Origin of the sequence: Robertmurraya mesotrionivorans, assembly GCF_050971805.1 — a bacterium.
GTDB lineage: Bacteria > Bacillota > Bacilli > Bacillales > Cytobacillaceae > Robertmurraya_A.
Genome location: NZ_JBPCCH010000001.1, coordinates 705,147 through 762,817 on the forward strand (window position 1 = coordinate 705,147; position 57,671 = coordinate 762,817).

Genomic DNA, 57,671 nt, shown 5'->3' on the forward strand with positions numbered 1-57,671 from the left:
TGTTTACAAAATAAGGATTATTTGAAGAAACCGATTGATTATGAAGACATAGACGCAATTTTCACCATATCAAGTACAGGTTTAGCAACTCCTAGTATAGAAGCAAGGATTATGAATATCCTTCCTTTTTCGATACATACGAAACGAATTCCTATCTGGGGTCTTGGCTGTGCGGGTGGAGCTTCTGGATTATCAAGAGCATACGAATACTGCCTCGCTTTTCCTACTGCCAAAGTACTTGTACTTACAATTGAATTATGCAGTTTAACATTCCAGAAAAACGATCTATCCAAAAGTAACTTAATTGGCTCTTCTCTTTTTGCTGATGGAGTGGCATGTGCTCTTGTAGTAGGAGATGAAGTACAGAAGGAAAGCATCAGTCACTTAACCTCCTATCCAACTATATTAGCTACAAGGTCAACTACCATGAAGGACTCGCTTGATGTGATGGGTTGGGAAGTAAAAGAGAATGGACTTTATGTTGTTTTTTCTAAGGATATTCCTTCCATTATTGAAAAATGGTTAAAGCCCAATGTAAATCATTTTCTTACTGAGAATGGCTGTCAACTTGAAGAGCTTCAGCACTTTATTGCGCATCCAGGAGGAAAGAAGGTTCTAGACGCCTATGTAAAATCATTACAGTTACCAGCAGAAATGTTAGAAATATCTGCAAATGTGTTAAAGAATTACGGGAATATGTCATCAGCAACCATATTATATGTTTTGAATCGGACCATGAAAGTGGCAAAAAAGCATGATATGGGGCTTGCAACGGCATTAGGACCTGGTTTTAGCTCAGAATTACTTCTCTTACAATGGAGGGAAACATAATGTTTTCTTTATTTCTAGCATTTGTGATTTTTCAACGAGTTTGTGAATTAGCGATCGCTAAAAGAAATGAGAAATGGATGAAAGAGCAGGGTGGGGTAGAATTCGGGAAAACGCATTACATTTTTATTGTTTTTGTCCATGCATTATTTTTTATATCACTTTGTCTCGAGGTGTTAGTACAAGAGAACGAAATCTCCCCATATTGGCCAGCGCTTGTCAGCTTGTTTTTGGTCACACAAATAGGAAGAATTTGGGCACTTTCGTCTCTGGGAAAGTATTGGAATACGAAAATAATCGTTGTACCACATGCTACAGTTATTAAAAAAGGGCCTTATAAGTTTCTAAAGCACCCAAACTATTTAATCGTCACCATAGAATTTCTCGTGATCCCACTTCTATTTCAAGCATACGGAACACTTATTGCTTTTTCACTCCTTAATGCTCTTATCTTAATGATACGAATTCCAGCTGAGGAAAGGGCTCTTTGTGAACATACAAAATACAATGAGGTATTTCATAAAACAAGCAGATTCCTCCCGTTGCCGTTTATGAAAAAAATGTGAATGATCAGAAAGTTTATTGATAGTGATTATCATTCGTGGTATAGTGTTCATATGAAAATAATTCTCACTCTCAATAAAGAGGACGGTGTTTGCAAATGGTAACGATTTTTATTGGCGGAACAGTTGTCGTTTATGGATTGTTAATGAAGCATGTGTTAAAGAATGTAAGCAAACCGCAAGCTATTCAATTAAATAAATAAAAAAATCAGGTGAATGTAAACCTGATTTTTTTTATTTGGGAAATGCGTGAAAAATCAGTTAAAATAAAGAGGAAAAAGTTCAAACAAGGGGTAGAACCATGTCAAATACAATCTTTCAACATGATACACAGATCACACTATCACGTATTGCCAATCTACATACATATTTTCTTTCAAGGGGAAACGAAGAAACAGCACTAAAAGCAAAACAATTAGCTATAAAACTTCAAGAGAGAGAATATGCTATTGCATTTTGTGGTCATTTTTCAGCGGGAAAATCAACCATGATCAATACCTTAATTGGTGAAAATATTCTTCCTTCCAGCCCTATTCCAACGAGTGCGAATTTAGTAAAAGTGAAATCAGGGGAGGACTATGCGAAGGTCTATTTCAACGAAGGAAGGCCTCTATACTACAAGGCTCCATACGACTATAGTATGGTCAAAACGTACTGCAAAAATGGAGACGAAATAACGTCTATTGAGATTAGCAAGAGTAGCACGAAGCTAACATCTGGTACAGCGATATTAGACACACCAGGGATTGACTCAACAGATGATGCTCATCGAATCGCTACAGAGTCAGCTTTACATCTAGCGGATCTTGTGTTTTATTGCATGGATTATAATCATGTCCAATCTGAGGTTAACTTCATGTTTACAAAGGAACTAACCGAAGAAGGTAAGGAAGTTTTCTTAGTTGTAAATCAAATCGATAAGCATCGTGAGGAAGAACTGAGTTTTCTCAAGTTTCAACAAAGTGTAAAAGAATCCTTTGCCTCATGGGGAGTGAAACCGGGTCGTATATTTTATACGACGCTAAAGGAACGAAACCATCCCCACAATGAGTTAAAAGATCTACAATCGTTTATTACTGAAAAAGTCCTTATGAAGGATCAGTTGTTAGAACTCTCAGTTTCAAATTCTCTCAAAAAGCTTATTCAAGAACAAATTGTATTCGAATTCAATCAGAATAAAGATACAATTGAAAAGCTTGAACAAAAACTTAGCGCTCTACCAGAAGGTGAATGGAATAACTTACAAGGGAAGATAGTAGAGTTACAACAGCAATTAGACATACAAGTGGAAGCACTAACTGAACAAAAGAGGAAGTTAGAGCTTGTTATTATTGATATTTTAAAAAATGCCTATTTAATGCCCTTTCAAACGAGAGAACTTGCGGAAAAATTTCTTGAGTCGAGACAGCGAGAGTTTAAAGTTGGATTATTGTTTTCTAAAAATAAGACGGAACAAGAACGCCAAGCGAGATTACATGCATTTTTATCTGATATGCAAGAGAAAGTAAAATCGCAACTTGAATGGCACTTGAAAGATGCGATTACTCGCTTTTTAAAGGAAGAAGACATCAATAGTGCAGATTTACTAACGAAGATACAGGAATATACTGTGCCGTTTACATCAGAGCTTCTGTTAAATGCGGAAAAGAAGGATGCACGACTATCTGGAGAATACGTTTTGAACTATACAAACGATGTAGCGGAAAGCGTGAAAAACCTTGCTAGGAGAGAACTCGAGCCATTTATGGAAGATTTCCTAAAAATTCAAGGTGTTAAGATGAGCAGTAAGGCTTCGAAATGGGAGGAAGAGTTAAAAGTCATAAAAGAGTTTGATCATACATGGTCAGAGTTAAAAACCATAACGGATAGCCAACAAAAGTCCAAAGATACAATGGAACTAATGGTAACTAAAAATATCAATTGCGATGAGATAAGGGATCATGAGGTAGAAAAACTTCTTATTGTGAATGAAGAATTTGAGATTATGACTTCTACAGAAAAAGATACAGATATACCTGTAGATTCAACTAAAAAGGTAGAGAAGACCATAGAAACACCTACAGATGAGGTACAGTCAACACATACTGGACTTCAAGTGAGGGAGGTAGTGAAAAAGCTTAAAACAGCAGCGAACTTGTTACAGGATGTACCGGGATTTAAAACGAATTCAGAGGAACTGACATTAACATCTGAAAGATTGGCTCATAGAGGATTTACCATCGCTCTTTTCGGTGCTTTTAGTGCAGGCAAATCCTCATTTGCAAATGCATTAATAGGGCAGAAGCTTCTACCGGTTTCTCCTAATCCAACTACGGCAGCGATAAATAAAATCATGCCTGTTACAGATGAAAATAAGCATGGTTTAGTGAAAGTTAAATTTAAAAGTGCAGAGAATTTACTTGAGGAAGTAAAAAGGTCCTTACACTTGTTTGAGCTTTCAGCGGAATCGTTAGACCATGCAGTTCAAGTGATCCAATCAATAGATCCTACTGATACGTTGTTAGATGTTCAAGGAAAGGTTCATTATTCTTTTTTAACGGCATTTTTACGGGGATACGAGTTTGCAAAAAGTCACTTCGGAGATACCCTTCAAACACAGTTAGAAGAATTTGCTGATTACGTTGCAAAGGAAGAAAAATCGTGTTTTGTAGAAAGTATTGAGTTGTACTATGATTGTGAACTAACTCGTCATGGAATCACGCTAGTCGATACACCAGGGGCGGATTCTATTAATGCACGACATACAGGTGTTGCTTTTGACTATATCAAAAACTCAGATGCGATCCTCTTTGTGACCTATTATAATCATGCCTTTTCAAAAGCCGATCGCGAGTTTTTAATACAGCTTGGTCGAGTTAAGGATACCTTTTCGATGGATAAGATGTTCTTTCTTGTAAATGCAATTGACTTGGCGCGTGATGAAGAAGAGGTCCAAGAAGTACTTGGTTACGTAACAGAGCAATTAATTCAATATGGAATTCGTATGCCTCATATTTATCCAGTTTCAAGCATGTTAGGTTTAAAAGAAAAATTAGAAGCGATACAAGAAGGCTCTCGATTGGCACAATTCGAAGAAAGGTTCTATTCGTTTATTGAACACGACTTAACCGAGATTGCCCTAAACTCTGCTCTGTCAGATCTAAATCGAGTGAATCATGTACTAAAAGCTTTTATCCATAATGCGAAGCTGAACCGAGAAAAAAAGGAATCTTACTTGTTAACTCTAAAAGATCAAGAGACAACTATTGGAAATCTGCTTCGTAGAGATGATCAAGAAAAAAATCTTCAAAAAAGATTAAATTTAGAAACAGATGAGTTAGCCTTTTATATTAAGCAAAGAGTATTTTATCGATTTAATGATTTCTTTAAAGAGGCGTTTAATCCATCTCTATTAAAGGATGATGGAAGAAGTATGAAACAGGCGTTACAAAGAGGACTTGAAGAATTTTTAACAAGTATTGGATATGATTTTGCTCAAGAATTACGAGCGACTTCACTAAGAATTGAGTCATTCATTGGAAAGCTAGTGGTTGAAGTTGAACAGCTTCTAGAAGGCTCGATTGCAGATATCAATAAAGATATATCCTTTCATTCGTTTGAGAAACGTGCCTGGAAGAGCATAGAGTTTAATAATGCTTTCGAGAATTTGGAGGCTCCCTTGTTTAAAAAGGCATTGAGCTATTTTAAAAATCCAAAATCGTTTTTTGAACGGAATGAGAAACGACTTATGATGGAGGAACTAGAAGCCATTTTGTCTCCACTAGCGAACAGTTATGTAGAGGAAGGAAGTAAACGATTAAAGGAGCATTATCAAGAAGTGATGAATTCTGAGATCCGTCAATTGAAAGAACAAATTAGTAGAGAGTGCCTTGACTATTATGAAGGGTTACGGGCTGCACTTAGCGATGAAACCTCTATTAGTATGCTGGAGGAAACAGAAATTAAGCTAGAAGAACTATTAAGTAAATAACTACTGTATAAATCCCTTTGAAAAGGGATTTATTTTTTATTTTCTTATCGTTATAATTAGAATTGTAAAAAAATTCTAATTACTCGGGGGTACATATGATTTCTAGTGGATATACTGTTACAAAAAAGAAAAAAACAGACTATACTCAAATGTTAGTTCCGATAGCCATTATTTTAATTCTTGGATCTATCTTTATTGCCTTGTTTTTTCTTGCTCCAATCCAATTTTTACTTTATAAGCCAAGTGGGGAGTGGTTTTTTGAGCCTCCTAAAAATGCTTATTATGCCTTTATTGGTGGAATTCTTCTTGTAGCTGCGATGTTAATAGGAACAGCTATTGCTATATATAAAGATAAGATGACTAAAGGAATGAAGGGTTTTATAACGGTAGGGTATATACTAAGTGTGCTGATCTTTGTATTGAGTATCAATCAATATCATTATGCAAACCAATCAGGCATAGTTCTAAATCGCTTTTTGAGCTTTGAAGATGAAAAATATACATGGGAGGACATTACTTCCGCAGAAGAACAAGCAATCGTCAAAAACGGAATGATGAGTAGCGGGACACTTACCCTTACTTTTTCAAACGATAAAAGTTATACTTTTTTGTTAAATGAAAATGTAAGGAAAGCAAAAATTGCTATGTACTATGAGTTAGAGAAACAAGGAATTAAGGTTAAGAGAACATAATAAAGAAAACAATACCATCTTTGATAATTAATTTTCATGATATAATGGGGATTATGCTCTAAAAGGAGGACCATGAATGACAAACCAATCTACAGATCGTTCCCTTTTACTTGTTGATGGAATGGCACTATTATTTCGTGCTTTTTTTGCAACAAGTGTATCGGGTCAATTTATGATAAATTCTAAAGGAATACCAACAAATGGTGTTCATGGTTTTGTGAAACATTTTTTAACGGCGATATCAACCTTTAAGCCAAGCCATGTAGCCGTTTGTTGGGATATGGGAAGCAAAACATTCCGAAATGAAATGTTTACAAATTATAAAGCAAATCGCTCAGATGCACCCGTTGAATTGATCCCGCAGTTTGATTTAGTCAAGGAAGTAGTTAGTGCATTTGACATTCCTAATATCGGGTTAGAAGGGTATGAGGCAGACGATTGTATCGGAACAATTGCCAAGTCTTCGATGAACGATTTTGAGGTTAGCATATTAACAGGAGATCGTGATATTCTTCAACTGTTAGATGAGCGAATTAAGGTCATATTGCTTCAAAAAGGGTTTGGGAATTATGCCGTTCATACCCCTGACTCCTTCTATACAGAGAAGGGAATTCTCCCGAGGCAAATGATTGATGTAAAAGCGTTAATGGGAGATCCTAGTGATAATTATCCAGGTGTAAAAGGAATTGGTGAAAAAACAGCCCTTAAGTTAGTTCAACAATTTGAGCATGTTGAAGGGATTGTTTCGAATTTACAATTGCTTACTAAAGCGCAAAAAACAAAAATAGAGCAGGATTTGGACATGCTTTATTTAAGCAGAAAGCTTGCTGAAATCAAATGTGATGTTCCGATTTCCTTCTCACACGAGGAATCAGTATTCCAATTCAACCAGGAGAAAGTTCTAACAAAGTTTAAAGAGGTTGAGTTTAGAGGGCTGGATCGTTTATTGCCAGACCAGCAAATATTAGCTTAATCGAAGCTGCCCGTTAATTTGGGCAGCTTTTTTCTAATTAAATCTTAGTATTGCTTTTCTTAGCTCTATTTTCTAATTTACTTTTCGGATTCGGTGTAAATTCAGCATCCTGTCCATATCCTTGAGGATTCACACCAGGAGCTTTTGTACCACGGTTTGTATGTGAGTTTTTTCCTCCCATTTTCATTCCTCCTAATATAAGGTTGTTACTGCCTTAACGATTATATTATTACCTAATTGCATAATCTCACTCTCCTTTCTTCACAATAAAAAGGAGGTGAGAGAATGTGAATAAAGGTGTCTATATAGCGCTTTCAAGTATAGCTTTAGCACAGGGATTAAAAATTCCCATTCATTATTGGAAGAAGAAGGAGTTTAGACCGGATTTGTTTTTTCAAACGGGTGGGATGCCTAGCTCCCATTCCGCTGGTGTCGCTTCCTTAACAACATATATTGCCTTAAATCGTGGATTACCGACCATTGATTTTGCTCTGTCTCTTGTTTATGGATTAATTGTTATGTATGATGCACAGGGAATAAGACGGCAAACGGGTGAGCTTACTTTAAAAGTGAATGACTTGGATGATTTACTTGATAAAGTGAATCATGAAAAACCCGTGCATTTTGAAGAAAAGGCCCCAGATAAATTGAAGGAAATGCTTGGTCATAAGCCAGAAGAAGTAGTGGGTGGAGCGCTTCTTGGGGTACTAACCGGGACTTTAGGCTATTTAATGGATAGAAAAAGATAGAAAAATGTCGATTGATGAGATAAAATCAAGAAGATGTGAAGCAATCATAGGGAGTGTAGAGAACCTTGAGTACGGAAGAGTACGTAAGTCATTTATTAGACAAAGGATTCCTTCTAAAGGATGATGCGATTGGCTTTATTTATTTTGGAAAAAATTATACCGGTGCTTCTGATGAACTAGCAAATGTGGCGATTGAAGTCACACTAAAGGCTCAAAAAAGCTTTGATGGTAGCTTTTATGTGTCTCTACTTGAATGGCTTATGTCAAATCAAATTAAAACGAAAAAAGAGGCTTATCAATTTATAAGAGAAGCCGAGCTGCTGACAATATAGAAAAAGCGTGTGAGATTCACACGCTTTTTTTATATCGCTTGCTTTTTTTCTGTATATATGGAATGCTTTTTTTTTACTGGCAGTTCGGCAAAAATCATTCCAGCAAAGATACATATACAGCCGAGTAACGCATTGGATGTTAGTCTTTCAGCGGCCCAAACATAAGCAGTAATGGCAGCGAACACAGGCTCCATGGCAAAAATTAAGGCAACTCTTGTTGGAGTCGTATATTTTTGAAAGCTTGTTTGAGCAAAAAAGGCTAGAGCTGTTGCGAATACAGAAGTAATAAGTAAAGCAATTAGTACATCTTGTTGTCCTAGAATATCTAGACGAAAGGCTAAAGAATAATCTTCAGTAAATAAAGCTAACAAACCTGACAAAATAGACACTGTGAAAATTTGAATAACAGTCAGCAACAAAGTGGGGAACTTTTCACTGTACCTACCCGTGAAGATTATATGCATGGCAAAACCAACGGCACAAGCGAGGACAAATGCATCACCTCGATTTAATGATGTTATATCTGTTAAAGTTAGTAGATATAATCCAATCGTTGCAATGCCCACTCCGATTAAAGCATTTCTTGTTGGCTTTTGTTTCAGTAAAAATAGAGAAAAAAGCGGAACAAGTACAACGCTTAGTCCAGTGATAAAACCAGCTTTAGAGGACGAAGTATAAAGCAATCCAACTGTTTGAAAAGCGTATCCTGCAAATAGCCATCCTCCGAGTAATATACCAGATGTAAGGATGAATCGATTGAGTTGTAGTAGTTGTTTGCGTTCAAATATCACTAGCCATCCGCCAAGAATAAGAGCAGCGATAAAAAAACGAATGGCATTAAACGCGTTTGGTGGTAAGGATGCAATCGCATTTTGAACGAGCACAAAAGTTGAACCCCACACAAGGGCAACCATAAGTAAACTAATGTCCGCAAATAATGACTTTTTCATATGTCCTCGTTCTCCTTGATGGTTTCATTTTTTCGAATAGCTGCTCGGGCGAGTTCATCTGCTGATTTATTTTCTGAACTTGGAATCCATTTCATAAAAAATAAATCAAAATCTTTAGAAAGAGTTAATGCTTCTTCAAGTAAAGGAGCAAATTGCTTATTTTTCACAAATTCCTTTTCAATTGCTCGATTTACCAGTTCTGAGTCCGTCCGAAAGGAGACTACTTGATATCCATTCTTTTTACATATTTTTAATGCTTCAATAAAAGCATAATATTCAGCTTCATGGTTGCTCATTACACCTAATGGGATAGAATAGCGTTCAACTTTGCCATTCGCTTTAATAAAAATACCAGCTCCACTAGGACCTGGATTGCCAGCGCTAGCGCCATCAATGTATACTTCAATCATTGATTTCCTCCAATAAACGTCATTTTTACATAGTATAAGCTAGTTTAACATATTTTTTGATTAAGCGTATGAATTGTCAGAAAAAAGCTCTAAGACCAAAATACCAATCTTTTGTAATTTTTTTTTTAAAAAGGAAAAGATAAAAACATCGTAAAAAGTAGCTATACATAAAGAGAGGATGAAAAGAATGAAATATAAATTAGAGTATAAATATAAAATAAAAAATATTGATCCAGTAGCTTTAACTTCTAATGATTTTTTATCAGCTGAGGATGCGATAACCGCTGGTGAAGAGCTTGAGAAAACTGGAAAAGTACTTGATTTAGAATTTCATGATGAGATGGGCTCAACGTGGACCCTTAAGGAAATGAAAAAGTTATCGGAAGAAATTGAGGAGGAACCGCATGATGTTATTGTGTACTTTGACGGTGGACATGACATTAACAGCAATCGGGCAGGTATTGGTGCGGTTATTTATTATAAACAAGGAAAAAAGAAATTCCGTCTTCGTGCAAATGAAGTAATTGATGAGATGGAGACAAACAATGAAGCGGAATATGCAGCTTTGTACTTTGCTCTTGATCTGCTAGAAGAGCTTGGAGTAACTAAGCTTCCTTGTGATATTAAAGGAGATTCACAGGTGGTTCTGAAACAACTAGAAGGAGAATGGCCGTGTTACGAGGAAAATTTAAATCGCTGGCTTGATCGGATAGAAGAAAAAGTAAAAAAACTAGGCTTACTTCCTCGTTATGAAGCGATTTCTAGAAAAGATAATAAAGAAAGTGATAAGTTGGCGACTCAAGCTCTAGAAGGTAAGTCTATTCATAGTAAAATGCAGGTGATTTAATAAAAGGTGGGGATTATGCTGAGTAGGCAACAAATATTACGAGAAGTAGAAGAATTAATGGGACGTTATTGTAAGGAATGTTTCCTACATAAGCATCACAAAGATGAAAAGGGGAGAAGATACGCACATCGATTTTGTATTACTAATTGTACGGTTGGGGAGAAAATAAAAGAGATGGGAAAAAGACTGACTTGATTAATAAATAAAGGCTGGCAAAAAGCCAGCCTACTAGTAGTATATTGGATTATAGCTTAACTACGTTAGAAGCTTGTGGTCCACGGTTTCCTTCAACGATTTCAAAAGAAACTTCTTGACCTTCTTCTAATGACTTAAAACCTTCACCTTGGATTGCTGAGAAGTGTACGAATACGTCGTCTCCACCTTCAACTTCGATGAATCCAAAGCCTTTTTCATTGTTAAACCATTTTACTTTACCATTTTGCATATAAACTTTTCCTCCTAAGCCTTTCAAGACACATAAGGTCCCCAAGTATATATTACCATCAAGCCGAACATATTTAACTAAATGTAACAAGTAAGGAAATATATTCTGATTAATGATGCTTCTAATATACACGAAATATATGTGAATAGTCAATAAATTATCGCTAGAATTTCACTCATATTGAAAGACTTTCCACCTATGAAAATCACCTTTGAAATGGAAAAAATACCTATTCTACTAAAAAGGAATTTGATATGATTTAAATAGATTCATATCCTTAATAGAAGAAGAGGGATAGCAATGGAGAAAGAGCATTTAACTGTTCAAGAGATTGATGATATTCTTGAAAAATTAGGAAATGAGGCCAAAGACCAAATACGATATGGCTACTCAAATAAAGAGGCAATAAAAAACATTACCGCAAAAATTAATCAAGCATCAAAGCAAGTGGAATTGATTTTTTCTAATTTAATGCTGGGTGAAGAATTAAATATAAGTACGTTAGAGAAAGAAATCCTTCCTGTAATATCTCAAGCTTCAGAAATCCCTCATATATATCACTTATTTTATGAATTAAACAAAACGGAAGAATATACATACAGACATACCATTGGTGTAGGGATTATCTCCTTGATGATTGGTAAATGGTTAAAGCTCTCTGAAGGTGAACTGAGAGAATTAGCAATCGGAGCGACAATGCATGATATAGGTAAGACAAGGGTTGATCCATTTATTTTAAATAAAAAAGGAAAGCTTACAAAGGAAGAATACGAGGAAGTGCAGCTTCATACTAGTTATGGATATGAAATCCTTCGTAAGATTGATCAGTTAAGCGACCGTGTGGCTCTTGTGGCACTTCATCATCATGAACGGGAGGACGGAAGGGGATATCCTAAGGGGCTAGTAGGTAATCAAATTGATTTGTATTCCAAAATTGTCGCGATAGCTGATATGTTTCATGCGATGTTATCTAGACGTGCTTATCAAGAGCCGCTGCCCTATTATACGGCATTAAGACACCTTCAAGATCATGCATTCGGAAAGTTAGATGCTAATATTACGCTTTTATTCCTGTATAAATTAATGGACAGTATTATCGGTCGATCGGTTATGCTAAGTGACGGAAGTATTGGGAAAATCATAATGGTTGATCGTTATGACCCTCTCCGAACTCTTGTGCAAGTAAATGATCAAATCATTGACCTCAAAATGAATCGTGAGTTAAATATTGAGAAAGTAGTAAACGATGAATAAGGTGTAAAGCGAGGCATATATTTTTATAAGGAAAATTTGAAATGATAAGGGTGAGGGCATGTACCGATTTTCCATTGATAAAGAGGATTGGATTTTACGATTCTCTCCCAATATCCAAGTTCCGAAAGACGTTCAGTTAACAATAGTGAATTGGATTATTCAGCTAGGAAATCTTCTCCCATCTTATGCGCATGGCCAGTCCTTTCTTATTAAAAGTGAAGAAGAAGGAATCATTGTTTTTAATGTTGAGAAAGTACCTTCACTGATCCTTACCGTATCTAACATAATACCTAAAGAAAAATGTTTTCATCAAAAGGGAAAACTTATTAATCATTGGAAATGGTAAACGGCCACATGTGGCCGTTTTTTTATTTTATTTAAGTATTTACCTTATTTGATTGTTTATTTTGACCAAAAGTGAATAAATATTTAGTTGAAATGCCAATGACTTGATAGAATAATCAAACTATAATAAAAGGAAATGTGATGAAAGCTGACATGGAAAGGGACATTCTGAAGGAGGAAAGAGAAATGGATGACAAATGGAATGCGTTTATAAACGACCACCTAAATATCAAACAGACAGAGTCGGGTCAATTAAAAGAGCTTTCCTTCGGTGTAAAGGATGTGTTTGAGATTAAGGGTTATCGAAGCAGTGCGGGAAATCCTGATTGGTTACAGTCTCATCAAGCTTTCAAGCGACACGCGCCTGTTATTAATCAACTGTTAGAGCAAGGCGCCTGTCTTAGAGGTACGACCCATACGGATGAATTAATGTACAGTTTGAACGGCGAAAATTTTCATTATGGGACACCGGTTAATCCAAGATCGGCTGATCGTATACCTGGTGGATCTTCAAGTGGTTCAGCTGTGGCGGTTTCAGCTGGTTTAGTGGATTTTGCACTTGGGACTGATACGGGAGGTTCCATTCGTGTCCCCTCTTCTTATTGTGGGATATTTGGTTTCAGACCGACACATGGACTAGTTGATAGTAAAGGAGTGATCCCGCTTGCTAAAAGCTTTGATACGGTTGGCTGGATGACAAGAGATCCAAATTTATTGCTTGCAGTAGGCGAGGTTCTTATTCGTGAAGGTACAAATGATATGGAGGAGTTTTCCTCTTTGTTTTTTGAAAATGAAGCATGGTCATATGTAGAAAACCAAACAAAAGGTAGTTATTTGCAAAATATTGAGGTGTTAAAAGAAAACTATAGTACTCAATATGTGAACATCACAAAGGATGGACTTTCAAAGTGGGCAGAATTATTTAGGAATATCCAAGGCATTGAGATTTGGAATGAACATGGGGATTGGATAAACCGTGTGAAGCCTGCCTTTGGTGCTGGGATTGCTGAACGTTTTCAATGGGCAAGTACGCTATGTAAAGAGTACTTAAGTGAATATGAAGAGGAAAGGGAGCTAATAACGGATCAACTGTCTGCCTTGTTAAATAGTAATGGTCTTTTAGTTATACCTACTACCTCAGGGGAAGCACCAATGCGAAATTTAACGGTTGAAGAAATGGAACAATACCGTTCGAAAACAATGAAGCTAACATGTATAGCGGGACTCTCGGGGTTTCCGCAAGTGACGATTCCTTTAATAAAGGAGAATGGAATTCCGATTGGATTATCTATCATTGCCAATCATCATTCAGATTTGAAATTATTGCGTTGGGTACAACAATTAACAAATAAATTAGCGATAATAGGTGATACTCCATGAAATTAGCAACAATAAAATATATGAATCAGGAAGAAGCTGCCATTATACATGGTGGAGAAGCGATATTGATAACGGAATTGAATAGAATTGAAGGTGCAAACTGGGAAACTTCTATATTTGATTTGTTACTAATGAATCAGCTAGAAGAGTTGAAAAATTGGTATCAAAATAAAGGTGCCGAGGGGCTAAATACTTATCCGAAAATCAATACCAAAGACTTTACATATACGGCCCTATATAGAAAACCGAAGAAAATACTTGGAGTAGGGATGAACTACCTTGAAAAGGTAAAAGAGTTGTCTTTTACACCAACTGAAACAGAACCAGTAAGTTTTTTGAAACCAGATTCCAGTCTCATTGGCCCGATGGAAACGATACGATTACCTGCTTACTCTCATACAGTGACGGCAGAAGGGGAGCTGGGGATTATTATTGGCAAGATGTGTCGGAATATAGAGCAAGACGAGGTGCCGGGAGTAGTCGCAGGATTCACGGCAACTTTAGATATGACAGCAAAAGATCTTCATACACGTAATCCTCGCTTTTTACAAATCTCAAAAATATTTGATACCTTTTTTAGCTTCGGTCCACAACTTATTACTAAAGATGAAGTTACTAATTTAGATGATATAACCGTTCAAACGGTTTTAAATGGAGAGATAGCTCACTCGAACGAGGTCATAAATATGCTGTTTAGTCCCTGGTCTATCGTCTCGTTTTTTTCGAAAATAGTCACTTTAACTCCAGGAGATATTATCATGACGGGGACTCCTGGCTCTGTTGTTTTGAAAGAAAATAATATTGTTGAATGCCGAATAGACGGGTTTGCGCCGTTGCAAAATCCTGTTGAAGCGGAAGAGACAACAAATATTTATTAGTATTCAAGCAATTATTGAATTTATATGGAGGGGTTTTCTGATGTATCGATCTTTACATTCTTCCTATCGACCTACCACTATGGCACCGAATGGCATGATTACCACTCCTCACTATTTAGCCTCACAAGCAGGTATGAAAGTGCTGCAGGAGGGAGGAAACGCTATAGAAGCCGCCATTGCAGCTGCGTCCACCATTGGAGTTGTGTATCCGCATATGAACGGCATAGGTGGTGATAATTTTTGGTTAATATACAATTCCCACAATAAGGAACTGAAAGCGTTAAATAGCAGTGGTCGTTCGGGTGAACTTGCAACGATTGATTTTTACAAGAAGCAAGGATTAAAAAAAATTCCACCCAGGGGGGCTCTAGCTGCCAATACAATACCGGGTGCTATTGCAGGCTGGGAAAAGGCTTTTCGATATTCCGTCGAAAATATGAGGGGATGTTTTCGATGGAAAGAGTTGCTCCAATCTGCTATTAGCTATGCTAAAGACGGGTATCCGGTTACCCCTAGTCAGGAATATTGGACCCGCGTAAATCTTGATGAAACCGACAATCAGTTAAGGCATTTGCAGAAATACTCTGAATTTAAAAAGATATTTACAAAATCAAGTGGTCTTTCCTATTGCGCAGGAGATGTAATGAAGCAACCAGATTTAGCAATCACATTAGAGGGAATAGCTGAAGAAGGTAGCGAATTGTTTTATAAGGGGATGTTGGCCAAGAATATCACGAAAGACCTTAACGCTAATGGGGGAATATTAACTGCTGATGACTTTGCTTCTCATCATTCCGATTGGGTTGATCCTATTTCGGTAGATTATCGCGGACACACTGTGTATAATCTGCCACCTAATACACAAGGTTTTGCTTCGTTGTCCATATTAAATATATTAAATGATTTTGATGTACCATCTTTGACAGAGGGTTCATCCGATTATTATCACTTGCTAATTGAAGCTACTAAACTAGCTTTTGAGGATCGTGACCACTATCTAACAGATCCTGACTTCTCCTATATCCCGCTAGAGGAGCTTCTTTCCTCGAAAAGAGGAGAAGAACTGGCTCGTAAAATTACATTTAATAAAAGCAGCAAATTAGAGAAGAAGTTGGATCCAAAGGGGGATACAGTTTGGCTTGGTGTGGTTGACCGCTACGGAAATTCTGTGTCACTTATACAAAGCATTTACCATGAGTACGGTTCTGGTTTTATCCCTAAGAATACAGGTATTGTCCTACAAAATCGAGGAAGCTTCTTTTCTCTAACTGAGAATGATGTCAATTGCCTTCAACCAAAAAAGCGAACCTATCATACTCTCAATCCTGCGATGCTGTTTAAAGGAGGGGATCCATACTTGGTGTATGGGACGATGGGAGGAGAAGGACAACCGCAAACGCAGGCTGCATTAGTCACAAGGATACTTGATTATCACTATCCCGTCCAAGTTGCCATTGAAGCTCCAAGATGGTTATACGGTCGTACATGGGGAGCTGAATCCAACAGCGTAAAAGTAGAAGGAAGAATTTCTAGTGTTATCCGTAGAGAGCTAAAAGAGAAAGGGCATGAGATTGAGTGTGTATCAGAGTTTAGTGATATTATGGGTCATGCAGGTGCGATATTAATCAATCCGGATAGCAAGATAAAATATGGTGGTGCGGATCCGCGTGGAGATGGTGCGGCACTTGGTTACTAGCGCACGTATTTGCGGCCTGACTACAGAAAGTGGGTGTTCTTTTAGATGAGACTACAATGGGATATTTTTGTCGCATTTTTTAGGTCCGGAATGTTAGGGTTTGGTGGTGGTCCCTCTACGATTCCTCTTGTACATAAAGAGGTGGTAGGGACATTTAAATGGATGAATGATCAGGAGTTTAGTGATGTATTGGCGTTGGGAAATACTCTCCCGGGACCGATAGCGACGAAGATGGCTGGATATATTGGTTACCGAGTGGGAGGTATCAGGGGTATGCTCAATGCTGTACTTGCCACTGTCCTACCAACCATTCTTTTAATGTTACTTTTATTAACTTCATTTAATAAAGTTAAGGATCATCCTAGGGTTGAAGGAATGACTAATGGAGTTGTCCCAATTGTTGGAGTCATGATGGCCACGCTAACTTGGGATTTTATCAAAAAAACAAAACAAGGCTTTGGTTGGAAAAAGGGAGTCTTTCTTCTATTAGGTAGCTTTATCGTGATGGAAATTCTAGATGTGCATCCAGGAATTGTTATTGGAGGGTTATTAGTTATAGCAGTTACCATGTCTGATAAGAAGGACAGAATAGATATACAAGTAAAAGGAAATAGTGAGAGCTTATGATCTATATACAAATTTTTATTGCATTTTTCATTCCTGGCATTATTGGATATGGAGGAGGACCGGCATCCATACCCTTAATTGAACATGAAGTGGTTAGTCGTTATGGTTGGATGACGACAAGTGAATTTAGTGAAGTATTAGCGTTGGGAAATGCGTTACCGGGACCGATAGCTACCAAAATGGCTGGTTATATTGGCTATGAGGTAGGGGGAGCGCTTGGTGCGGTCACTGGTGTGCTTGCTACGATTACCCCTTCATTATTTATCATGATTGTCCTACTAAGGTTACTATTCAAGTACAAAGATTCGCCGAAAGTGAAAAGATTATCAATGATTGTCCTGCCAGCAGTAGCAGTTTTGATGGCCAGCCTTACTTTTGATTTTTTCCAAACCTCCTATTTTTCAAATGGTTTATGGTCAACTTTTGTAATCGCTATTGTGAGTCTTTTGCTCATCGAAAGGTGGAAGGTGCACCCTGCATTTGTGATAGTTGGAGGGTTAGCGGTCGGCGCGATTTTCCTAAGTTAATAGAGAGAAACAAGGTATGCTAGGCCCAGTGTGTATTCACTGGGTTTTATTATTGTCATTTAATCTCCCAAGCATTTTACCTATGATTTAAAGCTTTGGTTAAAGTAACTAAAAAGAAATGATAAGTTTGTAAATGTTAGCTAATGTCAAACTAATCTGAAAATTATATAATGAGTTTATGTTACATCGCGTGGTATGTTTTATAACATAGTGGACTTTGAAAGGAATGCAGATGAGTGACTTATCAAAAAATGTTAAATATTGTTACATATTCAAATAAGTTGCAGTTTTAGAAAGTAGAAGGAGGAGTAGTAATGGGGGCCATGCAAAAAGAGGTAGTATCTTTTCGAGGTGTGGATAAAATCTACAACACGGGTACGGTTGCGTTAAGTCAATTGGACTTGTCTATTCATGAGGGAGAGTTTATTAGTTTCCTAGGTCCTTCAGGCTGTGGGAAGTCGACCGCTTTGAGAATGGTTGCGGGTTTAGGTGAAGTGACAAAAGGTAAGGTGGAGGTGTTCGGTCAAAACCCGAAGGATCTTATTCGTAATTCAAATGATATTGCTTACGTATTTCAGGATTCGAATTTATTACCTTGGAGAACAGTCCTTGATAATGTGGTGCTCCCTCTAGAATTGAGAGGATCTAATAAAAATACAAGAAAAGAAATAGCTATGAGAGTTCTTGAAATGGTTGGTTTGAAAGACTATTTAAAGTCCTATCCAAGACAGCTTTCAGGTGGGATGAAAATGAGAGTTTCAATCGCTCGTGCTCTAGCTGCTAAACCGAAGTTGCTTTTAATGGATGAGCCGTTTGCTGCATTGGATGAAATGACAAGGCAATCTCTGCAAATGGATTTATTAGACATATGGAAAAAAGAACATACGACTATTTTATTTGTTACTCATAATGTATACGAAGCGGTATATCTATCCTCTAAAATCGCAGTTATGTCAGCGCGTCCTGGAAGATTGTCTTCCCTAATTGATGTAGATCTGCCTTATCCAAGAGACAGGGTAAATAGTGCATTTACAGAGTATGTGGATTTAGCTTCTCAAAGTCTTGAGCATAGCTTGAATCGAAAGGAGTTGGTCTAGGAATGACCAGTCAAACAGCAACAACGAATCGTAGTAAATTGGTAGTTGAATCAAGTATAACAGATGAAAAGAAGACTCGGGGGAAGGTCAAGGGAACGATAATTGGACCAATCATTGCTTTGGTAATCTTTCTTTCTTTGTGGCAGTCAATCCCAATCATCTTTGAAATTAAACCATTTATTCTTCCGAAACCGACAGATGTTTTACAAGCAGCGATTGATGACTGGTATCTTCTCTGGCCAGCTATTCAGATTACAGTTACAGAATCGATCATTGGGTTTATCATTAGTGCAATCGTAGGAATTGGGATCTCGATTTTGTTAGCGAGTTCTAGAATATTAGAGGTAAGTCTTTATCCTTATGCGGTTATCTTGCAGACGATTCCGGTTGTGGCGATTGCTCCGATTATTGTTATTTGGTTTGGATCTGGATTTAACTCGATCGTGATTATTTCGTTTTTAATTGGATTTTTCCCGGTTGTATCGAACACGTTGATGGGTTTGAATTCAGTTGATAAAAATATGGGTGATTTATTTACACTATATAATGCTTCAAAATGGCAAACGATGTGGAAACTTCGGATTCCAGCGGCTATGCCGTATATGATGTCTGGATTAAAAATTTCGTGTACGTTGGCGATTGTTGGTGCGATAACAGGGGAGTTTATCGCTGGAATTGGTGGAGGTAGAGGGGGGTTAGGGTATGCTATCACTGTAGCTGCTGTGCAATTAAAAACACCTTATTTATTTGCATGTGCCATTGCTGGCGCGATATTTGGAATTGGTTTTTACCTTCTAGTAAGCTCGGTTTCGAGGTTCATGCTTAAATCGTGGCACGAGTCAGCGATGAAGGTTGAAAAATAAAGAAAAAGAGAAAAGGGGAGAGAGCGAATGGAAGTGTTAATGAGAGCGAAGTATCTTTTAGTGGGGATGGTCATGTTGTTAGTATTAGCTGCTTGTGGTAACACGGAGTCAAGTAGCTCTAAAAGTGAGGGAAGTGGGGCCGATGAAGAGGAATTGAAGGATGTTAAGTTGGTGCTCAACTGGTTTGCAAAAGCTCAGCACGGTGGAGTGTACGCAGCTCGTGAGAATGGCTTGTTTGAAGAGAATGGACTAAATGTGACCATCGAGCCGGGAGGACCTCAGGTTTCTTCTATTAATATGGTCGCTTCAGGAAAAGCTGAATTTGGTTTAGCTCATGCAGATCAAATAGTAAATGCAAGAAATGAGGGAATTGAACTGGTTGCTGTAGCAGCTTCCATGCAAGGTAGCCCGCAAGCATTTATGTTTCATAAAGGAAAGGGAATTGAAGATTTTGATGAATTAAATGGAAGAAAGGTATTTGTACAGCCTGGGATTGTTTACTGGGAGTATTTAAAGACGCAATACGACTTGAGTAATGTGGAAGAATTAGCGCATACAGGTCAACATGGTAATTTTATAGCTGACGAGAATTCTGTAACCCAAGCATTTGTGACGTCTGAACCATATTTTATGAAATTAGATGGTGTAGAAGTAGATACGAAGCTAATTTCTGATGCTGGTTATGACCCTTACAATATTGTGTTATATGTAACAAAGGATTATTTAGAGGAAAATAAAGAAACGGTAAAAGCATTTACTACTGCGTTTGTGGAGGGTTGGAATCTTTACAAAGATTCATATGAGGAGATTAACAAAGTCATTCAGGAAGATAATCCAGATATTGAGTTGGAATCATTGGAGTTTGAAGCAGAGGCACAAGCTGAGTTTGTTTATGGCGGGGATGCGGCAGAACATGGAGTAGGTTATATGACAGAAGAGCGTTGGGCAATTTTGATTGAACAATTAAATAAATTAAAAATATTAGAAGAACCATTTGATGCAAAGGAAATTTTTACAACTGAGTTTTTGACTGAGTAAAAAAAGGGGAGAGGGTATGTGTGACGCTTATTGTAGAAGGTAGATTACAAGATAAAGTGTTGGAAAATGAATGGCACCCGGTCTATATTTCTAGCGATTTAACCGATAAACCAGTTGGTGTCATTGTAATGGGAGAAAGAGTATCAATCTATCGGTCTAAAAAAGGTGTACACGCCTTTAGGGATCTGTGTATTCATAGAGGGGCGATGCTTTCTGAGGGGTATGTTGTCGATGATTGCCTTGTTTGCCCTTATCACGGTTGGAAATATGATGACGCAGGAAAATGCGTGAGTATTCCTGCACAAGGTAAGGATATGAAGATACCGGAAAGAGCAAAAGCCGAAGTGTATCATTGTCAAGAGAAATATGGGGTTATCTGGGTTTGTTTAGGTGAACCTTCAAAGGAATTACCATACTTAGAAGAATTTGAAGACCCTTCACGTAAGCCGCTAGTTTGTGGTCCTTATGATGTAAAGGCAGCAGGAACGCGTGTGGTTGAAAACTTTACTGATTTTGCTCATTTGATGTATGTTCATGGTGGTTTATTGGGGCATCCTGATTATGCGGAGCTTCCTGATTTTACGATCACAAAAGAAAAAGATCGAATTTTCACCTCTGAAGTACCTATATTTCAGCCGGTGGCGCATTCTGGATCTGAGGCTCGAGAAGGAACAACTTACGTGTATGTAAAAGAAGTGTTTCGACCAATGTCTGCTCGGTTATCCAAACGAGATGCTGACACGGGACAAACTCTTTGGATTTTGCTTACGGTACTACCGTTAAGTGAAAAAGAATGCAAGGTATATATGGTGGTATCCAGAAACTACGGTTATGAAGTGTCAGATGAAGACTTTATTAAATTCCAGGACACTGTATTTCAACAAGATGCTTGGATCATCGAAACACAAAAACCAGAATTACTGCCGTTAGATCTGCAAGCTGAACTGAACCACAAAGTTGACATCCTATCCGTAGCCTACCGGAGATGGTTGAAGGAGTTGGGTGTTACAATAGGTACGGTATAAAGTAAATAGAAATACAAGTCCCTGAGTAGTGAACCTGCTCGGGGATATTTATTTGGAAAGGAAATAAGAAAACCACCTAATAAATAGTAGGTGGTAGTGGTATTTAACTTCCTTTATAAACTTGGTAACCCCATGGGGAGACTAGTAGTGGAACATGATAATGTACTGTTGTGTCTACGATATTAAAGCGAACAGGTATCATATCTAAGAATGGTGGATCAGATAAATCGATGTTCTTGCTGCGAAAATAACTACCAATGTGAAAAACTAACTCATAACAACCGGTTTTTAATTCTTTTTCAGATACGAAGGGGGAATCGAGTCTCCCGTCATCATTTGTTACAGTAGTTTTTAGAGGGGTCCATTCTGTTGAGTTTTCTTCTTGAAAATACAGTTCAATGGTTACGTTACTGGCTGGTTGGCCGTGAGTTAAATCTAAAATATGTGTAGTTAGACCTGTCATTGTTTCTCCTTTTCTGTTTCGGTGTGTTTTGTTGTTGCCGCTAATTCTCTTTCTTTGTCCCATTCTCCAGTAAATTCTACTTCTTTATAGCTAAAGAAATTTGTAAGTATTTCTTCCTGATTGTCTAAAAAAAGTTGGTCGGCTACAGCTGAAACGAGTTTGGGGATCCCGAATTTCATTCCAGAAAGTGCGGAGGCGGAAATTCCGCAACTAATTAATGCAGAATAATTAAAAGCAAATATTCCATGTAATAATTTTTTTCCAATTTCATCACGGCTTAAGAATGCGAAACCAGGACTTAAATAAGGGTGTGCGTCGAGTATCGGGTTTGCTTCCTCCTCTGTAGGTTGATAGTGATCTTCCCATCTGGCAATATGCTTTTCAACAAGTTTTAATTCTGGACGAAAAGCTGGATCGGTTAGTAATCCAGTGCTGATAATTAAAAAATCAAAATGGAATGTTCCTTTTGGTGTTGTGATTTTCGCTCCGTCGTTGCTTGGCTCGACATGAAGCCAAGGAGAACCAAGGTGGAGATTAAAGCCAGGCCAGGATGATGCGCGAGCAAACGTATCGTTCGTCGGTGGTTGGTTGTGTTTAAAAAAGTGGGAAATGATTTTATATTTATTTGAGTCTGTTAAAGAGTGGAAGCGTTCAATCATACCTGATGTTTCCATTTGCCGAATGGGGTTAATTCTTGGAAGTTCCTTTCTCCGAACGAATACATGTGCTTCAGCTACACCTTCTGTAAGGGCAAAATTAGCATTATCAAATGCTGAGGCACCGCCACCTAAAATGGCAATTTTCTTCCCTTTTAAACCTTCAAAATCGATTTGTTCTGATGTGTGCGCGTAAAGATGCTTAGGTAAATTTTCAGAAATCATAGGTGGGATATGCCATTCGCCACCGCCTTGTATCCCTGTGGCGAGTATGACTTTTTGAGTTAATATTTTATTCGTTGATGCACCTTTTCCTTCGATGTGAAGCTGGTGTATTCCTTCTTGTGAAGGTTCGATTAAGGTAAGTTTGACTTCGTTAATGACAGGGAGTTGAAGTACTTGGCGGTACCATCGTAAATACTTCATCCAATCTCCTCTAGGGATTTTATCAATATTGTCCCAGCATTTTGGTCCGAATTGTGCTTCCGACCAAGAGCGAAATGTGAGGGAGGGGATACCTAGGTCGACAGAGGTTAATTGCTTAGGTGTTCTTAATGTTACCATACGAGCGTACGTTTCCCATGGGCCTTCGAAGCCTTCGGAATTTTCGTCTAAAACAAGAATATTAGATATCCGTTCTTTTAATAATGCAAAGGCGGTCCCTAAACCGCTTTGGCCACCACCCACAATGACGACATCGTAAACGTGTCCATCGGGATGAGTGAGAGGGCGGACCCAGTTAGTGCCACCGAAATTAAGATAAGAGAGATCTTTTTTTACCTGAAGATTTAAAGCTTCTAAACTCATAAAATATCATCCTTTCATTTAATAATCTCTTCTAAGCGAAGAAGGGCAATTTTGTATATTTCAGTCAAAGCTGTTTCAAACTCAATCTCTTTACTAGAAGAAATTCGTGTTTGCATCGCTTCGTATATTTCATGCTTGTTCTTTCCGCGAACGGCTAAAATAAATGGAAAGCCAAACTTCTCCATATACTCTTGATTGGTTTTAATGAATTGCTCGTACTCATCGTTGGTGAGATTTTGTAACCCAGCACCTTTTTGTTCTTCGATGGAATGATTTGTCATTGCAATCCGTTCCCCTAAATTAGGATGGGCTTTGATTAGTGTTAATTGCTGCTCTGTGGAAGCTTGTTTGACTACCTCCACCATACTTTGATGTAAATGATGTAAGGAAGAAAAAGGTTTTCCGCTGAAAGTTATTTGAGCGATCCATGGGGAATGTTCGAAAATTCCATTGGTTATGTTCATAAATTCCTCAAGATTTGTATCGTTTATTTGGCTAATAGTGTGCATAAGGTACTCTTCCTTTCTATTTTGTGTAATATAATATAACATTATATGTTACGAATAGTTACATCATAATCAATATTTTGCTAACTGTCATTGTTTAAAATAACTAAAGATTCAGTTATACTCTATTCATTTTATATAAAGATAAAAAACTCAAGCTTATGCTTGAGTTTTTTTGTAGGATTTTTAGTTTTGTAACAAGGCTCTAATCCGTAAAGCTAGCCTTATTTGTAAGGTTGTTTCCGAATCCTTTAAGCTTTTTCCTAGAATTTCTTCGCATTTTTCAATGCGGTAAACAACCGTATTTCTATGGATAAATAATCTTTTCGCGGTTTCAGAAATTTGGCAGTGTGTCTCTAAATATACAGACAATGTATCTAGTAAAGTTTGTTCTTCTTCTATTTTAATATCTGTAAATCTACTCAAAGCGAAAGAATAAAAGTTTTTTAAATCTTCTTGTGGAACCATGCGTAACAATTCAGTGATGTCTTTTGCTTGAAACGTTTGAATATAACCAACTTGTTTTGAAAACTTTCCTTGTGATAGGGCATCTAGAGCATCTTTGTAGGCATTTTTGACATCCATAAATATGTGGCACAAATTGCTGATTCCGAATGATATGGTGTTTTCATAGTATTTGAAAACTCTTTCCTGAAGTTGAACCAAAATAGACTCGCAGTACATACCAGGGTGTAACATGTCTTCTTCCGATTCAAATAGGAGAATGCAAGACTCGCCTTTTGTGAAAAAATGGATTTTAGGGTTCGTAGAAGAGACTTCGCCTTCTATAAAATCGTATATCACGTCTGCCTTTTCGTGACGCTCGGCATAAGACGGCTGAAATTTATCTCCGTCGATTTTACCCACTACACAAATGTACTTTTGATTATTTTTTAATGAGAATTCAGCTGCTCGTCCAATGATTTCTTCTTGAGATGAAAAAGTACCGTCGATAAAGTGAAGGAAAAAATCGTTACGGATGCTTCGATCTTGTTGTCTGAGGGCACTTTCTTTCATAAGAGAAAATGAAATCACATTTGTTGCTTGTTCGATTGTTAATGAAGTTAACTGATCTGTTTTTTTAACCTTTCCGTTAATCATCAGAAACCCTTTTTTTCTTTCGCTAATGTGTATGGGGAATAAAGTATACGTCTCTCTTGTGTCAGAAACTGAAAAAGAAATCGGTGATGTTGGTGGCTTGGGGAACGTTATCTCATCTGAAAATATAGGGAATGTTCCTTCTGTTGCTTGTTGGAAAATAGGCTTAAAATGCTGATCGATTAATCGGACAGGTCGCTGGATCATCTGTGATAAATCTTGAAGTAAAAGACCAATTCCTTTGCCTTCCATAATTATTTTTGTGAACTGCTTATGTGTTTCGAGCGCAAATGTTAATTCTGATGCGCGTTGATCGAGAATGGCCCGTAAAGAATGGTTCACGATTTCGCCTAAAGATAAATGTAAAGGAAGTTCAATCACAGGTAATGAAAGTTCGTTTGCTAGTTCAATTACTTCATCTGGAATTTTATCTAAAAATCGTTTGGTTTTTATTCCTAGCCCGGCGCAGCCTTGTGTAGCCATGGCTTTGACTAATTTATTAAGCATCTGAGGGTGATCCTTAAAATGGTAGGCGGTCGTCACAAGGAATTCATTTTTGTTTAAGTAGTGGATGATATCGGGAGCATCCATCATATTAACAGACTTTACTTCACGTTCAATTCCTGATTGTCCGGCAATCATATTCATTCCTTTTAAATCCGGCACAGTTAAGAGTTGATTTACTTTCAATAGGAACATTCCTTCCGTTTAGTATGCAGAAAATTAAGTATTTTTGTTTAATTTTATCATGATTTAGTCATTTTGCATAAAAAACTATCGGATATTTTACATATACGCTAATGAAGTTCGCTGGGAAAATAGGTAAACTAATAATATAACGTGATGATGTTAAGAAAAATAACATGGTTTTAATTATAGGGAGTGAAGGGGATGGCCATTCAAGTTAATAAACAATTAATCGAAGAGGGACAAGTGGGAGCAGTGATTGAATGGCTTGCTTCTATTGGAGAAACAGAAAGTGGGGGTGTAACAAGACTTCTGTATTCACCAGCCTGGCTAGAGGCACAGGTAGCATTAAAAAATATGATGGATCAAACGAAGTTATATACGTATTTTGATAGTGTGGGAAATTTATTTGGTAGATTACCAGGTATAGGTGGAAATGAAAAAACGATTCTGACAGGCTCTCATATTGATACAGTAGTGGACGGTGGAAAGTACGATGGTGCATACGGTATTATTGCAAGCTTATTAGCTACGGTAAGGCTGTTTCACAGATATGGATACCCGAAAAAAACAATAGAAGTGGTTTCTTTATGTGAAGAAGAGGGAAGTCGCTTTCCATTAACCTTTTGGGGGTCAAGGAATATTAGTGGTGCTTATAACCTTACTAGAGTGGAGAATGTCATGGATGGTGAGGGTATTTCGTTTTTAGAAGCAATGAAGCAAGCGGGCTTTGATCCAAAGTCATACGCATCACCGGTTCGTACAGATATAGAGAGATTTGTTGAAATTCATATAGAGCAAGGAATGATTCTTGAACGAAATCAAAACCAAATCGGTATTGTTACTCATATAGTTGGTCAGCGCCGTTACACCATTCGTATTAAGGGTGAAAGTAATCATGCCGGAACAACCCCTATGCAGTTTCGAAAAGATGCAGTAAGCGCTGCTTCACATCTAATTTCTTTTTTAACAGAAAAGGCAAAGCTTACAGATCCTATGTTAGTTGCTACGGTTGGAAGATTAAACGTAAAGCCGAATGTACCCAATGTTGTAGCTGGCGAGGTAGAATTTAGTTTAGATATTCGGCATCATCAGGAAGAAATTATTGAGCAATATTGTCAAAATATTTTTACAGAATTTAAGCGTATCTCTGATGTTTTAAATGTAGAAGTTGACATCGGGCAATGGATGGACGTGAAGCCTGTGAAGATGGATGAAGAAATGTGCGAGTGGGCAAGTGAGATTGCAGAAAGAAGACGATTCCGCTATCAAAAAATGATCAGCGGGGCTGGGCATGACGCTCAAGTTTTTGGTGGAACTTGCCCGACTTCCTTATTGTTTGTACCTAGCCGTGCTGGAATTAGTCATTCACCACAGGAATTTACGAATTTGGAAGATTTGGAGACAGGTATTGAATTATTAACAGATGTTTTATATAAATTAGCTTATTAAAGGAGTGAAACATGGTGGCTTTTTCAGAGTTGCATACACCAATGCGTACAATTATGACGCCAGGACCGGTTGAAGTCGATCCTCGTGTCTTACGTGCGATGAGTACACCTATTTTAGGACAGTTTGATCCCGCTTTTACAGCTATTATGAATGAAGTCATGGAAATGCTTCGTCAAGTTTTTCAAACAAAGAACACATGGGCTTTTCCAATTGATGGTACCTCAAGATCGGGAAATGAGGCCATTCTTTGTAGCATCATCGAACCTGGAGATCGGGTCTTAGTTCCGATATATGGGAGGTTCGGACATTTGTTAGTAGAAATTTGTGAACGGTACGGAGCAGATGTGTACTCAATAGAGTGTCCATGGGGTGAAGTATTTGATTCTAAAGTGGTCATTGAAGAGATTGAAAAGGTGTCACCTAAAATTGTAGCTATTGTTCATGGGGAAACATCAACCGGTAGACTGCAACCTCTTGAAGAGATTGGAAGGGCATGTCGAGAAAGAGATGTGCTGCTCGTGGTGGATGCTGTTGCATCTATCGGAGGGGTTGAGGTAAAAACCGATGAATGGTGCATAGATGGAATTATTGGTGGTACTCAAAAATGCTTATCTGTTCCGTCTGGTATGGCTCCTATTACGTATAACGAACGGATTGAAAACATATTATACGCTCGGAAAAAGGTGGAGCGAGGAATTGCTACTGAGCAGGATTTGAATTATAAGAGAAGTATGCATTCCATTGCAAGTAATTATTTTGATTTAAGTATGCTCCAGGATTATTGGGGTCCACGAAGACTCAATCATCATACGGAGGCAACCTCAATGATCTATGCTTTGCATGAAGGTTTAAGGCTTGTTTTATTAGAAGGTCTAGAGGAACGCTTTACTCGGCATCAGTACCATGAAAAGGCGTTAATGGCGGGGATAGAAGCGATGGGATTAAAGCTTTTCGGTGATTCAGGGAATAAGCTGCCTTGTGTTACTTGTATAGAGATTCCAAATGGGATAGACGGGGAATCGGTTAGGAAAATGTTACTTGAAGCATTTAGTATTGAAATTGCTTCCTCTTTTGGTCCTCTGCATGGGAAAATTTGGAGGGTTGGTACGATGGGATACAGCTGTCGGAAAGAAAATGTTCTAGCTTTACTTGGCGCATTAGAAGCCGTTTTAATTCGACATGGAGTGAATGTTCATAGGGGAGATGCGCTGCAGGCGAGCTTAGATGTTTATATGAGTGAGAACAAAGTTTGCTAAAGTTATAGTAGAGGTGAGGATGGTATGGCTGAATATGATCTTTTAATTCGAAATGGTTTGGTCGTATTTTCAAATGAAGTGACTCAAACAGATATAGCTGTAAAAGATGGTGTCATTGTAAAACTGGAGACCGGAATGGACGCAACTGCACTAGAGGAGCGGGATGCAAGCGGTATGTATATTTTTCCTGGTGTGATTGATGTGCATGTTCATTTTAGTGAACCTGGAAGGGAACAGTGGGAAGGGTTTGAGGCAGGCTCGAAAATGATGGCTGCCGGAGGATGTACCACCTTTTTTGACATGCCTTTAAATGGAATACCGTCAACTATTAATGACAGAGCGTTACTTGAAAAGGCGGAAATTGGACAAAAGAAGTCTGTTGTTGATTTTGCCTTATGGGGCGGGCTGGTCCCTAATCATGAAAAAGATATAAAAGGACTAGCGGAAAATGGAGCTATAGGCTTTAAAGCCTTTCTATCAGAAACGGGCAATGATGAATTTGAGAGGGCAGATGATTATACATTATTAAATGGGATGAAGGAAATTTCTTCACTAGGTAAGATTTTGGCTTTACATGCTGAAAGTGCTCCGATTACCAACTGGCTGCAGAAGGAAAAACAGCAAAAAGGGTTAGTAAGTCCAGATGATTACTTGGAATCCCGCCCAACCATCGCAGAAGCAGAGGCAGTTGAAAGGGCAATAGCTTATGCAAAGCTGACTAGATGCGCCTTGCATTTTGTTCATATTAGTTGTGAAGCTGCGATTGTAAAGATTGAAGCAGCTAAGCTAGATGGGATGGATGTAACGGTTGAAACCTGTCCCCATTATTTATTATTTTCTCATCAGGATCTTGTGGAGAAGGGACCCATTGCTAAGTGTGCTCCACCATTAAGGGAGAAAAAAGAACAAGAAAGACTTATTCGATTATTAATAGATGGAAAGTTTGATATGATATCTTCTGACCATTCTCCTTGTCCTTTTTCAATGAAAGACCCCTCTGTTTATAATTTGTTTGAAGCATGGGGAGGTATTAGCGGTGGGCAATTTACGTTATTATCGATGATTGAGTTAGCAGTCAACCATAATATTTCTTTTACAAGAGTGGCAGAATGGACATCAGAAGCACCTGCCAAACGATTTCACCTTCATTCAAAAGGAAGTATCCAAGTAGGAATGGATGCGGACTTTGCGATAGTATCAATGAAAAATCTTAGAGTAACAGAGGATAATTTCTTCGCCAAGCATAAACAAAGTCTGTACTTAGGTCATACCTTTCCATGTCAAGTAACAGCAACGTACAATAGAGGGAAGTTAATTTTTCATAATGGGGATTTTATTGAGTCTGGCAGCTTCGGAAAGTGGCTGCATGAAAGTGATATTGGTTAGTAAAATTATTTTACAAAAAAGCAAAGGAGAAGATCCTTTGCTTTTTTTGTTCAATAAATCTTAAACCTTACCATCTAAAATTGTGGTAAAATAGTATACTGTTCTAGTTCTAGAAAAGTGAAATCACATATGTATTAGGTTGATTTCTTCTTAATAAAGTAGGTGAAATAGTGAGTAGAGTGATTATCGCTGAAAAGCCATCTGTTGCTAAAAATATTGCAGATGCATTAAAAATTAAAGGCAGACAAGATGGATATTACGAAGGTAATGGATATATTATTACATGGGCGTTTGGACACCTTTTACAGCTTTACGATGCAAAAGATTATGATGAGAAAATGGCTAGATGGAATATGGAAAACTTCCCTTTTATTCCTCCTAACTTTCGGTACAAAGTAAAAAGTGACCCAAGGAATAAAGAGAAAGAAGATTTGGGTGCAAGAAAGCAACTAAAGATTATCTACAATTTAATCAAACGAAATGATGTGGAAATGGTCATATCTGCTTGCGACTATGACCGAGAAGGTCAAATTATCGGGGATACGATTATTTATAACCTAAAAACACAAAAGCAAGTGTACAGATTGTTACTTAATGAATGGACACCGGATGAGGTGTTAAAAGGGCTTCAACAAATGAAGCCTAATGTAGAGATGAGGCCTCTTCAAGATGCTGGGATCGGTCGTCAATGGGCTGATTGGGTGATCGGGATTAATTTGACTTCCGTTGCGACATTAAAGTACCAAAAGGGGAAGGGAAAGGCACTTAATATAGGTAGAGTTCTTTTGCCAACCTTAAAAATTATTTATGATCGTGATCGAGCAATAGAAAATTTTAAACCGGAAGAATACTTCAAATTGGCTGCTACCTTCAAAACCCAAGATGGTGAAGAGTATGAAGGTACTTATGTTGAAAACGAAGAAGATAAGTTTTCTAATAAAGAGGACCTAGATAAAATTCAGCAAGCTTTGAAGGATCAATCAGCAACGATTGCAGATAAACAAGTGGAACGGAAGAGAGAGTATCCTCCCTATTTATTCAATCTGTCTAATTTACAGGGTCACATTACTAGTAAATTTAAAGGCTGGACATCAGATAAGGTCTTAAAAGTAGCCCAATCCTTGTATGAGAAGAAGTATATTACGTACCCTAGAACTGCTAGTGTCGTGTTAGAGGAAAGTCTTGTTGGAAAAACAGCAAAGGTTTTAGAAAATATAACTAAAGGGCTTCCTTATGAGAATGAAGTTAAGTTCTCGAAGCTAAAGAGAGTGTTCGATAATTCAAAGGTTGAAAGCCATAGCGCGATCATTCCAACCTATTTACTACCTAAATCTCTAACAAAAGATGAAGAAATTGTGTACCAGACAATAAAAAACCGTCTAATTATGCAATTTATGCCGGTTGCTGAACATGAAGAAACCAAAATCATGACTAAAATGAATACCCATGACATCAAAGGTGTATTTGTATCAAAAGGACGGGTACAGCTTGTTGAAGGGTGGAGAAAGGTGGAAAAAATTGAATCGAAAGATAATATTTTGCCACTTGTAACAGTTAATGATCTGGTAGAGATGGTTGATCACAAGCTTACTTCACATGCTACAAAACCACCAAAGCACCATACGGAAAAGACGCTGCTTAAAGTAATGGAGACTTGTGGAAAAGGACAAGGCGATGAAGAAAGTGAAGAAATGATGGCTGCTATCTTAAGTGGTTATAGCATTGGTACTCCAGCTACAAGGGCAGAAACTATTAAGAAACTAAAGGATATCGGATACATTGAGACTCAAAATAAGAGCTTGATTTGTTCCGAACTTGGTAAAAATTTGGTTGAGACTTTTCCTGTGAAAGAATTGTTTGACTTAGAATTTACGGGCCGTCTAGAAAAAACATTATCAGATATAGAAAAACAAAAGTTTACGAAAGAAAACTTCTTAAATTTAATATTTGAGTTTACAACAAGTGCTGTTAACACCATTAAAAATGAAAAAGATATTATTATTAATGAAGTGACTTATGAAAAGAAATCAATTGACGCATTAGGGAAATGCCCCGCCTGTAAACAAGGAAGTATTATTGAGGGGCAAAAAGGTTTTGGCTGTAACAACTGGAAAAATGGCTGTAAATTTGTTATTTGGAAAAATGATAAATTTTTGGCTGCCTTAAAGAAAAAACCGTCAAAAACCATGGTGAAAATGCTCTTGAAGAATGGGACAGCCACCGTAAAAGGTCTAACGAGTAAAAAAGGAAATAAATTTGATGCAAATCTACGTTATGAAAAAAATCCTGACAATGAGTACTATAGCTGGAAGATGGAATTTTTGAAGTGAGAGTGGTTAATTAGAAGGGAATTCCCTTGTCTCCATTTTTTAACTATAGTAAACTTTTAATATTGATGATGCACGCGGGAGGGTCAATGGATGCCAACACCGAGTATGGAAGATTATATTGAACAGATATACAATTTAATTGAAGAAAAAGGCTATGCACGAGTTTCGGACATTGCGGAAGGTTTATCTGTTCATCCCTCTTCAGTTACGAAAATGGTTCAAAAGCTAGATCGAGATGAGTACTTAGTGTACGAAAAATATAGAGGGCTTGTACTAACTCCAAAGGGTAAAAAAATTGGTAAAAGGCTCGTTTTCCGTCATGAGCTACTGGAACAGCTTCTTCGAACAATTGGTGTAAAAGAAGAAAATATTTATGATGACGTGGAAGGAATTGAGCATCACTTAAGCTGGGATGCGATAGATAGGATAGGTGACCTCGTCCAATTTTTTGAAGAGGACGAAAGTCGAATGGAAGCGTTAAGAGAAATTCAAAAGAAAAATGAAGAAGAAAACTAAGAAGGAGAGTGCAAAGGCACTCTCCTTCTTGTTTAGTCTAGCTCTAGCGCCTAGCCCCTCAATGGAATAATATAAAGCCATTATTCCTAGGTCATAAGCCAAATCCCTCCAGAAGGCAGGCCTTCCTACGTGATTCGTCTTATGCTTGTCGGGGCTAAGCAAGGCGCTTCCGCTTTCTATTATTCCCAAACATATGGTGTCTGTTGATACACAAAGTAGTTAAGCCAGTTTGAAAATAATAAATGTGCGTGGGAACGCCAACGATTTGCTGGAATTTGATTTGGGTCATTGTTAGGAAAATAATTTTCCGGAACATGGATATCCAATCCCTTTTTTTGATCTCTTGAGTACTCTTCAGATAGGGTTGTCGATTCATATTCTAAATGTCCCGTAATCATGATTTGTTTGCCCTCACTGGCACTAATGATAAATGGGCCTGCTTCCTCTGAACTCGATAACAATCTGAGCGAAGGATGGTTCATGATTTCCTCGACTTCCACATCTGTGTATCTGGAGTGAGGTGCTAGATACTCATCATCAAATCCCCTTAATAATAAATCGACAGGATCATGCACGCGGTGAGTAAATATGCCGGAACATTTTCTTGATAGCTCATACTTTCCAATACCGAAATGGTGATACAAAGCCGCTTGTGCCCCCCAACAAATATGTAAGGTTGAAGTGACATTCGTTTTTGACCAATCCATGATCATTTTTAACTCTTCCCAATAATCAACTTCTTCAAAGGATAATAGTTCTACTGGTGCTCCTGTGATAATAAGTCCATCATACTTGCGGTGCTTAATCTCAGAGAATGACGTGTAAAATTGGTCTAGATGAAGTTGACTCGTATTTTTTGCTTGATGAGTAATGGTTTGTAAAAACGAAATATTAACTTGTAGAGGGGTATTCCCTAAAAGTCTAAGTAACTGAGCCTCTGTTTTTTGCTTTTCTGGCATTAAGTTCAGGATGAGAATATTTAACGGACGAATGTCCTGGTGGTTCGCTCTCTCGTCGTCCATAATAAAGATATTTTCAGATTCGAGTATTTCTCGAGCTGGTAAAAGCTTCGGAATTTTGATTGGCAATGAATTTCAACCCCTTTATTCAATATTCAGGCTATTTATATTATATACTGGATTTTTTTAGTATCAAGGATAATGATCAAAGAACTTAAAAAAAGAGTGGATACAGGAACATTCGCAAATGGTACAATATACATTGAAAAAATACGGGCATGGAGGTAACATCATTGAACATCAAGTTTAGCGTAAAAAGTGATATTGAAATTGCACAATCTGCAGAAATGAAACCGATCATTCAAATTGCTGAAAAAATTGGATTAACAGATGATGACCTCGAGTTATATGGAAAGTATAAGGCAAAACTTTCATCTGACACATTAAGTAAAATTCAAGGAAATCCAAATGGAAAAATCATTCTTGTCACAGCAATTAATCCGACTCCCGCAGGAGAAGGGAAGTCTACTGTAACTGTTGGATTAGGAGATGCTTTTTCACAACTTGGAAAAAAGGTAATGATTGCTATGAGAGAACCATCCTTAGGGCCAACGATGGGAGTTAAGGGTGGAGCCGCTGGTGGTGGATATTCTCAAGTACTGCCGATGGACGAAATAAATTTACATTTTACAGGCGACCTACACGCCATTACGACGGCAAACAATGCATTAGCCGCATTAATTGACAATCATATCCAACAAGGGAACGAACTACAAATCGACCAACGTAGAATTGTTTGGAAGAGAGCACTCGATTTAAATGACCGTGCTTTAAGAAATGTAATTATTGGGTTAGGCGGGCCGATGCAGGGTGTACCTCGTGAGGATGGATTTGATATTACTGTCGCATCCGAAATTATGGCTGTACTATGCTTAGCGAAAGATTTAAAGGATTTAAAGCGAAGACTGTCTGAGATGGTAGTAGCTTACAATATGGAGAAACAGCCGGTAACTGTTTCACAACTTGGTGTAGAGGGGGCTCTAGCGCTAATATTAAAAGATGCGGTCAAACCAAATCTTGTACAAACGATTGAGCATACTCCAGCACTCGTTCATGGTGGGCCATTCGCTAACATTGCCCATGGCTGTAACTCTGTCATTGCTACCACAGCTGCATCTAAGCTTGCTGATTTCGTTATTACAGAAGCTGGATTTGGTGCTGACTTAGGAGCAGAAAAGTTTTTACATATTAAAGCAAGAAACGGAGATGTATTACCGGAGGCGGTTGTTGTCGTAGCAACGATTAGAGCTCTGAAGATGCATGGCGGTGTTGGTAAGCAGGATCTTAATAATGAAAATATTGAAGCGCTAATTGCTGGCTTTGATAACTTGAAAAAACATGTACAAACGATCAGAAGCTTCGGATTACCTGTCGTTGTTGCCATAAATAAGTTTATATCAGATACCAATCTTGAAGTGGACACCTTATTGGAATTGTGTGATAAGGAAGGTGTACAAGTTGCCTTAACCGAAGTATGGGAAAAGGGTGGAAAAGGTGGTATTGCCCTAGCAGAAAAACTGTTAAAAGCCATCGAAAGTCATAATGAAGAATATGCTCCTTTATATAATGTAAGTGACTCGATCGAAGAGAAGATCCGTTCAATTGTTCAAAAGGTGTATGGAGGGAAGGATGTCGAGTTCTCATCAAAGGCGAAAAAGCAAATGAAGGACTTTGAGCAATATGGATGGGACGGCCTTCCGATTTGTATGGCCAAAACACAATATTCTCTTTCAGATGACCCGAGTAAACTTGGTAGACCAACCGATTTTACGGTTTTGGTAAGAGAATTAAAACCTTCAATCGGCGCTGGCTTCCTCGTTGCTTTAACAGGGGACGTGATGACGATGCCAGGTTTACCGAAGCAACCTGCCGCGCTAAAAATGGATGTTGATGATCAAGGCAATGCGGTAGGCCTATTCTAAAACGAATGATAAATAAATGAGGTATTAATGAATGTTTGATCCTACGGCTTTTGATAATGTAAAGGTGGTTTTAGAAGGTGCCCTTTATGACCTAGATCTTGTGGGCCAACTTTGCATAACTGATCGAAATGATGTTGTAAATATGGCAAAGCTATCTCGACAATTAGAAATGACAGCAAAGAAGAGTATGGAAAGTAAGATTAGCTGTACAGTCTTTTTACGTGCAGATATTACGAATCTTGCAGCAGAGTTACATCCAATGTTGCAATCAGAAAAAGAAGCGGGCTGTCACTTTAAAATGGTGTACTCTATACTCGAGCAAAGCACTTTTGATATAAAAGCTCTGGAGGTTCTTCAATCCATCTGGGGGAAGGATAGGGAGTATCATTGCAAGGTCATCTCTGATCCACTACAGGATAAGGCTGGCAATATAATAGAGATAGAAGTTCATTTTAAAAGACTCATTTATGAAGAGCAAATCGAAGACTTAACGGTACTTGCTGATTTTATCTTGCAATCTTTAGAAAATCTTGTACAGGATTTTAGAATATAGGAGGAGTTAAGGGATGACTGTGTATCAGTTTGAAGTGAAGAAAATTAACGGTGAAGCCATTTCTCTATCAGAATATAAAGGAGATGTTCTATTGATTGTAAACACAGCTAGTAATTGTGGTTTTACCCCTCAATACAAACAACTCCAAGAGCTTTATGAACAATATAAAGAAAAAGGATTTACTGTTTTAGGCTTTCCTTGTAATCAATTTATGAATCAAGAACCAGGCACTGAAGCAGATATCCAATCCTTTTGTGAAATGAATTTCGGTGTCACCTTTCCGTTGTTCTCAAAGGTTGATGTAAATGGGAAAAATGCTCATCCTCTTTTTCAGTACGTAACGGAAGAGGCGCCAGGAGTACTAGGAGTGAAAGCTGTAAAATGGAATTTCACTAAATTTTTAGTGAATCGTTCAGGAGAAGTAGTCGAAAGGTATGCTCCCAATACTAACCCAAAAGAAATTGCACAAGATATTGAAAAATTGATTTAAAATGAACCCCTTGCTTTTGCAAGGGTTCTTAATTAATAATAATTTTCTGAATTATCTTTACATGATCAATAATTATTACTACTATAAAAATAAAAGGGGGGAATTAGAATGAAGAAAATTGCATGGGTTACGGACAGTACAGCTTGTTTAGATAAAGATTTATCCAACCATCCAGATGTTTTCACCGTCCCAATGACGATTGTTTTAGACGAAAAGGAATATAAGGATGGAATTGATTTAACAGCAGAAGAGCTTTATGCCAAATTAAAAAATCTTAAAGTTCCACCAAAAACGTCTCAACCTTCTGTAGGTGAGTTTGTTTCCTTATTTGAAAAGCTTGAAGGGAAATATGATTATGTGTTTTCCGTTCTAGTTTCAGCCAAATTAAGTGGGACGGTCTCTTCTAGTCTTCAAGCTTCTAATATGGTGAATATACCAATAACTACAATTGATTCAAAAATCCTTTCTTATCCCCTTTCCCGATTGATAAAAAAAGGAATGGAATGGATAGAAGCTGGTGATTCCGTTGAGGAAGTTGAAAATAAGGTCATGGAACTTGCTAATACGAACGAGACATTTGTCCTAATTGGAAGTCTTGAACAATTGCATAGAAGTGGTCGAATGAACGGGTTATCCTTTTTTCTTGGTAGCATGCTAAATATTAAACCCATTATTTCGATTGAGGATGGTGTATTGCAAGCAAAGGAGAAAATTAGAAGTGAAAACAAAGGAATGGAAAAAATCATTTCCTACCTACAAGCTTCCATTGAGGCGAATGCTGTAAAGGAAGCCTATATTTTATACGGTCTTCATGATTCGGAAGCAAGAAAATGGCATGATGAGTTATGTGAGCGGTTCCCTGGCGTTGCTTTCGGGATTTATCCTTTAGGAGCAACCATCGGTGTACACGCAGGAGAAAACACAATCGGAATTAGTTGGTTTAACGGACTTTAGGAGGAAGCGCACGTAATGTGCACTTCCTTTTCTTTTTCGAAAAAAAGAAGTTCATGGTAGAATATGAGTGGAAAGAATGAGGTGGTTTAATGGTGGACCTTATTGCCAAGACAGAAGAGTTTGTAAAACGGGAAATGTATGAAGATTCAACTGGTCATGATTGGTTCCATATTGATAGAGTACGTAATATAGCACTAGAAATTCAAGAAAAGGAAAAGTCAGGAGATCCTTTGATTATTGAGCTTGCTGCTCTTCTTCATGATATTTCTGACGAAAAATTACATAGCTCGAAAGAAGTTGGAGAAGAAAAGCTTACTACTATTTTGAACCAGTTACCTTTAGATGAGGAAAAGAAGAATCACATTAAAGAAATAATCGAAACAATTTCATTTAAAGGCGGAAATAATCGAAACATTACATCGGTTGAAGCAGCCATTGTTCAAGATGCCGATCGGCTTGATGCCATAGGAGCCATAGGCATCGCAAGAGCATTTGCCTATGGAGGAAAAAAGGGGCAGTCCATTTATGATCCTTCTATTTCTATCCGAACAAGTATGACAAACGAGGAGTACCGGAAAGGCAGATCCTCCTCGATTAATCATTTTTATGAAAAGCTATTAAAGCTAAAGGAAAAAATGAATACAAAATCGGGTAGAGAAATAGCCGAAAGACGCCATGCTTTTATGGAGAGTTTCTTACATGAATTTTACAATGATTGGAATGGAAAACGTCAATGATAAGTATAGATAACGTGACAAAAACATATGGAGAAAAGGAATTGTTTAATGAAGTTTCTTTTACAATAAGTCCGAAAGAAAGAGTCGGACTTATTGGGGTAAATGGGACAGGCAAATCCTCTTTATTAAAAATAGTAGCAGGTGTTGATTTCCCTGATTCAGGAGAAGTATCCGCACCAAAGGATTACCGAATTGCTTATTCTGAGCAAAATCCAGAATTAAATCCAGAGTTAACTGTCCTTGAACAGGTTTTTGCTGGAGAGGCACCTGTACTAAAGCTATTAAAAGAATATGAAGAAACCCTTCTAGAGCTTAATAGGAAGCCGGACGAAAGTGAAATTCAGGAAAAACTTTTTGACTTACAAAAGAAAATGGATGCCTTAGATGGATGGGATGCTAGTACAAACGCAAAAACGATATTAAATAAGCTTGGAATTGAGGACTATGGAAAAAAGGTCGGTGAATTATCCGGTGGCCAGAAAAAGCGAGTCGCTCTTGCTCAGGTGTTAATTCAATCTCCCGATTTGCTGATACTTGATGAGCCAACCAATCACTTGGATTTCGAATCAGTGAAATGGCTTGAGGATTACTTAAGTCGTTATACAGGCGCATTATTGCTGGTTACGCATGATCGTTACTTCTTAGACCGTGTGACAAATCGAATGTTTGAGCTAGAGGGTGGAAAGCTATATAGCTACAAAGGGAACTATGCTGATTTTCTTGAAGCTAAGGCGATTCGTGAAGAAAATGAAGCAGCAACATTAGAGAAACAAAAAAACCTTTTCAGACGAGAGCTTGAATGGATTAGACGAGGCGCCAAGGCGCGAACGACAAAGCAAAAGGCAAGAATTCAACGCTTTGAAAAGCTTGATGAGAATATAAGCTCTGTAAAAACTACGGAAAAGCTTGACTTATCGTTATCAGGTAGTCGTTTAGGGAAGCAGGTATTCGAACTAAAAGATGCAACAAAAACATATGAATCCACTGTAATCCTAAGGTCTTACGATTTACTAGTGAAACCTCATGACAGAATTGGAATCATTGGGAAAAATGGTACAGGTAAATCGACCTTATTAAATGTTCTAGCCGGTAGAATCCCTCTTGATTCTGGGGAAAGAATCATCGGTCAAACGGTAAAGGTTGCTTTTTACACACAAGAAAATGAAGACATGGACGTTTCAAAACGGATGATTGAATACATCAAAGAGACCGCTCAGGTGATCAATACGTCGGATGGGAAAACCATTTCAGCGACACAAATGCTTGAAAGATTTCTTTTCCCTTCATACACTCATGGGACCCTAATCAGAAAGTTATCGGGTGGGGAAAGACGTCGCTTGTATTTATTAAAACTGCTAATGACAGAACCAAATGTATTGTTATTAGACGAACCAACAAATGATCTAGATACTCAAACACTTACTGTGCTTGAGGACTATTTAGAAGAGTTTCCTGGAGTTGTCATTACGGTATCCCATGATCGCTATTTCTTAGATAAAGTGGCGGAACAGCTACTAGTCCTTGAAGGAAATGGAGTCATTGATTCTTATTATGGAAACTACAGTGAATTTCTAGAAAAACAAGTAGAAAAGCCAGTGGCCAGAGAAACTGTACCAGTAGAGAAACCTGTGGAAGAAGAAAAAGCAAAGAAGAAGCGTATGAGTTATAAGGAAAAGCTTGAATGGGAATCCATTGATTCTGATATTGAAAATGCTGAAAAAAGACTCGAGGAAATTGCTGACGAGATGGGTAAAACAGGTAGCGATTTTGAAAAGGCTCAAGCTTTAATGGAAGAGGAGAATGCCTTAAATGAGAAACTTGAGTATTTGATTGAGCGCTGGAGCTATTTATCAGAAATTGCAGAGAATAGTTAAATATAAGAACAAGGGAAGGATGAAGAGGCTTGAAAATACGATCCATTGAACCCACTCCTAGTCCGAATACGATGAAGGTTATATTAAATGAAGAGCTACCAATGGGAAAAAGTAATAACTATAAAAAAGAGACTAGTGCCGGTGCTCCAAAGGTTATTCAAGATATTTTAACCATTGAAGGGGTAAAAGGCGTCTATCATGTAGCAGATTTTCTAGCTGTTGAAAGAAATGCGAAGTACGACTGGAAAGAAATCCTACCCAAGGTTAGGTTAGCCTTTGGTGAAGAAGCGGAATTAGTAGAGCAAGAAGATACGATTAATGAGCATTATGGGGAAATACAGGTGCTAGTTCAGATGTATAAGGGGATCCCGATGCAAATTAAGCTGACGGATGGAACGGAAGAAAGACGATTTGGATTACCTGAACAGTATAAAGAAGCTGTATCAAAGGCACAGGATCCAGAGGATAATGTGGTAATGGTTAGGCGTTGGAAAGAGTTTGGCGTTCGTTACGGAGATTTTGAACAAATCGGCCAGGAAGTGTTAGAAGAATTAATGGCTGCTTATTCTCCTGAACGGTTAGAGGAACTCATTCAAGATGCGAAGAACAAAGAAACAACTAAGGTGGTTAAACCCCCAAAACAAAAGCTCGATGTGGATTCATTAAACGATCCTGACTGGAGAAAGAGATATCAGCTGCTTGAGCAAATGGACGATCCAGAAGTGGAAGATCTCCCCGTATTAGAAAAAGCGTTAAAGGATGAAAAGGCATCGATTAGAAGGTTAGCTACTGTTTACTTAGGAATGATTGAAGACAAGAAAGTTTTACCTCTCCTCTATAAGGCACTAAAAGATAAAACAGTAACGGTAAGACGTACAGCTGGAGATTGTTTATCTGATTTAGGCTTTGAAGAGGCAATGGAAGAAATGATGAAGGCATTAAGCGATGATAGTAAGCTTGTGCGCTGGAGAGCAGCCATGTTCTTATATGAATTGGGAGATGACCGTGCACTTACTGCCTTGAAAGCTGCAGAAGACGATCCTGAGTTTGAAGTGAGTTTACAAATTAAACTGGCTATTGAAAGAATTGAATTAGGTGAGGATGCAAAAGGATCAGTTTGGAAACAAATGACGGAAGCAAGAAAACAAAACTAAGAAAATTGCATCATTTGAAATAAATATAGTATGCTAACAATGGATATAGTTAGTAGGAGGGATTTTTTATGTCAATGGCATATGAGGAATATATGAGACAAATGGTAAAGCCAATGCGTGAAGAACTGGTACATGCGGGCTTTGAAGAGTTACAAACAGAAGAAGAAGTAGAAAACTTTATGGATCAAAATGAAGACACTGCGTTAATCTTTGTTAACTCCGTATGTGGCTGCGCGGCAGGTTTAGCACGTCCAGCTGCAACTCAAGCAGTTGTTAGAACTGACAAAAAACCTGCCAAGCTTGTTACGGTTTTTGCTGGTCAAGATAAGGAAGCGACGGCTAAAATGCGTGAGTATTTTGAAGGATTCCCACCATCATCTCCTTCGATGGCACTTGTAAAAGGGAAAGAAGTGGTTCACTTTATCCATCGTCACGAAATTGAAGGCAACACAATGGAAGAAATCATGGATAATCTTCAATCAGCATTTGAACAAAATTGTTAAGGAAAAAGGGATGTCAGCTGACATTCCTTTTTTTCTGAAAGGAAAGAAATTTATATGTTTGTCACAACAGCAGGACGAACCAATCCAAACATGATTGAGGAAGCAAAGCAGGTAGCATATGACCTCGACTGTCTGTATCAGGAACGAAGGAAAAAATCGATTCAGACCCTACATTCCTGGTTAAAGGATGACTGTATTGTCGTTGGAAAAGAGAGATTAGAGTTGTTTTTAATGGAGAGTGAGGAGCCGTTTTTCTTTCACCCGAATTCCTCTATGTTCAGAATTAAGAGGCTGCTAAAAAATGAACATGATCCATTTATTGATGCAACGGGTCTAGGAATAGGAATGAGTCTACTTGATTGCACATTAGGACTTGCATCCGATAGCATTGTTGCAAGCTTTGTCGTTGGACCGACTGGAAAAGTAGTCGGAACGGAAGAAAATAAATATTTAGCTTATCTTGTCAGTCGCGGATTAAAGGGCTGGGAGTCCGGTTTGGCAGGGATGGATGATGCTATGCGGGCAATTTCGGTACAACATACAACAGCACTAACTTATTTAAAAAATATTCCAAGCAACGAGTTTGATTGCGTTTATATTGATCCAATGTTTGAGGAAACGATTTTAGAGTCGGACGGGATTCGTGCATTAGCTGAGCTAGCGACATATACAGAAGTGAGTGAAGAGTTCATCTCGGAGGCAAAGAGAGTGGCGAGGAAACGACTCGTGCTTAAGGATCATTTTCGTAGCAGTCGTTTCGAGCAGTTTGGATTTTCAGTTATGAAAAGGCCCTCTGCAAAATTCCATTTCGGTAGTATTACAAAATGATGATATTTGTGATTTAATCTCCCACTTTCTACTGTAAAAAGAGTATAATATGAGAAAAGAGCCAGTATTTTCTAAATACTCTTAAAGGCTAGTAGAAAGGGTTGGAGATCATGCCAAAATGGTTGCAAAAATCCTTCGTCGTGTTGGTTACAATTTTAACATTTGGTTTGGTAACACCTTCCCAAACCTTTCTATATAATCAAGCTTCAGCGGATAAACCAACACGTGAAGACGCGGTTAAAGCCGAAACAACATATACTCAAATCGAAGAGATCAGTGAAGAAGAGCCCGACAGTAGTTGCCAGATCATACAAAGCTGGTTAAGTGAAGCAGAAGAATTATCCTACATAAAATTTGGAAGCAGAATCAAACCTGTTATAGAAGACGAATTCAAGCAGGTTATCCTCCCAAATATTCATAAAGCCATTGAAGAAGTAGCCGTAAAGTACCCGGAAGAAAAACTAGCATACCTAGAATTAAGCGAAGTCCCAACAGGTGGCAACGCTGAAAAAATTTTTCACCTATATAGCAAAGAAAGCAACAAAGACATTATCCGCTTCCACGTAAGAAAGGACCACCCACCCCAAAGTGGCTACTGGTTTAACTTTCACTACCACACAAGCGATGACAACTTTGAGGCCCATCATGACCTCGGCTCTATTTATTGGGACACAAACACCCCACCTAAGTGGATGAGCTGATGATAAGGAACCCCCTTTGACTGATGTTGGAGGGGGTTTTTGTGTTTTGTTGGGTGAGTTTGGTTTAGTGCCCTAGGAATCCTGTATTTAGTAGGTTGAGGGAACCAAAATAGCATTTGGTACCCTGGAAATCCAGTATTTAGTAGGTTGAGGGCACTAAAATAGAATTTAGTGCCCTGGAAAACCAGTATTTAGTAGGTTGAGGGCACTAAAATAGAATTTGATGCCCTGGAAAACCAGTTTTTAGTAGAATGAGGGCACCAAAATAGAATTTGGTTCCCTGTGAATCCAGTATTTAGTAGAATGAGGGCACCAAAATAGAATTTAGTGCCCTGGAAAACCAGTATTTAGTAGGTTGAGGGCACTAAAATAGCATTTGGTTCCCTGTTAATCCAGTATTTGGTAGAATGAGGTAACCAAGATAGAATATTGTAGACTACTTATAGTATTTTGATCTACCATTCCCAACGGATTGAAAATAATTATTCAAAAGACTCCGTGTAACTTTTAATGAGGGAATAATTTCACACCAAATGTAAATCTCTTTCGTTGTGATCTTTTTAGTAGGGAACAGAAGTCTATACGCTTCAACGGTACGAACAAAAGAATTTACGATAAATTCTGAATTTCCGCAGTATTTGCAATGTAGAATCGATTCCCCCCATTCACCAAAAAACTCGCTACACCCCCTACATTCAATCCCTTTTCTCAATGATTCATAACTGTAACTAGGTACTCTCAAGAATGGAGTAGAAGCCACATGATCATCGCACAATTGTTTTGCGAGTTTCGTATGCTGGGCGGTAAGTGTTCCTCTTTTAGATTCGAGTGAACTTTGAAGTTGCTGAAGTTGAGTGGGGAAGATAGCGGGTAAATCGATAGGGGCTTGGTATAGGGTGAAGGTCGGGTGTACAAAAACAACTTTTGATTCAATTGGGACAGAAAAGCGGTGGGTATGAAGGTATTTACGGAGTAAGGTCTCACTTCTATCCAACTGCAGGATTGGGTTATTAACCTCTTTTCGATTATACAATAAATGCCACTTGTTGGACTGAATAAAAAAATTATCTTCAAAGTTTTTGACTTCGTACATACATATCATATCTTTAAAAATAAGTAAGCTATCGATTTGAAAAAGATTGTTGGTTACCTCGAGTGTTATATCATTTACGATTAAACAATTATCCCCTATATTTTTGGTCAATTCATCAAACTTTAGTTCTCCTTCATATCCTTTCTCTAGATTCAGATAGTACATTCTTTCTTTTTCAGAGAACACCATGCGATTTTTCAAACACCTAAACATCTGTAACTCCAAAGAAACCCCACGCTCTTTGACTATCAAAACCCCACATCCTCTCCTAAAAACAACAAATGCGAATAACAGTGACAATCACTTGATCCAAACTTCTTCATAGGATATGTGGCCAAATACCTCGTTTTCAAACACTTAGCCAATTCACACTCACCTACTATGTCATCAAAACTCTTAACCTCTGTAATCGTTCCGTACGGGCGCAAGTAGTCAAAATGCCACCGAAACACTTTGTCCACCTTTAAGTGACGATTCACCCGTGCAACAATATTTTTCTTGGCACTTCCGACATAAATATAGCGTCCCTTTAAAAAGGAATGTGTACCAAGCTTACCAATGGTAATGGTTTGGGACTCCTCGAGCAAAAAGAACACCGCATATCTCGTATGACCTGGGTCTACAAATAACTCCAAAAACTTCGCCTCCTTCCATTGACCTGACCTCGAAATAATTATAACCTTGTAAAAGACTAGTATTTCGTAAAATTTGTGACAGTAGGTGGAAGAATGAAACAATATTTAGAGCTATGTAAGCATGTGTTAGAAAATGGTGTAAAAAAACAAGATCGTACAGGAACGGGTACAATTAGTACATTTGGTTATCAAATGCGTTTTGATTTACAAGAAGGATTTCCTCTTGTGACAACAAAAAAATTACATTTGAAATCAATCATTCATGAATTACTTTGGTTCCTTCAAGGTGACACGAATATAAAGTATCTTCAAGATAACGGCGTTCGCATTTGGAATGAATGGGCAGATGAAGAAGGGAATTTAGGTCCTGTGTACGGACACCAGTGGAGATCATGGACGACTTCGACAGGGGAAACAGTGGATCAAATTTCTGACCTGGTTAATCAGATTAAAACAAACCCTGATTCAAGGCGTTTAATTGTAAATGCATGGAATGTCGGAGATATTGATAAAATGGCACTTCCTCCTTGTCACTGTCTGTTTCAATTTCATGTGGCAGACGGAAAGCTAAGCTGTCAGTTATATCAACGTTCGGCTGATGTGTTTTTAGGTGTTCCATTTAATATAGCGTCCTATGCGCTTTTAACGATGATGGTAGCACAGGTATGCGATCTTGAACTTGGTGAATTTATTCATACATTTGGGGATGCACATATTTACTTAAATCATGTAGAGCAAGTGGAATTACAGCTTACTAGACAGCCACATCCATTACCTACTTTGAAAATAAACCCAGAGAAAAAAGACTTGTTTGGTTTTACGTATGACGATTTTGAGTTGGTTAACTACGAGGCACATCCTCATATTAAAGGGGTTGTTAGTGTATGATTTCCCTTCTTTGGGCAATGGACGAGAACCGGGCGATAGGTCGTAACAATCAACTTCCTTGGCATCTTCCTGAGGATTTAAAGTATTTTAAGAAAGTTACGATGGGGAAGCCAATTGCGATGGGCCGGAAAACATATGATTCCATTGGAAGGCCGCTTCCTGGTAGAGAAAATATTGTTATTACACGTAGTCAGGGAGTAACTATTGAAGGCTGTACAGTTATTCATGATGTAAAAGATTTATTAAAGCGTGACGATGAGGAGCTTTTTGTGATTGGTGGCGCTGAAATTTTTAAAGAGATTATTCCTTTCGTAGATCGCCTTTATGTTACGGAAATTCGTGAAGAGTTCGAGGCAGATACGTTTTTTCCGGAATACAATTTATCCGACTGGGAGCTTATCGAATCCACTCCAGGTATGAAAGATGAAAAAAATCCATACAATTATGAATTTCTTGTGTACCAACGTAAGCAGTGAGTAATCACTGCTTATTTTTTATGTTTAAAACGAATACAATCAAGTATAATTAGTGTGGTTACATAATGGAGGGTGAACAAGATGATCAGGCTAATGGCTGTTTTTTTGTACATGAGTGGTTATTTGGTTTATAGCATACCTAAATTGCAAAGAATGAAAAATTTAGACAAACGTTTATCAGTTTCAGAGAGAGATCAGTTAATTCATGCGATTCCAAACAAATGGTCGAAAACAATTATGAAGTTGACCGGTTCTAAGGTGAAGGTGGAGGGGATTGAGAATCTTCCTGAAGGTGCGGTTGTAATGATTAGCAATCACGAAGGAGATTTTGATATTCCTACATTACTGGCTAGTATTGAAAAGCCGTTTGGGTTTATATCAAAAGTAGAAGTGAAAAAAGTTCCGATCCTTTCTACTTGGATGGAAATCATGAATTGCGTGTTTATTGATCGAAGCGATCGTAGGAAATCTGTTCAATCGATACGGGAGGCTGTTAAGTTATTAAAAGAGGGTCACTCCATTGCCATTTTTCCTGAAGGAACGAGAAGTAAAGGTGGACCGATCGGTGAGTTTAAATCTGGTGGTTTCCGACTTGCTAAGGATGCGAAGGTACCAATTGTGCCAATTAGTATTTCTGGTACATCTGACGTATTCGAAAAAAATGGCCGTTTAGTGAAACCAGCTTCCATTCAGGTGAAGATATTACCTTGTATTCCTTCTTCGATATTTGATCAAAAGGATATGAAGGAAGTTTCAGATTATGTCCGAGAGGTAATTGTTAATTCTCTAAAGGATGAAAAAATCGCATCATGACATGCTAGGCTTATGGAGTCTAGCTTTTTTTCTTTATCTGAGGATATGCTGACCAAGAATAACCCGTTTTATAAATTGAAAAATACAAATTTTTTGATAATAAGCTTGAAATGATGGGTGAGAGTGGTATAATGTACTGATTATAACGGGAAAATGGAGGATGGTTATGGAACAGAAAGTGCTGAAAAAAAGATGGGTGCAGGTTGAAGATATTTTAATAGCGCACCACCAACTCAAAGACATCGTTGCCCATACACCGTTACAAAAAAACGAGCGTTTATCAGAAAAATATGATTGTAATGTGTATTTAAAAAGGGAAGATTTGCAGCACGTTCGCTCTTTTAAGTTAAGAGGTGCTTTTTATAAGATGAAAGCGCTTGGTAAGGACAATCTGTCTAATGGGGTTGTTTGTGCAAGTGCAGGGAATCATGCTCAAGGTGTAGCATATGCTTGTCGTCATCTTGGTGTACAAGGGAAAATTTATATGCCAACGACAACACCTAAGCAAAAAGTTGGGCAAGTAGAGTTATTTGGTAGAGGATTTATCGAAATTATACTTGTTGGGGATACGTTCGATGATTCTTATGCCAAAGCGGTTGAGTGTGCGGAAAAAGAAGGAAGGACCTTCATTCATCCTTTTGATGATGAGCTTGTAATCGCAGGACAAGGAACGGTCGCTGTAGAAATACTGCAGGATTGTGAAGAAACCGTAGATTATGTGTTTGCCAGTATTGGTGGTGGAGGGCTTATGGCGGGTGTGAGCACGTATGTAAAAAGTGTCTCTCCTCAAACAAAGCTAATTGGTGTGGAACCTTATGGTGCCCCAGCCATGAAGACCTCTTTCCATAACGAAGTCGTGACTGCTCTAGATGACATTGATAAGTTCGTTGACGGAGCTGCTGTAAAAAGTGTGGGTAGTAAAACATTTGATACTTGCTATGAGTTGTTGGATGATATCCTTCTGGTTCCAGAAGGGAAGGTTTGCACAAGTATTTTAGAATTATACAATGAGCATGCCATTGTTGCTGAGCCAGCCGGTGCTTTACCAATTGCAGCTCTTGATCTTTATAAGGATGAAATTAAAGGGAAAAATATTGTCGTTATTATTAGTGGTGGAAATAACGATATCGGTCGTATGCAGGAAATTAAAGAGCGTTCATTGTTGTATGAGGGTCTACTTTATTATTTCATCGTTAACTTCCCACAACGTGCGGGTGCACTTCGTGAGTTTTTAGACGAAGTATTGTCACCAACGGATGATATTACACAATTCGAATATACTAAGAAAAATAATAAAGAAAATGGACCAGCACTAGTAGGGATTGAAATACAGAAGAAGGAAGACTACAAAGGTTTAATTGAAAGATTAAACAAAAAAGGTTTTGCTTTTACAGAAGTAAATAAAGATAGTAACTTATTTAATTTGCTCATTTAATGTATAATGATAAGAGAAAAATGACATCTATTGAAATTGTGAACTTCTTATGACAATGTGCTTCATATTGGCTCATTCGTTGTTAAAAGTACTATAATCGTAGTAGATTAGTTATTCTAATTAACCAAAGGGGATGTTCTACAGTGTTTTCAAACATCGGAGTTCCTGGATTGATCCTTATCCTTGTACTTGCTTTAATTATTTTCGGACCTAAAAAGCTCCCTGAGATTGGTCGTGCATTTGGTCAAACTCTTCGTGAATTTAAAAAATCTACTCGTGAGCTAACAAGTGATGTAATGGAAGAGCTCGATGAAGATAAAAAGAAGAATGCTACGAAATAAGGTGTAAGATATTTCTTACACTTTTTTTCTCGATTACATTTTGTTATGGTAGGGGACTTACATGGAGGATAAAGAATTACAGCTTGTTGATCATCTTGACGAATTAAGAAAAAGACTTATTGTCTCTATTGTAGCTTTTTTTGGCTTCTTTGTAGTTGGTTTTATTTATGTTGAAGAAATCTATCAATGGTTTGTTCGGGACTTAGATGTTAAGTTGATTGCTTTAGGACCGAGCGATATCGTGTGGGTTTATTTCATGTTAGCAGGTTTAATTGCGATTACAGGTACTATTCCTGTTCTTGCTTTGCAGATATGGTTGTTTGTTAGACCCGCATTAAAGCCTATGGAAAGAAAAATTACTTTGAGTTATATCCCAGCTTTGTTCATCTTATTTATTGTCGGCTTATGCTTTGGATATTTTGTTATTTTTCCGACCGTAATGGGTTTTTTGATCGATTTAAGTGGCGATATGCTTGTTGCTAATTTTACAGCGGACAAGTACTTCCGTTTTATCATGAATATGTCGCTTCCATTTGGATTTTTGTTTGAACTACCTGTTGTCGTAATGTTTTTAACATCTATAGGAATTGTAAATCCATATGTACTTCAAAAAATAAGGAAATATGCATATTTTGTTCTGGTTGTAATTTCTGTAGTCATCTCACCTCCTGACTTTATGAGTGATATTTTAGTGACCATTCCACTTCTTTTTTTATACGAAATAAGTATCAATCTTTCGAAAATTGTTTATAAAAGAAAGTTGAAAAAAGAGAAAGAGTGGGGCTTAGATGAGGATGAGAAAGTAGATTTAGGATAAAAGATCAAACTCACTTTTTTATAAGTGGGTTTTTTGTTTTCAATTGGCCCTCTTTTACATTATAATTAGCATAAATAGTTCTCTATTAAGAACAAAAAATAAATTTATAATGAAAAATGAGGATTAGTATGGATCGGAAATTATTAGGTTTTCTGTTTATTTATCTCGCTCTTCTGAACGTATTTGACGCTTTTGCTACCGCACATGGATTATCACTCAATAAGATAAGAGAAATGAACCCTTATATGAATGATATTTATTACATCCATCCACTTTTGTTTTTAACGATAAAAATCTCCTTATCAGTACTTCTCATTTGTATGGGAGTTATTTGGGGGAGTATGATACGAAAAAAAAGATTCATTTCGTCTCTTATTATTCTATCCTCTATCATTTATAACCGGTTTGTTTTACGCATATTTATTGGATGACCCAGTACTACTTTTCATAATGAAAAAAATTTAAATTTTTTCACAACTAGTGTATATTCAGACACACTTCGACAAATAAATATTGTATAATATATACAAACGGGTGAAAAAGAGGATTGATATTTTGCTATTCAAAAGCCTAGAGTTCAAAAACGTTGTTGGACAGAAGGTAAAAGTCATGGAAATTCCAGTATTGGAGGAAGATAGCCCTTATTATTTTTTAATCCAAGTCCGTTTGCAATCATTTATTACGTCTCTATACCGGGACAAACAGCCGAAGAAATGCTATTCTTTTAGAGACTATTTGAAAAAAGCGTTGAAGTGGCCAGTGTACCAGGATGTTTTCCAAGTGCCAGAGCTAAAGAATAACGCGTAAAATTGATGTGTTTGTTTTTCTTTGACATGATTGTCTTTACATGAAGAGTATCGGTACTTGCCGATACTCTTTCTTTTTTCGACATTAACCTAGAATTCTGTATAATAGGTAGTGAGATTTTAGCATTAGGATGTGAAGGAATTTGAGTAAAATTAAAATAGTGACTGATTCAACGGTGGACATGTCCGATGAATTAATAAGGAAGTATGATATTAATGTTGTTCCATTATCTATTCAAATTGAAGGAGAGACGTACCTTGATCGGGTTGATTTAACCCCAAAGGACTTTTTGAATAAGATGAAGGCAGCAGCGGAGCTACCTAAAAGTTCACAACCACCTGTTGGAGTATTTGCTGAACTGTATGATCGATTAGGTTCGGAAGGGTATGATGTTCTTTCAATACATATGACTGGAGGAATGAGTGGTACGGTTCAGTCAGCCGAGACGGCAGCATCTATGTCAAAGGCAAATGTAAAGGTTGTTGATTCTCGCTTTATATCGAAAGCCCTTTCATTCCAAGTGATAGAAGCTTCTCAGATGGCCAAAGAAGGAAAAAATATGGATGAGATATTGGCTAGACTCAACCAGATTCGTTCAAATACAAGATTGTTTGTAGTTGTCGATACTCTTGAGAATCTCGTGAAGGGTGGGAGAATCGGAAAGGGAAAGGCAATGATTGGTTCACTTCTTAATATCAAACCAATTGCCTCTCTAGAAGGTGGAGTATATACACCTGTTTCGAAAGCTCGAAGCTACAGTCAAGTAGCTAACTACCTTGCAAAGCAATTCGCTGAAGACACAGCTGGTCATAATATCAAAGGTGTTGGACTCGTTCATGCAGAGGCTCCAGAGTTAAATCAAAAGCTGATCTCAGCCTTAAAAACAATAGCTGGTTTTGATTTAATAGATATTGAATATACCACTCCAATCGTTAGTACCCATACTGGGCCAGGTGCCATTGGTTTTATGTACTATTTTGAGTAAATTACCTGAACATTACCTGTTCAGGTTTTTTTATTTGTTCGACAAACTTCAAAGGCTGTGTAAAGAATTTATAAAAATATGGAGGAAAGACAAGGATTTTGGGTAGTGATGTCGAATAAAAAGGGAGTGAAACCCAATAAAAAGGGAACGGTGTATGTATGAAAAAATGGATCAGGCATCTTTCTTTATACAAGCAAGTTTTATTTTTTTCATTTTTTATTACGTTTGTAGTGATCTTCATGATCTCAAGTTTTAGTTATGCTCTACAGACAAAAAAGGAAATAGAGCAATTGAAGGATCGTGTTGAGGGACTATCGACGCTGTGGACAGCTGTTGTGTCTCCTGATGATGTAGAGAAATCCATTCTGTTAAAGGACCCGAATGATCCTGCGGTAAAGAGACTGCAACAACAGGTTAACTTAATTAACGAGAGGAACTCTTCTTATTTTCATAGTGGAATTGTAGCTACTTCTATAAATGAAGATAAAGGAATATATGCCACGGTTGTATCAAATAGTTACGAGGGGCTAAAGCCTTTTTCTTTTTATAAGTCGGTTGATATTCATATCAACGCTCTTAAGGAAGCAATTGAAGAAAAAACAGTAGTTAGTACAAATGTGTATACAGATGATCTTGGCACGTGGTTATCTGCGTTTGCTCCGATACAGAATGAAGAAGGTAAAGTAGTCGGGGTATTAGTCATTGATGCAGAAGCATCTTTTATCAAGAATTCGCAGTTAGAAACGATGTTATATTTAACGGTTGTCTTTGTTATAACGATAGTCATCGTATTCTTTACCCTGAAGTATGTGTTAAACAATGTGATGGAGCCCGTTGATGAGATCTTGTATGGGTTACACGAGGTAAGTGTTGGAAACTTTAATATACATCTAAGTGGTAAGAAAAATTCAAATCTTGACCCATTATATGAACGGTTTAACTTTATGACCCAACAGTTAGCCATATTGTTTGATAGATTATCCATTTCAAGTCCATTAAATGGTAAGCAAGCCGTATCGGAAGAACAATTACATACCTTTGAAGTAGCAATTGGGAAAATGGATACAATCATTAAAGAAACAAAATTACTTAAAGAGCTTCAACGAGCCGAGAAAATGAATGCCATAGGTCAGTTAGCTGCTTCCGTTGCTCACGAAATTCGGAATCCAATGACGGTAGTAAAAGGGTTTTTACAAATCTTTTTAGCAAAAGATGGATTGAGTGAAGAAGAGCATATGTACGTAAAATTAATGCTAGAAGAAATGAATCGTGCCGAGAAAATTATTAATGAATATTTATCTTTGGCGAAGCCAGACCTGGAATTTTCAGAAAAGGTTCATGCAGGTGAACTTGCACACAAAGTGATGGATTTAATGAATTCGTATGCACTCATGTCAAAAAGCATTGGGATGAAAACGAACGTATCAGGCGATGTTTTTATTAAAGGGAATGTTAGTGAGTTAAAGCAGGTACTTATAAATATATTAAAAAATGGGATAGAAGCGATGAAGGATGGGGGCACTCTCAGTTTGTCTGTACGGGAAGAAGGTCACTTTGGTATTTTTGAAATCTTTGACACAGGAATTGGGATGAGTGAAGATGAACTTCAAAGATTAGGAACGGCCTTTTATTCCTTGAAGGAAAAGGGCACTGGTATGGGACTAATGGTTTGTTATCAAATCATTGAAAGAATGAGAGGTTCTATTGAAGTAGAAAGTCAAAAAGGTGTGGGAACCACTTTTCGAATTATTCTTCCGTTATATAGGGAATAGAGGAAATTTAGTTCTTTTCCCTTTCATCTTATTATCTCGTTTGCTAGAATAAACTTGAAAAGAATGATGAATGCAGGTGGATAAATGAAGGTCAAGATGTTTAGATGGGTAAGTATGCTGATGGTATTTATTCTTGCAGCATGCGGGAATAATGGGATACCTGATGCGAAAAATTGGCCAGTTGCCGATTTTACGTATACAAATCAGGAAGGCAATCCCTTTAGTTTAAAGGATCTAGAAGGGAAAATTTGGGTGGCGGATTTTATTTTTACTAACTGCGAGGACGTGTGTCTTCCAATGACGTATAATATGGAAAAGCTTCAGCAGATGGTCAAAGATGAAGGGATTGAAAATGTAGAGTTTGTTTCCTTCTCCGTAGATCCTAATGTAGATACACCAGAAGTGTTAAAAGAATTTGGAGAGTATTTTAAGGTCGATTTTTCTAACTGGAATTTCCTTACTGGTTATGAGCAAACGCATATAGAAGAGTTTGCAATGGATTCATTTAAAACAATAGTAAAAAAACCGACAAATCAGGATCAAGTTATTCACGGAACTGACTTTTATTTGGTTAATCAGGATGGGAAAATTATGAAGTATTATACTGGTCTTAATGAAATTCCTTATGAGGAAATTATTAATGATATGAAAGCCCTTCAATAGACCTTTTAAAAGGTCTATTTTAGTTTATTTGACAAGCAGTTCACCATAGACTATACAAAAAACTATAAAGGCAGGTGTTTTTCGTGAGGTGGGCCTTTATTCTTTTTATTACCTTTGTACTTTCTTCTTGCAGTCATATACAAAATCAAAAGTCAGATCAAATACAGTTTAGAGAAACTAACGTAGAAAACAAAGCACCTATTCCTATCGATTTTATTTCCCAACCTTTTCAAATTGTTTCCGTAGGAGATTCTTTAACTCAGGGTGTGGGGGACAGTACAAACCGTGGAGGCTATGTGCCTTATCTTAAGGAGTACCTAGAAAAAGAGAAGGGGATAACCGAAGCAGAAATGGTTAATTACGGTGTAAGAGGCAATCGAACATCCCAACTTATTAGTAAACTAAAGACAGATGAAGTGAAGGATTCTTTAAAGACAGCTGATATGGTCCTTATCACCATTGGTGGAAATGATGTGATGAAAGTAGTAAGAGAAAATTTTTCTACTCTAGAGCTAGAGTTGTTTGAAACGGAAAAAAAGCAATTCGAAAAAAATCTTCGCACCATTATTGAATCGATTCGTGAAGTAAATCCATCAGGAACAGTTGTCTTGATAGGATTGTATAATCCTTTTTACGAGTGGTTTCCTGATGTAGAAGAGATGGATATCATTATGCAGGATTGGAATATGACGAGTCGGACGATATTAACCGACTATGAGCGGGCTTATTTTGTCGATATAGCTGATATTTTTCGGGAAAGTGAAGAGAATCTTTTATATACAGATTACTTTCATCCTAATGATTTAGGTTACGAAAAAATTGCTGAGAGAATTTACGAAACTCTTGCATTAGGAATATTGACGGAACGATATGAGTTGAGATCGACTGCCAGAAATGAGGCAAACATTGATGAATAGTTGGAAAAAACTTTTTATAGCTTTGATTATTCTTAATATCATCGTTGTAGTTGGAGTTATTTTTTTGATTTTCCTACCTACAAAGGATGAAGAGATTGCTCTAAAGGATATCAATCAGGATGATTATGTACAATTTCATGTTCAATCAAACAAAGCCGATTTAAACAGATTGATCAATCATTATATTGAAGAGCAAGGGCTTAATGAGAGAATCAAATACAACGTCACACTGACTGATCAGGTAGAATTGTATGGGACAATGAAGGTATTTACTCAAGACGTAGAATTAAAACTTACCTTTGAACCAGAGTCTTTAGATAATGGTGATTTGATTCTCAGACAGAAGACCATCTCGATCGGGCATCTACAATTGCCCGTTCCAGTCGTATTGAAATTCATTCGGGATAGTTATGATATACCTTCTTGGATTACGATTCGACCGAATGATGAAGAGGTGTACGTAAACCTTCATGATCTAAAACTGAAGAGCGATACAAAAGTAAGAGTAAATACTTTTGATTTAAAACGAGATAATATAATGTTTACTCTTCTTGTTCCAATAAAATAGGTGGCGTAATGGCCACCTATTTTATTCTCTCTCCGTTAAAATGATAGGTTCAATGGATGGTTCACCATTACTTAGTCCTACCGCTACAAGTGTGTACACTTGATTTCTTTGGAATGAAAGAGCTGGCAACGGAAGAAGGACATCCTTTGTTCCTGTAGCTCTTACCTCAAGATCGACGGTTAATGGAGACAGGGCTAAATAATCACTTGAGCGTCTGAACCCAATATTACGGAAAATAACATCACCGTTCTTTACGGCTATATCAACTGGTTGAGTATCAGGTGAGAGATGTACAAATCGAACTTTCGTTTCACCGGACGGAATACTCGGATTATCGTCAAGCACTACAAGCTTTATCTTTTCAACCACATCAGCAGCGGCAAGTGTATATTGCTTCCCGGCCTCAACCGTTACCTTTCTACTTAGAACGGTTGATACCATGTCTCCTGCAGGATATATATCTACTTGATATTTTCCAGCAGGTAATGATAAGTAATTGCTAGTTTCTTTAAATGAAAAATCGCGTAAAATTCGATTTCCATTAATATATACATCAACTTTCGGTGCATCAGGTGAAGCATGTAGTACACGAATTCTAGCGGGTGAATTGCTTTGATAGTAGTTTGCGACTGTTTGGGCTCTTAGGGAACTCATTGCTTTGGTCATATACCTAATGTGTTTTTGGTAATAGTGAATATGCATGGATGGATCTAAGTATTTATAATATTGTGCTAATAAATCATACATAGCAGCTTTATGCATATAGTCATCATGGTTTCTATAATCAGACAAACCCCTCACTCCTTAAAGGATATTCAGTGTAACATATGCTTTGAAGGTAGAAGAGGTGCCTATGTTTGTTTTTTTTTGTTTACAGCTTCCTGAATATGGGTTATAATACAAATATTATATAAAAGGTGGTGTTGTGTGATGATGAAATCAAGCATTGTGTATAGTGTTTCTTGTCAATTTCACACAGCCCAATCAGTTACTAGATAATGGTCGTTTATCCATTCTTTTCGTACGGTAAAAACCATGGGCTGTGTATGCCTATGGTTTTTTTAGTATGTACTTTGGGAGGATAAAAGTTGAATTTACAAACAATCGGATATAATCATTTTTTTGAACAGGAATTTTCTACTTTTGATAATAACCAAGTGATTGTAGGGAGAATCGCATTAGAACATAAGCATATGTATCGTGTGTTAACAGAGCATGGAGAATTGCTTTGTGAGATTTCAGGTAAATTTGTCTTTCAAGCAGATAAAAGAGAGGATTATCCTGCAGTCGGTGACTGGGTGGTAATTAAGCCGAGTGTAGATGAAGGAAAGGGGATTATCCAAGCCATTCTTCCGAGACAAAGCAAATTTTCTCGAAAGACAGCAGGAAATGTAACGGAAGAACAAATTGTCGCTACGAATGTGGATACCGTTTTCTTGGTTAACTCTCTAAACGACGATTTGAACTTACGCCGAATGGAAAGATACTTGCTATTAGCTTGGGAAAGTGGTGCTAATCCGGTAATTGTTCTAACGAAAGCAGATTTATGCTCGGATGTTCAAAATAAGGTAAAGCAAGTGGAAAGTGTTGCACTAGGTGTACCAATTGTTGTGATAAGTGCGGTGACAGGTACCGGTTTTGAAGACCTGGAGGTCCATTTGCTGCACGGTAAAACAGTGGCTCTCTTAGGTTCGTCAGGAGTCGGTAAGTCCACACTCACCAATTATTTACTTGGTGCAGAAAAGCAAAAAATTCAAAGTATAAGAGATGCTGATGATAAGGGACGTCATACAACAACCCACAGAGAACTTGTTGTTTTACCAAACGGAGCTTTATTAATTGATACGCCAGGTATGAGAGAAATCCAGCTTTGGGAAGGTGGAGCTGGAATGGCTGAAAGCTTCTCTGATATTCAAGAGCTTAGTAGTCATTGCAGATATAGAGACTGCAAGCATGAGGATGAGCCTGGTTGTGCAGTTGCCGCTGCTATTGAAAAAGGGGTAATGGACCTGGGACGCTTACAAAGTTTCAAGAAACTGGAAAAAGAACTGGCTTATCTGGATCGTAAGCTTGATAAAAG

The 57,671-nt window shown here is 37.6% G+C and carries 61 protein-coding genes (2 of these 61 cut by a window edge); 49 read left to right on the plus strand and 12 right to left on the minus strand.

All coding sequences use genetic code 11. From position 1 onward, the window contains the following. From ACRX5O_RS03605 to ACRX5O_RS03625, 5 genes are all read left to right on the plus strand, one after another. Window positions 1-831 carry the 3' portion of a type III polyketide synthase gene (locus ACRX5O_RS03605; RefSeq protein ID WP_433904640.1) on the plus strand. 261 nt of this gene lie to the left of the window's left edge, so 831 of the gene's 1,092 nt are visible here — the last part of the coding sequence; its start codon lies off the left edge, out of view; the stop codon is at window positions 829-831. Next, window positions 831-1,394 (plus strand): isoprenylcysteine carboxyl methyltransferase family protein, encoded by a 564-nt coding sequence (locus tag ACRX5O_RS03610; RefSeq protein WP_433904641.1) that lies wholly within the window; start codon window positions 831-833, stop codon window positions 1,392-1,394. The genes ACRX5O_RS03605 and ACRX5O_RS03610 overlap by 1 nt, the downstream gene beginning before the upstream one ends. A 298-nt stretch (window positions 1,395-1,692) precedes the next feature. Next, on the plus strand, window positions 1,693-5,361 hold the full coding sequence (locus ACRX5O_RS03615) for a dynamin family protein (protein WP_433904642.1): 3,669 nt from the start codon (window positions 1,693-1,695) through the stop codon (window positions 5,359-5,361). A 95-nt stretch (window positions 5,362-5,456) separates the two neighbouring features. Further along, window positions 5,457-6,053: an MFS transporter gene (locus ACRX5O_RS03620; RefSeq protein WP_433904643.1), complete on the plus strand. Its 597-nt coding sequence runs from the start codon at window positions 5,457-5,459 to the stop codon at window positions 6,051-6,053. 76 nt (window positions 6,054-6,129) lie between these two features. Further along, a complete protein-coding gene (locus tag ACRX5O_RS03625; protein WP_433904644.1) occupies window positions 6,130-7,026 on the plus strand; it encodes a 5'-3' exonuclease in 897 nt (298 codons plus the stop codon). A 37-nt stretch (window positions 7,027-7,063) separates the two neighbouring features. Here the strand turns inward: ACRX5O_RS03625 and sspL are convergent, their stop codons facing one another. Next, window positions 7,064-7,207, minus strand: coding sequence for a small, acid-soluble spore protein L (gene sspL, locus ACRX5O_RS03630; protein WP_119708888.1), 144 nt, complete (start codon window positions 7,205-7,207; stop codon window positions 7,064-7,066). Between the two features lie 106 nt (window positions 7,208-7,313). Here sspL and ACRX5O_RS03635 point away from each other — a divergent pair, with 106 nt between their 5' ends. Then, window positions 7,314-7,775, plus strand: a complete 462-nt coding sequence (locus tag ACRX5O_RS03635; RefSeq protein ID WP_340904428.1) for a divergent PAP2 family protein — start codon at window positions 7,314-7,316, stop codon at window positions 7,773-7,775. A gap of 65 nt (window positions 7,776-7,840) precedes the next feature. Then, on the plus strand, window positions 7,841-8,107 hold the full coding sequence (locus ACRX5O_RS03640) for a DUF6123 family protein (RefSeq protein WP_251514807.1): 267 nt from the start codon (window positions 7,841-7,843) through the stop codon (window positions 8,105-8,107). Window positions 8,108-8,136: 29 nt separating this feature from the next. Here the strand turns inward: ACRX5O_RS03640 and ACRX5O_RS03645 are convergent, their stop codons facing one another. Both ACRX5O_RS03645 and ACRX5O_RS03650 read right to left on the minus strand, forming a co-directional pair. Beyond that, entirely contained in the window at window positions 8,137-9,057 is a 921-nt protein-coding gene (locus ACRX5O_RS03645) for a DMT family transporter (protein WP_433904645.1), read from the minus strand. Further along, the gene (locus ACRX5O_RS03650) at window positions 9,054-9,467 is read right to left on the minus strand and encodes a reverse transcriptase-like protein (protein WP_433904646.1); all 414 of its coding nucleotides are present in this window, start codon (window positions 9,465-9,467) and stop codon (window positions 9,054-9,056) included. Before ACRX5O_RS03650 ends, ACRX5O_RS03645 begins: the two co-directional genes overlap by 4 nt. A 187-nt stretch (window positions 9,468-9,654) precedes the next feature. On the opposite strand from ACRX5O_RS03650, the gene ACRX5O_RS03655 reads away from it, so the two are divergent. Further along, window positions 9,655-10,314 (plus strand): reverse transcriptase-like protein, encoded by a 660-nt coding sequence (locus ACRX5O_RS03655; RefSeq protein ID WP_433904647.1) that lies wholly within the window; start codon window positions 9,655-9,657, stop codon window positions 10,312-10,314. Window positions 10,315-10,329: 15 nt separating this feature from the next. Further along, window positions 10,330-10,509, plus strand: coding sequence for a zinc-finger domain-containing protein (locus ACRX5O_RS03660; protein ID WP_377059135.1), 180 nt, complete (start codon window positions 10,330-10,332; stop codon window positions 10,507-10,509). Window positions 10,510-10,558: 49 nt separating this feature from the next. Here ACRX5O_RS03660 and cspD read toward each other — a convergent pair whose 3' ends face one another. Next, on the minus strand, window positions 10,559-10,759 hold the full coding sequence (gene cspD / locus ACRX5O_RS03665; RefSeq protein ID WP_066047720.1) for a cold-shock protein CspD: 201 nt from the start codon (window positions 10,757-10,759) through the stop codon (window positions 10,559-10,561). A gap of 300 nt (window positions 10,760-11,059) precedes the next feature. Between cspD and ACRX5O_RS03670 the strand changes: the two genes are divergently transcribed. From ACRX5O_RS03670 to ACRX5O_RS03720, 11 genes are all read left to right on the plus strand, one after another. Next, window positions 11,060-12,013 carry an HD-GYP domain-containing protein gene (locus ACRX5O_RS03670; protein WP_433904648.1) on the plus strand — a complete coding sequence of 318 codons (954 nt, stop codon included), beginning with the start codon at window positions 11,060-11,062 and terminating at the stop codon, window positions 12,011-12,013. A gap of 58 nt (window positions 12,014-12,071) precedes the next feature. Further along, window positions 12,072-12,359, plus strand: coding sequence for a hypothetical protein (locus ACRX5O_RS03675; protein ID WP_119708881.1), 288 nt, complete (start codon window positions 12,072-12,074; stop codon window positions 12,357-12,359). Between the two features lie 185 nt (window positions 12,360-12,544). Further along, window positions 12,545-13,738 carry an amidase gene (locus tag ACRX5O_RS03680; RefSeq protein WP_433904649.1) on the plus strand — a complete coding sequence of 398 codons (1,194 nt, stop codon included), beginning with the start codon at window positions 12,545-12,547 and terminating at the stop codon, window positions 13,736-13,738. Then, window positions 13,735-14,616 (plus strand): fumarylacetoacetate hydrolase family protein, encoded by an 882-nt coding sequence (locus ACRX5O_RS03685; RefSeq protein ID WP_433904650.1) that lies wholly within the window; start codon window positions 13,735-13,737, stop codon window positions 14,614-14,616. Before ACRX5O_RS03680 ends, ACRX5O_RS03685 begins: the two co-directional genes overlap by 4 nt. 40 nt (window positions 14,617-14,656) lie before the next feature. Then, the gene (gene ggt / locus ACRX5O_RS03690) at window positions 14,657-16,312 is read left to right on the plus strand and encodes a gamma-glutamyltransferase (protein ID WP_433904651.1); all 1,656 of its coding nucleotides are present in this window, start codon (window positions 14,657-14,659) and stop codon (window positions 16,310-16,312) included. Between the two features lie 45 nt (window positions 16,313-16,357). Then, on the plus strand, window positions 16,358-16,939 hold the full coding sequence (locus ACRX5O_RS03695; protein WP_433904652.1) for a chromate transporter: 582 nt from the start codon (window positions 16,358-16,360) through the stop codon (window positions 16,937-16,939). Then, entirely contained in the window at window positions 16,936-17,466 is a 531-nt protein-coding gene (locus ACRX5O_RS03700; protein WP_433904653.1) for a chromate transporter, read from the plus strand. The genes ACRX5O_RS03695 and ACRX5O_RS03700 overlap by 4 nt, the downstream gene beginning before the upstream one ends. Before the next feature lie 314 nt (window positions 17,467-17,780). Then, complete coding sequence (locus tag ACRX5O_RS03705; protein WP_433904654.1) at window positions 17,781-18,563, plus strand: ABC transporter ATP-binding protein; 783 nt, start codon at window positions 17,781-17,783, stop codon at window positions 18,561-18,563. Between the two features lie 2 nt (window positions 18,564-18,565). Further along, complete coding sequence (locus ACRX5O_RS03710; RefSeq protein ID WP_433904655.1) at window positions 18,566-19,426, plus strand: ABC transporter permease; 861 nt, start codon at window positions 18,566-18,568, stop codon at window positions 19,424-19,426. A gap of 27 nt (window positions 19,427-19,453) precedes the next feature. Continuing rightward, window positions 19,454-20,464: an ABC transporter substrate-binding protein gene (locus ACRX5O_RS03715; protein WP_433904656.1), complete on the plus strand. Its 1,011-nt coding sequence runs from the start codon at window positions 19,454-19,456 to the stop codon at window positions 20,462-20,464. 20 nt (window positions 20,465-20,484) lie between these two features. Continuing rightward, window positions 20,485-21,489, plus strand: coding sequence for an aromatic ring-hydroxylating dioxygenase subunit alpha (locus tag ACRX5O_RS03720; protein ID WP_433904657.1), 1,005 nt, complete (start codon window positions 20,485-20,487; stop codon window positions 21,487-21,489). A 103-nt stretch (window positions 21,490-21,592) separates the two neighbouring features. On the opposite strand, the gene uraH is transcribed toward ACRX5O_RS03720, so the two are convergent. The 4 genes from uraH to ACRX5O_RS03740 all read right to left on the minus strand — a co-directional run bounded on the left by uraH (window position 21,593) and on the right by ACRX5O_RS03740 (window position 25,709). Further along, window positions 21,593-21,952 (minus strand): hydroxyisourate hydrolase, encoded by a 360-nt coding sequence (uraH, locus tag ACRX5O_RS03725; RefSeq protein ID WP_433904658.1) that lies wholly within the window; start codon window positions 21,950-21,952, stop codon window positions 21,593-21,595. Next, entirely contained in the window at window positions 21,949-23,415 is a 1,467-nt protein-coding gene (locus ACRX5O_RS03730; RefSeq protein ID WP_433904659.1) for an NAD(P)-binding domain-containing protein, read from the minus strand. Before ACRX5O_RS03730 ends, uraH begins: the two co-directional genes overlap by 4 nt. 14 nt (window positions 23,416-23,429) lie before the next feature. After that, window positions 23,430-23,924 carry a 2-oxo-4-hydroxy-4-carboxy-5-ureidoimidazoline decarboxylase gene (gene uraD, locus ACRX5O_RS03735; protein WP_433904660.1) on the minus strand — a complete coding sequence of 165 codons (495 nt, stop codon included), beginning with the start codon at window positions 23,922-23,924 and terminating at the stop codon, window positions 23,430-23,432. 183 nt (window positions 23,925-24,107) lie between these two features. After that, the gene (locus ACRX5O_RS03740; protein ID WP_433904661.1) at window positions 24,108-25,709 is read right to left on the minus strand and encodes a PucR family transcriptional regulator; all 1,602 of its coding nucleotides are present in this window, start codon (window positions 25,707-25,709) and stop codon (window positions 24,108-24,110) included. A gap of 201 nt (window positions 25,710-25,910) precedes the next feature. Here ACRX5O_RS03740 and allC point away from each other — a divergent pair, with 201 nt between their 5' ends. The 5 genes from allC (at window position 25,911) to mntR (ending at window position 32,646) form a co-directional block, all read left to right on the plus strand. Beyond that, on the plus strand, window positions 25,911-27,158 hold the full coding sequence (allC, locus tag ACRX5O_RS03745) for an allantoate deiminase (RefSeq protein ID WP_433904662.1): 1,248 nt from the start codon (window positions 25,911-25,913) through the stop codon (window positions 27,156-27,158). An 11-nt stretch (window positions 27,159-27,169) separates the two neighbouring features. Further along, on the plus strand, window positions 27,170-28,414 hold the full coding sequence (locus tag ACRX5O_RS03750) for a pyridoxal-phosphate-dependent aminotransferase family protein (protein ID WP_433904663.1): 1,245 nt from the start codon (window positions 27,170-27,172) through the stop codon (window positions 28,412-28,414). A gap of 24 nt (window positions 28,415-28,438) precedes the next feature. Continuing rightward, a complete protein-coding gene (locus ACRX5O_RS03755; RefSeq protein WP_433904664.1) occupies window positions 28,439-29,800 on the plus strand; it encodes an allantoinase in 1,362 nt (453 codons plus the stop codon). Window positions 29,801-29,970: 170 nt separating this feature from the next. After that, complete coding sequence (locus ACRX5O_RS03760; RefSeq protein WP_433904665.1) at window positions 29,971-32,130, plus strand: type IA DNA topoisomerase; 2,160 nt, start codon at window positions 29,971-29,973, stop codon at window positions 32,128-32,130. A 90-nt stretch (window positions 32,131-32,220) separates the two neighbouring features. After that, window positions 32,221-32,646, plus strand: a complete 426-nt coding sequence (mntR, locus tag ACRX5O_RS03765; protein ID WP_433904666.1) for a transcriptional regulator MntR — start codon at window positions 32,221-32,223, stop codon at window positions 32,644-32,646. 179 nt (window positions 32,647-32,825) lie between these two features. Here the strand turns inward: mntR and metA are convergent, their stop codons facing one another. Continuing rightward, entirely contained in the window at window positions 32,826-33,734 is a 909-nt protein-coding gene (gene metA, locus ACRX5O_RS03770) for a homoserine O-acetyltransferase MetA (RefSeq protein ID WP_433904667.1), read from the minus strand. A gap of 164 nt (window positions 33,735-33,898) precedes the next feature. Between metA and ACRX5O_RS03775 the strand changes: the two genes are divergently transcribed. From ACRX5O_RS03775 to ACRX5O_RS03820, 10 genes are all read left to right on the plus strand, one after another. Beyond that, window positions 33,899-35,587 (plus strand): formate--tetrahydrofolate ligase, encoded by a 1,689-nt coding sequence (locus ACRX5O_RS03775; RefSeq protein ID WP_433904668.1) that lies wholly within the window; start codon window positions 33,899-33,901, stop codon window positions 35,585-35,587. A gap of 31 nt (window positions 35,588-35,618) precedes the next feature. Continuing rightward, on the plus strand, window positions 35,619-36,140 hold the full coding sequence (locus tag ACRX5O_RS03780; protein WP_433904669.1) for a hypothetical protein: 522 nt from the start codon (window positions 35,619-35,621) through the stop codon (window positions 36,138-36,140). Window positions 36,141-36,153: 13 nt separating this feature from the next. Next, the gene (locus ACRX5O_RS03785) at window positions 36,154-36,630 is read left to right on the plus strand and encodes a glutathione peroxidase (protein ID WP_433904670.1); all 477 of its coding nucleotides are present in this window, start codon (window positions 36,154-36,156) and stop codon (window positions 36,628-36,630) included. 108 nt (window positions 36,631-36,738) lie between these two features. Then, a complete protein-coding gene (locus ACRX5O_RS03790) occupies window positions 36,739-37,584 on the plus strand; it encodes a DegV family protein (protein WP_433904671.1) in 846 nt (281 codons plus the stop codon). Between the two features lie 89 nt (window positions 37,585-37,673). Next, entirely contained in the window at window positions 37,674-38,321 is a 648-nt protein-coding gene (locus ACRX5O_RS03795) for an HD domain-containing protein (RefSeq protein ID WP_433904672.1), read from the plus strand. Continuing rightward, entirely contained in the window at window positions 38,318-40,195 is a 1,878-nt protein-coding gene (locus ACRX5O_RS03800) for an ABC-F family ATP-binding cassette domain-containing protein (RefSeq protein ID WP_433904673.1), read from the plus strand. Before ACRX5O_RS03795 ends, ACRX5O_RS03800 begins: the two co-directional genes overlap by 4 nt. Before the next feature lie 29 nt (window positions 40,196-40,224). Then, entirely contained in the window at window positions 40,225-41,349 is a 1,125-nt protein-coding gene (locus ACRX5O_RS03805) for a conserved virulence factor C family protein (RefSeq protein ID WP_433904674.1), read from the plus strand. Window positions 41,350-41,417: 68 nt separating this feature from the next. Next, on the plus strand, window positions 41,418-41,852 hold the full coding sequence (locus tag ACRX5O_RS03810; protein WP_433904675.1) for a BrxA/BrxB family bacilliredoxin: 435 nt from the start codon (window positions 41,418-41,420) through the stop codon (window positions 41,850-41,852). 54 nt (window positions 41,853-41,906) lie between these two features. Beyond that, entirely contained in the window at window positions 41,907-42,680 is a 774-nt protein-coding gene (locus ACRX5O_RS03815) for a class I SAM-dependent methyltransferase (RefSeq protein WP_433904676.1), read from the plus strand. 110 nt (window positions 42,681-42,790) lie between these two features. Then, entirely contained in the window at window positions 42,791-43,381 is a 591-nt protein-coding gene (locus ACRX5O_RS03820) for a YpjP family protein (RefSeq protein ID WP_433904677.1), read from the plus strand. Between the two features lie 436 nt (window positions 43,382-43,817). Here ACRX5O_RS03820 and ACRX5O_RS03825 read toward each other — a convergent pair whose 3' ends face one another. Beyond that, on the minus strand, window positions 43,818-44,726 hold the full coding sequence (locus ACRX5O_RS03825; RefSeq protein WP_433904678.1) for a nuclease-related domain-containing protein: 909 nt from the start codon (window positions 44,724-44,726) through the stop codon (window positions 43,818-43,820). Beyond that, a complete protein-coding gene (locus tag ACRX5O_RS03830; RefSeq protein WP_433904679.1) occupies window positions 44,723-45,109 on the minus strand; it encodes a GIY-YIG nuclease family protein in 387 nt (128 codons plus the stop codon). The genes ACRX5O_RS03825 and ACRX5O_RS03830 overlap by 4 nt, the downstream gene beginning before the upstream one ends. Window positions 45,110-45,202: 93 nt before the next feature. Here ACRX5O_RS03830 and ACRX5O_RS03835 point away from each other — a divergent pair, with 93 nt between their 5' ends. From ACRX5O_RS03835 to ACRX5O_RS03895, 13 genes are all read left to right on the plus strand, one after another. After that, on the plus strand, window positions 45,203-45,997 hold the full coding sequence (locus ACRX5O_RS03835; protein ID WP_433904680.1) for a thymidylate synthase: 795 nt from the start codon (window positions 45,203-45,205) through the stop codon (window positions 45,995-45,997). Next, the gene (locus ACRX5O_RS03840; RefSeq protein WP_433904681.1) at window positions 45,994-46,473 is read left to right on the plus strand and encodes a dihydrofolate reductase; all 480 of its coding nucleotides are present in this window, start codon (window positions 45,994-45,996) and stop codon (window positions 46,471-46,473) included. The genes ACRX5O_RS03835 and ACRX5O_RS03840 overlap by 4 nt, the downstream gene beginning before the upstream one ends. A gap of 81 nt (window positions 46,474-46,554) precedes the next feature. After that, window positions 46,555-47,286: a lysophospholipid acyltransferase family protein gene (locus ACRX5O_RS03845; protein ID WP_433904682.1), complete on the plus strand. Its 732-nt coding sequence runs from the start codon at window positions 46,555-46,557 to the stop codon at window positions 47,284-47,286. A gap of 166 nt (window positions 47,287-47,452) precedes the next feature. Next, window positions 47,453-48,721 carry a threonine ammonia-lyase IlvA gene (gene ilvA, locus ACRX5O_RS03850; protein ID WP_433904683.1) on the plus strand — a complete coding sequence of 423 codons (1,269 nt, stop codon included), beginning with the start codon at window positions 47,453-47,455 and terminating at the stop codon, window positions 48,719-48,721. Window positions 48,722-48,864: 143 nt separating this feature from the next. Further along, entirely contained in the window at window positions 48,865-49,062 is a 198-nt protein-coding gene (locus ACRX5O_RS03855; protein ID WP_119708849.1) for a twin-arginine translocase TatA/TatE family subunit, read from the plus strand. A gap of 61 nt (window positions 49,063-49,123) precedes the next feature. Beyond that, window positions 49,124-49,879, plus strand: a complete 756-nt coding sequence (gene tatC, locus ACRX5O_RS03860; protein WP_433904684.1) for a twin-arginine translocase subunit TatC — start codon at window positions 49,124-49,126, stop codon at window positions 49,877-49,879. Window positions 49,880-50,007: 128 nt separating this feature from the next. Continuing rightward, complete coding sequence (locus ACRX5O_RS03865; protein ID WP_433904685.1) at window positions 50,008-50,310, plus strand: DUF5658 family protein; 303 nt, start codon at window positions 50,008-50,010, stop codon at window positions 50,308-50,310. Window positions 50,311-50,434: 124 nt separating this feature from the next. Next, the gene (locus ACRX5O_RS03870) at window positions 50,435-50,686 is read left to right on the plus strand and encodes a DUF2535 family protein (protein WP_251514983.1); all 252 of its coding nucleotides are present in this window, start codon (window positions 50,435-50,437) and stop codon (window positions 50,684-50,686) included. A gap of 142 nt (window positions 50,687-50,828) precedes the next feature. Continuing rightward, entirely contained in the window at window positions 50,829-51,671 is an 843-nt protein-coding gene (locus tag ACRX5O_RS03875) for a DegV family protein (protein WP_433904686.1), read from the plus strand. A gap of 158 nt (window positions 51,672-51,829) precedes the next feature. Beyond that, complete coding sequence (locus tag ACRX5O_RS03880) at window positions 51,830-53,443, plus strand: ATP-binding protein (RefSeq protein WP_433904687.1); 1,614 nt, start codon at window positions 51,830-51,832, stop codon at window positions 53,441-53,443. An 84-nt stretch (window positions 53,444-53,527) separates the two neighbouring features. Next, window positions 53,528-54,106, plus strand: coding sequence for an SCO family protein (locus ACRX5O_RS03885; RefSeq protein WP_433904688.1), 579 nt, complete (start codon window positions 53,528-53,530; stop codon window positions 54,104-54,106). Between the two features lie 83 nt (window positions 54,107-54,189). Continuing rightward, complete coding sequence (locus ACRX5O_RS03890) at window positions 54,190-55,023, plus strand: SGNH/GDSL hydrolase family protein (RefSeq protein ID WP_433904689.1); 834 nt, start codon at window positions 54,190-54,192, stop codon at window positions 55,021-55,023. Then, complete coding sequence (locus tag ACRX5O_RS03895) at window positions 55,016-55,591, plus strand: YpmS family protein (RefSeq protein WP_433904690.1); 576 nt, start codon at window positions 55,016-55,018, stop codon at window positions 55,589-55,591. The genes ACRX5O_RS03890 and ACRX5O_RS03895 overlap by 8 nt, the downstream gene beginning before the upstream one ends. A gap of 21 nt (window positions 55,592-55,612) precedes the next feature. On the opposite strand, the gene ACRX5O_RS03900 is transcribed toward ACRX5O_RS03895, so the two are convergent. Then, window positions 55,613-56,383, minus strand: a complete 771-nt coding sequence (locus ACRX5O_RS03900) for a DUF4397 domain-containing protein (RefSeq protein ID WP_433904691.1) — start codon at window positions 56,381-56,383, stop codon at window positions 55,613-55,615. 296 nt (window positions 56,384-56,679) lie between these two features. Here ACRX5O_RS03900 and rsgA point away from each other — a divergent pair, with 296 nt between their 5' ends. Continuing rightward, window positions 56,680-57,671 carry the 5' portion of a ribosome small subunit-dependent GTPase A gene (rsgA, locus tag ACRX5O_RS03905; RefSeq protein WP_433904692.1) on the plus strand. The gene runs 64 nt beyond the window's last position, so the window shows 992 of its 1,056 coding nt (coding positions 1-992); it begins with the start codon at window positions 56,680-56,682; the stop codon falls past the right edge of the window.

Excerpts from the sequence above, each read along its gene's own strand:
- ACRX5O_RS03620 (WP_433904643.1), top strand. The coding sequence starts at position 5,457 with ATGATTTCTAGTGGATATACTGTTACAAAAAAGAAAAAAACAGACTAT.
- ACRX5O_RS03700 (WP_433904653.1), top strand. The coding sequence starts at position 16,936 with ATGATCTATATACAAATTTTTATTGCATTTTTCATTCCTGGCATTATT.
- ACRX5O_RS03645 (WP_433904645.1), bottom strand. The coding sequence starts at position 9,057 with ATGAAAAAGTCATTATTTGCGGACATTAGTTTACTTATGGTTGCCCTT.
- ACRX5O_RS03670 (WP_433904648.1), top strand. The coding sequence starts at position 11,060 with ATGGAGAAAGAGCATTTAACTGTTCAAGAGATTGATGATATTCTTGAA.
- ggt (WP_433904651.1), top strand. The coding sequence starts at position 14,657 with ATGTATCGATCTTTACATTCTTCCTATCGACCTACCACTATGGCACCG.
- ACRX5O_RS03625 (WP_433904644.1), top strand. The coding sequence starts at position 6,130 with ATGACAAACCAATCTACAGATCGTTCCCTTTTACTTGTTGATGGAATG.
- ACRX5O_RS03705 (WP_433904654.1), top strand. The coding sequence starts at position 17,781 with ATGGGGGCCATGCAAAAAGAGGTAGTATCTTTTCGAGGTGTGGATAAA.
- ACRX5O_RS03865 (WP_433904685.1), top strand. The coding sequence starts at position 50,008 with ATGGATCGGAAATTATTAGGTTTTCTGTTTATTTATCTCGCTCTTCTG.
- uraH (WP_433904658.1), bottom strand. The coding sequence starts at position 21,952 with ATGACAGGTCTAACTACACATATTTTAGATTTAACTCACGGCCAACCA.
- ACRX5O_RS03785 (WP_433904670.1), top strand. The coding sequence starts at position 36,154 with ATGACTGTGTATCAGTTTGAAGTGAAGAAAATTAACGGTGAAGCCATT.
- ilvA (WP_433904683.1), top strand. The coding sequence starts at position 47,453 with ATGGAACAGAAAGTGCTGAAAAAAAGATGGGTGCAGGTTGAAGATATT.
- ACRX5O_RS03810 (WP_433904675.1), top strand. The coding sequence starts at position 41,418 with ATGTCAATGGCATATGAGGAATATATGAGACAAATGGTAAAGCCAATG.
- ACRX5O_RS03820 (WP_433904677.1), top strand. The coding sequence starts at position 42,791 with ATGCCAAAATGGTTGCAAAAATCCTTCGTCGTGTTGGTTACAATTTTA.
- uraD (WP_433904660.1), bottom strand. The coding sequence starts at position 23,924 with ATGCACACTATTAGCCAAATAAACGATACAAATCTTGAGGAATTTATG.
- mntR (WP_433904666.1), top strand. The coding sequence starts at position 32,221 with ATGCCAACACCGAGTATGGAAGATTATATTGAACAGATATACAATTTA.
- tatC (WP_433904684.1), top strand. The coding sequence starts at position 49,124 with ATGGAGGATAAAGAATTACAGCTTGTTGATCATCTTGACGAATTAAGA.
- cspD (WP_066047720.1), bottom strand. The coding sequence starts at position 10,759 with ATGCAAAATGGTAAAGTAAAATGGTTTAACAATGAAAAAGGCTTTGGA.
- ACRX5O_RS03780 (WP_433904669.1), top strand. The coding sequence starts at position 35,619 with ATGTTTGATCCTACGGCTTTTGATAATGTAAAGGTGGTTTTAGAAGGT.
- ACRX5O_RS03885 (WP_433904688.1), top strand. The coding sequence starts at position 53,528 with ATGAAGGTCAAGATGTTTAGATGGGTAAGTATGCTGATGGTATTTATT.
- ACRX5O_RS03730 (WP_433904659.1), bottom strand. The coding sequence starts at position 23,415 with ATGAGTTTAGAAGCTTTAAATCTTCAGGTAAAAAAAGATCTCTCTTAT.
- ACRX5O_RS03840 (WP_433904681.1), top strand. The coding sequence starts at position 45,994 with ATGATTTCCCTTCTTTGGGCAATGGACGAGAACCGGGCGATAGGTCGT.
- ACRX5O_RS03815 (WP_433904676.1), top strand. The coding sequence starts at position 41,907 with ATGTTTGTCACAACAGCAGGACGAACCAATCCAAACATGATTGAGGAA.
- ACRX5O_RS03845 (WP_433904682.1), top strand. The coding sequence starts at position 46,555 with ATGATCAGGCTAATGGCTGTTTTTTTGTACATGAGTGGTTATTTGGTT.
- ACRX5O_RS03800 (WP_433904673.1), top strand. The coding sequence starts at position 38,318 with ATGATAAGTATAGATAACGTGACAAAAACATATGGAGAAAAGGAATTG.
- ACRX5O_RS03695 (WP_433904652.1), top strand. The coding sequence starts at position 16,358 with ATGAGACTACAATGGGATATTTTTGTCGCATTTTTTAGGTCCGGAATG.
- ACRX5O_RS03750 (WP_433904663.1), top strand. The coding sequence starts at position 27,170 with ATGGTGGCTTTTTCAGAGTTGCATACACCAATGCGTACAATTATGACG.
- allC (WP_433904662.1), top strand. The coding sequence starts at position 25,911 with ATGGCCATTCAAGTTAATAAACAATTAATCGAAGAGGGACAAGTGGGA.
- ACRX5O_RS03650 (WP_433904646.1), bottom strand. The coding sequence starts at position 9,467 with ATGATTGAAGTATACATTGATGGCGCTAGCGCTGGCAATCCAGGTCCT.
- ACRX5O_RS03660 (WP_377059135.1), top strand. The coding sequence starts at position 10,330 with ATGCTGAGTAGGCAACAAATATTACGAGAAGTAGAAGAATTAATGGGA.
- ACRX5O_RS03880 (WP_433904687.1), top strand. The coding sequence starts at position 51,830 with ATGAAAAAATGGATCAGGCATCTTTCTTTATACAAGCAAGTTTTATTT.
- ACRX5O_RS03710 (WP_433904655.1), top strand. The coding sequence starts at position 18,566 with ATGACCAGTCAAACAGCAACAACGAATCGTAGTAAATTGGTAGTTGAA.
- ACRX5O_RS03685 (WP_433904650.1), top strand. The coding sequence starts at position 13,735 with ATGAAATTAGCAACAATAAAATATATGAATCAGGAAGAAGCTGCCATT.
- ACRX5O_RS03655 (WP_433904647.1), top strand. The coding sequence starts at position 9,655 with ATGAAATATAAATTAGAGTATAAATATAAAATAAAAAATATTGATCCA.
- ACRX5O_RS03610 (WP_433904641.1), top strand. The coding sequence starts at position 831 with ATGTTTTCTTTATTTCTAGCATTTGTGATTTTTCAACGAGTTTGTGAA.
- ACRX5O_RS03895 (WP_433904690.1), top strand. The coding sequence starts at position 55,016 with ATGAATAGTTGGAAAAAACTTTTTATAGCTTTGATTATTCTTAATATC.
- ACRX5O_RS03715 (WP_433904656.1), top strand. The coding sequence starts at position 19,454 with ATGGAAGTGTTAATGAGAGCGAAGTATCTTTTAGTGGGGATGGTCATG.
- ACRX5O_RS03615 (WP_433904642.1), top strand. The coding sequence starts at position 1,693 with ATGTCAAATACAATCTTTCAACATGATACACAGATCACACTATCACGT.
- sspL (WP_119708888.1), bottom strand. The coding sequence starts at position 7,207 with ATGGGAGGAAAAAACTCACATACAAACCGTGGTACAAAAGCTCCTGGT.
- ACRX5O_RS03790 (WP_433904671.1), top strand. The coding sequence starts at position 36,739 with ATGAAGAAAATTGCATGGGTTACGGACAGTACAGCTTGTTTAGATAAA.
- ACRX5O_RS03675 (WP_119708881.1), top strand. The coding sequence starts at position 12,072 with ATGTACCGATTTTCCATTGATAAAGAGGATTGGATTTTACGATTCTCT.
- ACRX5O_RS03755 (WP_433904664.1), top strand. The coding sequence starts at position 28,439 with ATGGCTGAATATGATCTTTTAATTCGAAATGGTTTGGTCGTATTTTCA.
- ACRX5O_RS03680 (WP_433904649.1), top strand. The coding sequence starts at position 12,545 with ATGGATGACAAATGGAATGCGTTTATAAACGACCACCTAAATATCAAA.
- ACRX5O_RS03835 (WP_433904680.1), top strand. The coding sequence starts at position 45,203 with ATGAAACAATATTTAGAGCTATGTAAGCATGTGTTAGAAAATGGTGTA.
- ACRX5O_RS03795 (WP_433904672.1), top strand. The coding sequence starts at position 37,674 with ATGGTGGACCTTATTGCCAAGACAGAAGAGTTTGTAAAACGGGAAATG.